Source organism: Streptomyces sp. NPDC048191, assembly GCF_040652655.1.
Classification (GTDB): Bacteria; Actinomycetota; Actinomycetes; order Streptomycetales; family Streptomycetaceae; genus Streptomyces.
The window spans coordinates 4,886-59,231 of the sequence record NZ_JBEZMO010000032.1 but is presented as its reverse complement, the minus strand read 5'-3'; the positions used below and the strand labels follow the sequence as shown (position 1 = coordinate 59,231).

The following is a 54,346-nucleotide window of genomic DNA, read 5'->3' as shown; positions in this document are numbered from 1 at the left end:
AGGCGGCGCAGGCCCGCGATGCCGCGCTGGCCCTGCTCTCCGAGCTGATGGCGGTCCGCCTGGAGGTCGACGCAGCCCGGACGTCAACGAAACAATGACACCCGTCCGTACGCGCTGCGCGAGCGGTAGCAGGCCCGGCCGCCACGGCGCCAAAGGCATCCGGCGCGGGCCGTGCGGCCGTACGATGAAGCAAGCTGTACCGGTGGCGTTCCCCCGTGCCACCGGGACAGCTTTTCCCATGTCGGGGCGGGGAGTTCGCCCCGGTCACGCGGGGGCATGGTCAACGTGGTCTGTCGCTAGGGCAGTTGGGATCTTTACGCTCTGCTCATGTCGAAGCAGAAGCGAGGCAGGAAGCACCGGACGCCGCAGAAGCGGGCCCCACGTGACCTCTCGGTGCCGCGTCCGCGTGCGGCGGCTGCGGTGCTGCCGGGTGGCGGGTTGCCACTGCGGGGGAGCATGGACCATACGGCGCGGATGCTGGAGCACGCGAAGCCGGATCAGCTGGTGGAACTGGTGCTGCCGTACCTGTGGGTGGCCCTCGCGGACGGCCGCGTGCCGGCGAACGTGTGCGTGGACGCGTGCATGACGCTGCGCAACGCCTACGGTCAGCTGGGGGTGCGGGCTGAACTGCTGCCGGTCGACCTGGCGGTTCAGCACAAGGACGGAGGCGGCACCCGCTACGGATCGCTCACGCCGAGCTGGACCGGAACCTCGTGGAACGGGCACTGCGTGCTGGTGCTGCCCGACTCCGAACGGTTCGTGGATGCCACCGTGGAACAGTTCGACGAGGTCCGTGAGATCGGAATGGGCCCGATGGTCGGCAAGGTGGCGTTGTCGACCGACGGCGGCGGCTCGCTGATGGAGCCGGGGGCGCAGGTGGTCCTCCAGCGCGGGGACCTGATGCTGACGTACACGGTCGCCGGGCCGCAGGCACTGGGCTCCATCGTGGAGCACCCCGAGGCGATAGCCCACGCCGACGATCATCGGCGCACCGGGGTGAACGTCGCTTCCTTCACCCTGGTCGCCCTGCGCGGCGAGGGTGTGCGCGGCCGGGCGATGCAGGCCCCCTACCCAAGGCTGCGGGCCCTGCTGCGGGCGGTCGGAGATGCCCCGTACGAGGCGGACGAGGCCGGAGACGTGCGGTTCTGCGTGCCCGATCAGAACGGCCGGGAGCGATGGCTGCGGCTGGACGAGATCCCCCTGCCGCCGACCACCCCGGCCGCTTGGCCGCGCCCGTAGAGGTTGCCTTCACGGCGGACCAAAGAATCTGACGCAGAGGACCCCGGGCGGTGGCTGACCGCCCGGGGTCCTCTGCGTCGCGCCCAAGCAAAAACGTCCGTTTTTGCTCGGTCTCCGCTACCGTACTGTCCCTCACCCAGAGTCAGGATTCTGTGACGGAGGAGTTGGCGATGACGGCAGGGACCGATGCACTCGACACGGCGAAGCGGCTGCGGGGGATCACGGAGGAGCTCACCGGGCGCTTCCTTGAGCGGGACGACGTCGTACGGACGCTGATCGTGGCGATGCTGGCTGGCCAGCACTCATTGGTGCTCGGTCCTCCGGGGACGGCCAAGAGTGAGCTCGCGCGGGAGCTGACGGGCCGGATCGAGGGGGCGAACCTGTGGGAGATCCTGCTGAGCAAGTTCACGGCGCCGACGCGTATGTTCGGCCCGATCGACGTCGCGGCGCTGAGTCGGGGCGAGTACCGCCAGGTCTACGACGGCCGTGCCACGACGGCGCACATCGCGTTCATCGACGAGATTTTCAAGTGCTCCGCGGCCGCGCTCAACGAGACCTTGGGTTTGCTGAACGAGCGGCTCTACCACCCGGAGAACGGCGGCGCCCCGATCCGGTGCCCCCTGATCAGCGCCGTCACCGCGTCCAACGAGCTGCCCTCTGCGGAGGAGTCAGCCGCCATCTATGACCGTCTGCTGGTGCGTATGGAGGTGGGCTATCTGGCCGATCCGAGCAACTTCGCCGCCTTGATCCGCTCCGCCGTCGACGAGGAAGCCGTCCCGTCGCGGACCACGATCACGCTGACGGAACTCCAGCACGCGGTGACCGCGGCCGTCCCCGCCGTGGACGTCCCCGACCTGATCGTGGACGCGATGTGTACCCTGCGGGCCGCCCTGCGTCGCAAGGAGCTGACCTCCTCGGACCGCCGATGGCGCCAGTCCGTCCGGCTGCTCCAGGCATCGGCGTTCCTCGACGGCCGCGAGGCGGTCGGCGAAACCGATCTCACCGTGCTGACCCATGTGCTGTGGGACTCCCCCGCCCAGCGACCGCTCGTCGAGCGCGAGGTCCTCCAGATGGTCAACCCCGATGCCCGGGAGGCGCTCGACCTTGCCGACGCCATCGAGGAGCTGGAGGCACAACTGGACGCGAAGGCCGGCCAGTCCAAGGAGGCCCTGAGTGACTGGGCGATCAAGGAGGCCAACGGCAAACTCGCGCGCGCCGGCAAGAAGCTGGCGAAGCTCCGCAAGGAAGCGCAGGCCAGCGGACGCTCCATCGTCACGATCGAGCGGGTCATCGCCCGGCAGCGTGCCGTGCACGCGCGCGTGCTGACCGAGGCGCTCGGCGTCGACGCGTCCATGGTCCAGGCACAGCTCTAGGACGGCGGGAGGTACGAGCGCCATGGGCAAGACCCTGAGCAAGCTCAAAGACCTGGCGAGCCGGGCCGGAAGGTGGCTGGGCCTGGCCCAGTCTCCCCCCGCGCCGAAGGCGACCGGTGCGGTCGTCGCCGACCGCTTCGATCAGATGGCTTGGCGCGAGACGTACGGCCAGGCGCCCGCGCTGCGGGAGCTCGCCGAGGACCTGAACGAGCGGCACGACTACACCGACGACCTGCTGCGCGACGTGTTCCTCGCCGCCTACAAGGTCACCCCCCAGGTCCGCGGCCGCAAGGAGATGGACCCCTCCCGGCTGGTCAACCACCAGGTCATCACGGCGATGACGGGTAGCCCCGAGTTCGAGGAGCTGCACCGCGAGACGGCCGGTGACCCGTACGCCGCCGCCATGGCGGTCCTTGCCCAGGCCGACGCCCTGCGCCGGATGCTGGAGGACTCCCGCACCGCCCGCGAGCAGACGCAGCAGGCCAAAGACACCGAGGACGCCGCGCAGAAAGCGGCGGCCGCCGTGGCCGAGGCGCTCCAGCGGGCCACCGAAGCCGCGGACGAGGACGGCGCCGTTTCTGACGAGGAAGCCGACGCGGTCGGGCGGGCCATCGGCCGGGCCGAGAAGGCCGGTGAGGAAGCCGAGCAGGCTCTCCAGAAGGCGGCGCAGGCCGTCGCCGCGGCCACCCCCGGCATCCGAGTAGCGGTGCGCCGCGCCCTGGCCGAGGCCGCCGAGGCCGCGCGGGAGGAAGCCGCGCTGATGCGGGCGTGGGGCATGGAGCCAGGCCCTCTGGAGCGGATGTCGTACGAGCAGCGCGCCCAGCTCGCCCAGCGGCTGCGCTCCGGACGGCTCGGGCGGTTCGCGGAGCTGATCGGCCGCTTTCGGCAGATGGCTTTCGGTGAACGCGCGCGGAAGGTCGAGAACGCGCCGGGCGAACTCGTCGGGATCACCCTGGGCGACGATCTCTCTCGGGTCATCCCCTCCGAGCTGGCCCATCTCGGCATCCCCGCCATGCGCGCGGTGTTCGCGGCCCGGTATGCCGAGGCCCGGCTGATGCTGTACGACAGCCGCGGCGAGCAGTACACCGGGCAGGGCGCGGTCATCGCCTGCGTGGACTGCTCGTTCTCCATGGCCACCCCCGCCGGCGCCGACGGCATCACCGGCGAGGCGTGGGCCAAGGCGTGTGCGCTGGCCCTCCTGGACCAGGCCCGCACCGCGCGCCGGGACTTCGTCGGCATCCTGTTCTCCTCGGAGGACGAAGTCAGCGTGCACCGCTTCCCTGCCGACCAGCCCGCCGCCATCGCCGATGTGATCGAGTTCGCCGAACACTTCTTCGGCGGCGGCACGGACTACCAGGTGCCCCTGTCCACCGCCGTCGAGCTGCTGGAAGCGGAGTTCAACGACTCGGGACGGCCGCGCGGCGACATCGTGATGATCACCGATGGCGAGTGCGACGTCACCGAGGAGTGGATGCGCAGCTGGAACGAGGCCAAGCACCTGCTCGACTTCCGGTGCTTCGGCATCGCCATCGGAGCGGGCCCCGCCACCGGGCCCGGCTCCGTCCTCGACGCACTGTGCGACAACCTCCGCAGTCTCGATGACTTGGCTGACCCTCATGCGGTCGCCGATCTCTTCCGGGTGATCTGACCTTCCCTTCCTCTCCCCCGACCTCCGCCCGCCGCTTTAAAACGCCCGTTTTCGCTCTGGAGACGTTCATGTCCGTACCCCAGCCCTCGCCCGCGCAGGACGCCGACCCCAGGACCGGCGACGTCGTGTTCGACGCCTACGCCGAGTCGATGGACGCGGAAGGCGCTCCGCTCCTCGGCCACCTGGTGCTGTACTCGATCTTCGACGGCCTGGTTACGCGGGACGACCTCGAAGGATGGTTCCGCGAGCTGGAGCTGGACGAGGCGCTGCTACCGCCCCCGCTCCGCAACGTCGATGCCTTCGAGCGGGTGACCGGCCCGGACGGCGTCCGGGTGACCTACCCGTTGGACGATCCCAACGCCACCGGCCCCGCCAGCCGCCACGGCCGCCGCCGCGGCCGCAACCAGCTGGTCAACTCGGCGACCCTGATGGTCCGCCCGGTCCGGCGCGACGGTGAGCAGATCGTCCGGCACGTCGTACGGGAAGTCCGGGACGAGGAAACGACGAGCCTGGAGTACGACCCCCGCCTCGCCGTGTGCACCTTCCACCGGGACAACACCCAGGGCAGCCCCGAGGGGGCCGGCACGCTGGAGATCCGGCCGGACAACGCGGCCATCGCCCGTCTCCCCGAGGCCGAGCAGACCAACGTCCGGCGGATGCTCGCGGACATCGAGGACACCTATCGCCGCCGCTGCACCTACCTGACCAGCGACAAGCTGCGCTCCGTCATCCGGCGGTACGTCGAGCACCTGGGCGCGATCCGCGTGCGACCGACCGGAGGGGTGTACTTCGTCCACCGCCAGCACGCGCAGACCCTGGGAGCGCTGCGCAACCTCGTCCGGCACTTCGGCAAGGGCAGCCACCTGGTGCGCGTCCCGCTGCCCGACCAGGACGAGATGCGGGAAATGATCATCACGGCCTTCACGACGAAGGCGAAGGACGAACTCGACGCCCTGGCCCAGGACATCGCCGCGGCCCAGCGCGAGGGTAAGGCGGATGATGCGGCCAAGCTGTTCGAGCGGTTCCAGGCTCTGAGGGACACGACCGATGAGCACTCCGCCCTGCTGTCGGCCTCGCTGGACGACACCCGCGCCGCCCTGGACCTCGTCAAGATCCAGCTCGGTGGCCTGCTCGCCACAGCATCCGACGACGAGTAGCCCGTCCCGCAGGCCCACGGCCTGCCCGCCGGTCGCTAAAACGCCCGTTTTAGCAATGTGGTCCTGATCGACGAATCCGGTCTGGGGCGCGATCGGGGCCTGTACGGTCGCTCGCCATGGGCTTGGAGAAGGTGTCGTACGCATGGGTGGCACGGGCCGTGTTGACGGTGATGGCGTGCGGTGTGGCGGCCGTGCGCTGGCAGCATCCGCTCGCCGCCGGAGGCATCGTGGGGGCCGCGGTCCTCACCGCCGCGATCTGGTCGGTGCTGGCGGCTCTGTCCTTGAGTAACGCGATCTGGGCCGGGCTGGTGAGCCGGGATCTGACCTGGTACGCCTACCTGCCGCCCGACGGGGTGCGACGGGGCGGCCCGCTCGACCCGGACACCGAGTTCATGGTGGGGCAGATGTGCCAGGTCGAAGCCCGCGTCCAGGACTTCATCCGAGAGTCGGACCTGGAGCACGTCTCGCTGGCCGTGACCGGCGGCCGGCTCGGCCTGTGGCACGAGGCGGTGTCGACCCGTTCCGGGCGCAGCGGGCATGTGGCCTTGGGGTACTTCTGGCTGTGGCCCGACCGCAGCGCCGCCCTGCCCTACATTCTGGAACACGAGCTGGCGCACCTTCGCCGCAACGACGCACGGACCCGCTTGGGCACCACGACGCTCCGCGCCGCCCTGATCGTGCTGTGCGTCGGGCTCCTGCCGCTCGCCCAGGCCGTCCTCGTCCTGGCCGTCCTCGCCGCGGTCGGCATCGGCTACCAGTGGTGGGTTGAGCTGGCCTGCGACCGCGAGGCCGCACGGCACTGCGGCCGCCATGTCGCGGTCGCTGCCTGGAAGAAGGACCTGGCCGACAGCCGAGAAGTCCCCCTGGGTCGACGGCTGTTGGGCGCCTTCCTGGCGCTGCGCAGCCACCCGCCGATGGTGCTGCGCCTGTGGTGGGCCCGCCTCACCCCGTCCAGGAGCTCGTGACGATCGGCCCTGATCCGCACACTGCCGGGAAGCGGATCTTCGTCCTGCCTGTCTCCGCGGTGGTGCGCACTGAGCTGCCGTACGGTGCGTCGGGGCTGTAGAGCGCCGATCACGCCTCGCGGGCGTCCTCTCGGCTGCTCCGGTTCAGCGACCGGAGCAGGTCGGATCACGGACGCCGGGCGAGGACGTCGGCGACGCGGGAGGATGCCGCGACCCAGGCGGAGGCGGCGGGGTCGATGTAGCTGATGACCGTGCGGAGGTCGTCGTGCCGGGCCGCGAGCGGCATGGTCCAGATGCCTCGACGATGGGCGATGCGGTTGCGGAGCTTGTGGAGACGCTGGACCGGGTCCTCGACGAGGGTCAGGGCGCGGCTGGGGGCGTGGGGGAAGGCGCCGGCGAGGTCGGGCCAGAGGGTGGCGCGGTACTGGCGGGCGAGCAGGAAGCGCCAGAACCCGAACCCGAGTTCCGCGATGATCTTTCCGCGTGGGGTGACGGCTCCGCCGCGCTGGGCGCGCTGGCGGGCGGTGCGGATGTCGGCGCGGGCCTTGTCGCTGAGCGGGACGGTGGGGTCGTCGTACCACTCGGTGGTGCGCTGCCGGCGCTGCTGGCGGTGGACGAGCCGGGCGTCCATCGCGTTGCGCAGCATGATCTCCAGATGCCCCAGCGGCTCGAAGAACGCAGCCGCGGCCTCGCCGTTCCACCGGTACAGCGAGAGCGCGGCCGCCGTGTCGCCGCCGCAGGCTGCCAGGTATGGGGCGAACCGGGCTGTGCTGATCAGCGTGACCACGGCCGCGTGGGCGGGCGGCAGCGGGCGGGGACGTCCCGGTGTGCTGGGCATGGTGGGGTCAGCGTAGGTACACTGGGCGACGAAGACCCTGGATTCGTCCCTGGTAGCCCCAACGGGGCAGGCCACACACCCAGGGTTCAGACTTCGCGAAGGCCGCCCGACATCCGGGCGGCCTTCGCGCGTACTCAGCGCAGGCGATCTAGGAGCTTGTCGGCTGGGGTCGTGCCCGGGTATCGCCGCAGCGACTGGTGACAGAGAGTTCTTACCGGCGGCCCTACCTCTGTGCTTGCCGCCTTACGAGCGTTCTAGCGCGTCCAGCAGTAGCTCGTTGTAGCCCGCGGCCGCGAGGTCGTCGTCGGAGAGGCCGGCCTGGCGCAGGAGCTTGAGCGTGGTGGCGTGGTCGGACCGCGCCCACGCCATCCGGGTCGCCTCCCGCAGCGTGCGCCGGGCCTTCAGGACCTGCGGGTCGGTCTCGTCACTCCCGGCTGCTTCGCGGGCCTGGTGGAAGGCCGTCACGGCCTGGGCCACCTTGGCGAACGCCGTCGCCGTCTTCTTCTTCTCCGCCTCTTCAGGCAGGAGCGGGTTCAGGACGACGGCCGGGCCCCACTGCGGAGTCCTGGCCCCGGCCCGCCGGTCGCTGTCGTACGCGCGGCGGCGTTCCTCGACTCCGCGCCGCAGCTGCTCCAGTCCCTGGGGAAGCTCCCAGCCCGATCCGCCGCGGTTGGTCACCTCGGCCTTCAGCTCCTGGACGTGCGCCCGGTAGCTGTCGATCAGGCCGCGGACCTTGAGCGGCATCCCCTTCTTGTAGGCGCCCTCGCGGTGGAAGGCGCGGTTGCCGTGCAGGACGACGAGCAGGGCGCTGGCGCCGCCCTCCAGGTCCTCGGTCAGGCGGCCACGGACCGGGAGCCAGTTCGCGAGCGCGGCCTGCGTGCTGGGCGACAGGGGCCAGACCTCGGTGGTGTGGAGGTGGGAGCCGATGGCCTGCGGGTTTCGGATGATCTTGATCCAGGACAGATCGGGTGCGAGGTCGACGATGCCGATGGTGCACAGTTCGCCGGACCGGGCGGCGGTGTCCAGGACCAGGCCGATGATGACCAGGAGGCGTGCCCGGCCGGGGGCCGACGGCTTGCGGTCGACCTCGGTCTGGAGGCGGTTGTGCAGCTCGCTGCGGGCCCAGGCCGGCATCGTCGGCTTCGGGGTCGGCTTCGGGTAGGAGATGGCTCCGCTGGGGACGCCCGCCGCGGCGGCGAAGCGGCGCAGGATGCTCGCCCGGCGCCGCTGCGAGGCGGTCACGCCCTTGGGCGGGGTCTTGAGCTCCCGAGCCCGCAGCTCGCCGTTGTCGGTCATCTCGCACAGCGCGTGGGCGCCGGGCCCGAGCAGGTCCCGCATCGACTTCCCGTACCGGTTCCGGAAGTCCTCCCGCTTCAGCGCCCGCTTCAACGTGCCTTCCACCCAACGGACGTGACCGGCCACGCTCTCCGTCATGTCCGGGTCCTCCAGCACCTTCTGGACCAGGGCGGGCAGCTCCCCGACCGCAGGACAACGGTCTTCGTCAACGTCGTTCGCGGACAAGGCATCCCCTTCGGTCTCCGAGTAGGACTCATTATCCCCCATGCCGGCTATCCCGCGACAGAGGAACCTGGCCGTAGCGGCACGGGAACAGGACCGGGGAGAGAGGGGAGTTGGTACCCCGCGAGGTTTTCCCCATTTCACCGGGAGCGGCATGGCGAGATAGGCGGGCAGGCCGGCCCCGGCGTCCCGGAGGCGCGGGCCTGTCCTGCCGGGGTGCCCGGCAGGGAGCCGCCCGGGAAGGAAACCCACGCCCATGAACGTCGACCCGCTCGTGCCCGGAGGAGGCGACCGCCCCCCTCTGCCCGTGCTGCTCCTCGTGGTGGCGGCCGCCGTCCTGGCGGCGCAGAGCGAGGCGTGGGCGAGCGCCCTGGGAACGGCGGCCGCCGTCTACACCGTCCTCGCAGGTGGCAACCAGAACCGCAGGAGCTGACCATGGCCCGCACGAAGCCCTCCGACCTCGAACTCGCGATGGTCGCCGCAGTCAAGGAGCGCGGATTCACCGTCAGCCCCACCCAGTTGGAACGATGGCGTACCCAACTGTGGCTGCCCCGGACCGCGGACTGGACCGACCCTGAGACGGGCGAGCTCCGTCCCGAGATCGTGCACCGGGCCGCCACCCTGGCGGGGATCTCCAGGACCGGGCGCAGCATCAGCTGGTTCGGCTGGGGCTTCTGGGCGATGAACGCCACCCCCGAGAGCACGGCGCGGCTGCGGGCGGAGGTGGCCAGCGCCTTCGAACGGCCGTTTCGAGGGGCCGGGATCGACTTCAGCCAGATCCCCCAGGGCGATTCCGACGAGGCGTTCGACGCCCGCCGGGAGATGGCGGCCAGGATGCTCATGGGCCAGCGCGGCTCTCGCCGTGACTTCGACGGGGCTCTGCGCGAGGGCGCGTTCGGCGCCCAGTTCGAGCTGCCGGCGTCCCGGTCTGTGTCCAACATCGTCCATCGGGCCCTGATGGACCCGGGCGCCCGGATGCTGATCGGCGGTATGGAGGACGTCGGGTTCGACGAGATGGTGGAGGCGTGGGCAGCCGCCACGCCCGGCAATCCCGAGATGATCGAGAACATCCGTGCCGCGCAGCGCGACGCCGCCCTGGCCGGTGACGACCTGTTCGCCCAGTTCCCCCTGGCGGGCGGCCTGCCCGGCCTGATCCGCGCCGTCCAGGAGGCCGACGGCCAGCGGCTGTGTTCGGCGGTGCTCGCCTGCATCAAGGCGAGCACGGCTCTGACCGTCTTGCTGCCGCACGTCGTGTCGAAGAGGCCGGAGATCCTGCGGACCCTGATGGCGGACGAGATGTGGGACCTGTGGGTTCGCGTCGGCTTCGCCCCCGTCCTCGGGATCGGCGGTGAGGCCGCGATGGCCATGAGCGTCGTCCAGCACCTCCTCTTCCCTGGATGGGCGGAGGGACTGGTGCGCTACCAGACCCTCATGGACACACTCCTGGCCCAGCCGCCCGCCGAATGACCGCCGGCCGCTCAGCCTGTCGGCCCGGACTCGAAGGTCGGGGTGTCGGCGGGAGGCAGGTCCGGGCGCATCCGGTGCCAGCGCGCCGGGTGGCGCCAGCGTCCGGCACCGTCACGGGCGACGTCGACGCCGACCTCCACCACCAGCTCCGGTGTCACGAGGGTGACGTGCAGACTCTCGCGCGAGCCCCACCCCGCGCTGAACGTCCAACCTGTCCAAGGGTGGTCATCTTCGGCCGGAGTGAGGAGCCGGGCGACCGCCCGGCCTGCGGTCTGCGGGAGCGTCGTGCTGCGCCCGACGTACCGCAGGCGCCCGTCGATGTCGTACCGGCCCAGCAGCAACATGCGGGGCGCCGCCGGAGAGCCGGTGAATGCACCAACGATGGCGTCCTCGGTCTTCCTGATCTTGTACTTTCGCCAACCGCGCACAGACGGCTCGTAGGCCCCCTCCAGCCTCTTGTAGACCACCCCTTCGACGCCGACCGCCGTCCAGCTGGTCAGCCACTCGCGCACGGTGGCCGGGTCGGTGGTGGACGGGCACAGTGCCCACGGCGCGGTCAGCTTCTCCTCGGAGAAGAGGGCTTCCAGTGCCGCCCTGCGGCGCCAGTAGGGCCAGCTGGTGGTGTCGGCGCCCACCAAGCGCAGCAGGTCGAAGGCCACGAAGTGGGCGGGCCACTGCTCGGCGAGCCGGGCCGCGCCGGCACCGCGCCGCTGGAGGCGGCCCTGGAGCCGCTCGAACGCGAGACGGCCCGCGGCGTCCCACACGATCAGCTCGCCGTCCATGGCCGTCGCGTCGGGCAGCTGGGCTACGCCGGACCGCACCTCGGGGAAGGAGGCCGTGAGGTCCGTGCCCTGGCGGGAGCGCAGCACCAGCCTCCCGGCGTCCAGGGAGAGCAGTGCTCTCCAGCCGTCCCACTTAACCTCGGCGGCCCACCCATCGGGCAGCGCCGGGTCGGACACGGGGGCCGCGAGCATCGGTTCCGGCAGCGTCCACATGGGCCCATGCCTTCCACGCTGGCGTCCGTTCGTACGGTGCCGCTGGTTCGCCCTCAGTCGAGCAGACCGAGTTCCGTGTCCGGGCGGCAGTGGACGCACGGCGGGACGTTCTGCCGCAGCGCGTCCAGTGCCTGTTCCCGGCTGACCGGCCGGCACCGGCCGCTCTTGGCCGCCGCCCAGCACTCGCCGGTGTGGACGGCGTCGATGTTCGAGCGGTTCAGGCCGTACTGGATCAGCCAGGCCGGAGCAGGCGGGCGCCGCTCCTCGCCCTGGCGGCGTTCGGCCTCGCGGCGTTCCTCGTCGGCGATCCACCGATCGAGCTGGCTCAGCGCCGCTGTCGCCTGCTGGACCACGACGCGGCGGGCGAAGTGGAGCAGGTCGAGACGGGACGGCTGATCGTTCACACGTTCGATTCTATGGCGCACGCCGCCCGGGGTTCCTTCCGGAGGGGCTGTGCGTGATCTGATCGGGTGTGAGCTGCTCCACCTGTGAGCCGCCCGACGGACCAACCCACCAGATTCCAAGGAACCGCGTATGAGCGACCTGTCAGCCCGCACCGACCACAGCAGCGCCCCGAACCCCCTGCACAGCGTGTACCTGCGGCTGGTCGCCGAGGAATCGATTCCCGAGGAAGCGCGAGGACAGTTCAGCTACCTGCAACCGCTGGCCACGGACCTCCTGGCGGGCATCGCCCTCGACACGCCGGACAACGTCCGCGTCCTCGATGACCGGGACGTGGCCCTCATCGAGTGGGACACCCTCGCGGCCGCCGCGCGTGCCAACTTGCTCAGCGAGCCGGTCAACTACGACACGTTCGATCTCCCCGGTGGCGCGGTCCTCCACATCCTGGGCCACCCGGAGTCGGTGTTCGCGGCCAGCAAGGTGCTCGTCTTCGACGAGGCGGTGCGGGCGGCCGGCGGCCCCGAGATACCGGACGAGGGTGTGCTGCTGGTCGTCCCGAACCGGCACAACCTCGTGTTCTACCCGCTCGCCGACAGGCACGTGGCCGAGGCCGTCAACGCCTTGGCGCAGTTCGGGCAGGGCGCCTACGAGGATGGCCCCGGCCGCCTGTCTCCCCGGGTGTTCTGGTGGCGTGCCGGCACTTTGACATCGATCACGCTCTTCGACCAGGAAAGCCGGACGATGAGGATTTCCCCGTCCGACGAACTCATGACGATCATGCGTCGCCTGGCCAGCACCGCCAGCTGAGGCGGGCCCGTACAGGTAGGCCCCGCGCGGCGACGCGCGGTGCCATCTTCCCTCGCAAGAGGTGGGCTTCTCGGGTGAGTTAAAGGCCCGGCGGACGTTCGGCGACGTCGCTACGCTGCTCACAGGGTGCGGCGCTCCCCCCGTGGCGCCGCACCCTGACACGACCGAGGGCCGCCCCCGCACCCGTTCCCAGGTGAGGCGAAGGCGGCCCTGACGTTTGGGGTGACTCTGGTTCACCCGGCTATGGGGTACGGGTCACTCTCGCCCGAGGCGGGCAGACTGAGCCGTTCAGCCGCCGCGGTGGTTGCGGCGATGGGCAGCGCCAGGTCGGGCCCGCTGCGTTCCAGAAGCGGCTCCAGCACCTTCGCCAGCGCCACACACCGCTCGTCGTTCGCGTACGACACCATGGCGGTGAACCTACCGGCGCCGGGCGGTCCTGTTTCTCAAAGACCAAGTTGCGAGCGCCAAGGGCTGCCCCGTACGCCGAGAGGCACACACAGCCGCCCTGCGGCGCCGATTGATCTCGGCCGCTTCCTGGGCATCCTCACCGGCAGGGAACCGGAGCGGCATACGCTCGGGGGCGAACTCGACGTACGCAAGGGGGCGTTTCCGTGACGATGCAGCTGCCTGACATCTTCGAGACGCGGCAGGTGAAGGCGTTCCGAGACGCTCTCCTGGCCGGTGACCTGGAACAGGCCAAGAAGATCGAGGACCACCTCCTGGCTGAGGCGGCCGCCGACCCCGAGGACCGGGAAGTCCTTGCGGACCAGCTGCGCGCGTCGATGCTTTTCCGCGCGTACGTCGACGCCTCCGGCGCCGGTGATGAGGCAATGGCCCAGGTATTCCAAGGGCTCCTGACGACGATGTGCTCGCCGGATACAGTCCAGGCGACCGTCATGAGCGGTCTGCTCTACGCCGGTCTTGAGCAAGGGTCGCTGCCTGCAAAGGACCACGACCGCCTAGCGGAGTGGATGAGCAAGGCCAACGTGGGCGAGGAGATGAAGGCGCGCCTGGAAGGCATCACACGCGTGCCGTAGACGGCCGGGTGCCGGCCCCGTCCGCGGGCGGCGCGAGATTCACCGGTGCACCACGCTCCGGCAGATGTGGCGGTGGTCGACCTCGATGGGCGGGCAGTCGGCACCAAGCCTGTTGCGCAGGATCTCGGCGGCCCATTCGGCCAGGGCGACGCTGCGGTGAAGTCCACCGTGGCCGCCGATGAAGACCTGCACGTCGCGTCCGCGGGGCTGGACGTACGAGAGGTGGGCAGCGGTCTCCCCTGCGATGCGTTCGGCGAGTTCGTCGGCACCGTCGGTGGCACGAACGTGGTCGCGTACGCGGGAGTCGAGTCCGGTCAGGGTGACGAGGGCCGGATCGTCGGCCGGGTCATGAAGGACGTCGCGGACGTCGTACAGAAGGCCGTGGCCTCGCGGCTGATCATCTTGGTGGGCGTAGCCGAAGGACTCGAACCGGATGGTGATCGGTGGGGTCATGGCTCCAGATTGCTGGCCCTTGAGGGCCCGCGGAAGGGGTTTCCCGTTTCCGGCATCGCCGGCTTTCTGGCGGCATCGGCCCTGGTAGGCCGAGCTCGGTGAGGTTCTTCGTCAGTGGGTCCGCCTTCAGGCGGGGACGTGCTGGAAGGTGCCTGGAGCTGTACCCGATCGAGGGACGGCCGATTCGTCGGCGACGGCGACAGCCCGCCCTGCGTAGTCAAGCGCGGTCGCCCAGAGCCAGCGCGCGCCGCGCTCGTCCCGGGCGCCCAGGGCACAGGCCGCGTTGCCAGCCGCGTAGCCCCACAGGTCACGCTGGTAGCCGGCGTGTTCGGCCTCGGCGGCCCGTAGCGCGGCCACGATCGCGGCGGCTGGCGGTGGCTCGCTGGTGTCCTTGTCCAGCCAGGGACGCACCGCTTCGGCGACGGCCACCGCAGTCTCGCAGGAGTAGGAGCGCTCACTCATGGCGTCACCATGCCCGAGAACGCGCTCCGGTCGCCGCCGGTCGGGCCAGGTGGGCGCCTGCCGGGTGGACGCGTCATGCGGCCAGGGCGAGCCAGCGCCCGAGCTGTGCGTTGAACTTGTCGACGCCGGCGGCCGCGTGCCGGGCTCGGCGTGCCTGGTCACCGCGCCGCCGGATGTAGGTGAGCGTCGTGGCTGGGTCGAGGTGACCGGCATATTCCTGGATCTCTTCCAGGGGCACCCCGTCGTCGTGCATATGGGTCAGGCGGGAGGCGCGCAGGACGTGCGGGGTGAGGTCGCGGCCGGGCAGAACTCCGGCCCGTTTCCCCAGGCGGGTCAGGATGCGGTCGACGTCGTGGCGGTCCAGTCGCCGCCCTTCGGAGTCCAGGAGGAGCGGCCCCTCGGTCCGTCCGTTGATGAGCCGGACCAGGAGCTCGGCGAGCTGGGGCGGGAGGGCCCACTGCCTGCCTTTGTCGCCCTTGCGGGTCAGGTCGATCACGGGGTTGCGGCCGTCGCGGAAGTCGGTGACGTCGGCTTCGCACCACTCGCTGACGCGCCCGGCGAATGTGTAGACGAGGCTGGTCACGACGACGTCGCGGAGGCACTCCGCCCAGTCGAAGAGGGCGGCGAATTCGTCGACCTCCAGCGCGGGGGTGGCGGTGGTCTCGTCGTGGCGGTCGATCTTGGGCCGGTTGTGGCGGGTGACCGGGTTGGGGATGTAGGTCTGTGACTCCTCGGCGGCGAAGAGGGTCAGGGAGGAGAGGGCGGACAGGCGGCGCGCGATGCTGCGGTTGGCCCGCTCACGCTTCTCCTCGCTCAGCCTCCAGGTGGTGACGTCGCCGCGGGTGATGCAGCCGATGAAGAAGCGTTCATGTCCGAGTTCCTGCGCGAACTGGTGCCAGAACCGCAGGTCGTCGGCGTAGTTCCGCTTCGAGTTGATACTGGGGATCGTGGAGGACGCCAGCCAGTTCATGACGGTGGTGAACGCCTCGGCGGTGCAGATGTCGCGCAGGATGTCCATGCGGTAGCGGCGCGGGCCCAGCGTGCGCTTCACCGGATCGCGCGGGGCCACCTGGCCCAGGTCCTCGCGGATCTTTGCGAAGGCGTCTTCCGCCCGGGTGGTGGGCCGCGCAATCTCGCCGGCGGGGCGCTCCGCCAAATCAGGGCGGGGCATCATGGCTTGAAGTCCATCTGAAAGTCGGGGTGCTCGGAGAAGGCTGCGAAGGCCGTGCAGCGCAGCGACCAGCCGAGGGCGTCGATCTGCCCGGGAAAGTAGTCCGTGCGCTCGACCTGCGCGGCGCGCTCGAAATGGGCGGCGAACTCGTCGAGGACCCTCTTCACGCCGGCCAGCAGCTGCCGCTCCCGCTCGTCGGCGGTCGGCGCGCGTTCAGCGATCCGCGCCCGCAGGAACGCGACCAGGGCACGGTCGCGGTCCAGCTTGGCCTCGTTCTGCACGATCATCTGGAACTTCACGCCCTGGTCGTCCACTCATCCCCTCCTTGCTCTGGATCACCAAAGCTACCTGCGGACCCCAACAACAGACGGCAACGGCAACAAACTTTCCATGCGTGGATACCTTGCTTTCCAAGATTTGGGAGTCTACCTTTCCGATCATGGATAAGGCAGAGTTGAAGCGCCGGTTGACGAACGTCCGCGTGAGCCATCGACAGGTACAGGTCCTCAAGCGGGAGTTGCAGGCGGTCGAGCGTCAGCGCGACCGGGATGTGGCCGAACTCGACGAGTTCGCCCAGGCGCACAAGGAGGCCAAGCCCGACGCCAGCCGCAGGTCCCTCGCCCGGGAGCTCGGGGTCACCCACCCCGTGATCACGGCCATGATCGAGCGGGCGAAGAAGGACGCGTACCCCGCGGACTCCACCCCGCTCGTCCCGGTCCTCTCCGCCCTCCAGGCGACGGAGTACGTCAGGAGCGGGGCCTTCGGTCAGGTCACCGGCGCGATGGTGGCGATGAGCGAGACGGACATCCTGCTGGAGTCCGGTCGGCACCCCAAGGCGTTCGCAGACGGTACGAGCATCTCGGCGCCGAACACGTTGCTGCGCAACGCGGAGGGCGAACTCCTTGGGGTAGAGGAGTGCTTGGCCGGCTACGGCGGCACGGGGCCGAGCAACAGCCTCCGCCTTCTGCGAGACCTTGGCTGGGCCGAGGAGGTCGCCCGTGAGGTGTTCCACCACCCGTTCGTCGAGTTCGACATCGAGCGGGGCGTCGTCCGGTCGAGCCCGGACACCCTGCACCACTGCGGCGGGAACCTGGAGTTCACCGGCGGGCACCTCGTCGCACGACTGCGCCGCGGCCGACCCTGGGACCCGTACAACCGGGCCCCGGCCAACGACCCGCTCAGGCTCCGCACCTGGGTGGACGAGATCCTGAACCAGCCGGAGCGGTTTCCGTGGGCGGCAGGCCCGCGGGTCGCCCGCGTCTACCTCAACCGCGATACCGCCGTCGGCTTGCAGGACCGCGTCCGCTTCCGTCCGGGGGTGCGCAACTCGCCGTTCAGCGTGGTGATCGAGCAGGGTGAGCTTCAGCTCTGGTGCAGCGCCATCTATCCGTCGGACTGGGCCGAACTCCTCTCGCAGGAGCAGCTCGACGTCCTGGCAGCGGCGGACGTGTACCCGGCCGAGGCGGAGCCGCGCGGCTGGCTGGACCGGTTCTTGCCCCGCCGTCGCGAGCGCCCCGACTACATCGACATCTCGGCCGACGGCACGGGCGCGCTCCAGCACGAGCCGGACGGCTCGCAGCTCGACGGCGAGACGTTCGAGGGAGCCTGACCCCTCAACTCAGGGGCGGGGCAGCGGCAGGCCAGGCAGGTCCGGGTGCCGCAGGTGCTGCCCGCCGTCGTAGACGTGCAGGGTGAACGTCTCCGGTCCCGGCCCGCCCGCTTCGTCGTACGACGACAGCACCCGCTCGATCCGTTCCCACAACTTCACCGGGCCGCCCTCGCGCACCTTCCACCGATCCTCGACGGGGGTGAGGGTGGCGGCTGAGCCGGTGACGACGTCGACCAGGTGCACGACGTCGCCGACGGTCGTCATCTGCGCGTCCGGCACGGCGCACTGGGCGAGGAACCGCAGATGGAACGCCTCCTCGGTCGCGGCCGTGATCCGCTCCGGGGAGTGCCGGGCCGCCCGCCCGGTCTCCGGGAGCCCTGCGGCCCAGTGGGCGGGGTTGCCGAACGCTGGCGCCGCGTGGGTGCGGGCGGACATGAAGGACACGGTGCCACCCAGCAGTTGGCCTTCGGCGGTACCCTCGCCCGTGACGGTGAGCAGGACGCGGGCGTAGCCGTAGAGCCAGCCGGATAGGGTGAGCAAGATCTTCCCGCCCGGCCGGGCCTCCGCCAGCAGCGCCGGGGGGACGGCGCGGAAGGAGCAGGCGGCCACGATCCGGTCGAAGGACGCCTCCGGCCAGTACCCGTACAGCCCGTCCGCCACCGCCAGGGTCGGCGTGTAGCCGCAGGCGTACAGGGCGCTCGCCGTCTGCTCCAGCCGATGGGGGTCGACCTCGATGCTCGTGACATCGGCGGAGCCGAGACGTTCGCAGGCCAGTGCGGTGGAGTAGCCGGTGCCGGTGCCGATCTCCAGCACCGTGTGCCCTTCCTGCACGTCCGCGTCGGCCCACATCCGCACTACCAGCGACGGCAGTGTGGACGACGAGGTTGGCGCCCCGCCGTGCCGCGCCTGCGGGGCCTTCCAGTCCGGTTCGTCGCCGTCGAACTGCGTGATCAGCGTGGTGTCGGAGTACGCGGCGGCCAGCCACCGGCCATAGTCGAGCTCGGCGGTGACCGGCTCCCACACCGTCAGCCCCTGCCCGTCGCGCTCGTCGGCGGGCAGGTAGAAGCCCGGCACGAAGGCGTGCCGGGGCACCGTCTCGACGGCCGCCCGCCAGCCGGGATCGGCAAGGATGCCATCCTCGGCGAGGGCCTTCGCCATCGCCTCGCGTAGCCGCGTGGCGTCGGTTTCCAGGTCGGCGGGCATCATCGCACTCCGCCTCCTTCCGTGCTCGTGCTCAGGATGTCGGCGAACGCTTCGGTGATGTCGCCGGCGTCGGGCAGCCAGCCCCACTGGCCGTTGGGGTTGCACTCGATGAACACCCAGTCCTCCGCCGTGTCGCCGTCGCCGACCAGGGCGAAGTCGAAGCAGCCGAAGACCAGGCCGAACGTGGCAAGGTAGCTGTGCAGTGCCGCCTCGACGGGGGCAGGGACGGCGATGGGGGCGTGGCTGAGCTGGTCCCAGTCGCCGCGGCGCCAGTCCAGCGCGCCGTCCGGCGCGGCAATCTGCTGGGCGAACACCCGGCGGCCCACCACGGTGACGCGGACGTCGCCGGTCTTGGGGATCTCGGCCTGGAACAGGTGGGCGGTCACCGCGAGGGAGTCGTCGAAGGTGTCCGCGTCGACGCGCTGGGCCCAGATCGCGCCGGTGTGCCCGTCCTCATCGCGCGGCAGGCCGCGGAACGTCTTGTAGATCACGGGGCCATGGTCGGCGGCGAACTTCCGCGCGGCCTCGACGTCGTTGGTGACCAGTGTCGGCGGAATCGTGAGGCCAAGCTGGGCCGCCTGTCGGAGCTGGGCGGGCTTGAAGTCCGCGGCCGTCACCGCGCCGGGGTGGTTGACGTAGAAGGCGCCGTGCAGGTGGTTCAGCACCCCGCCGAGCCCGTGCCGGGCCTCGGCGGCGGCGAAGTCCCGCTGCTGGGCAAGCAGGTGGCCGTACCGCGCGGAGTACGGGGTGGGGCGGCGGTAGTACACCGCCGCCACCTCCCCCAGCTCCACCTCTCGGCTGGCCGTCCGCAGCCGCCCACCCCACGCTGGCACCCCGGCCCCGATGCGGGCGCCGAAGACCAGCTCCGGCCCGATGTCGGCCGGGTCGACGCGGGCGACGGGTACCTCACGCTCGTTCAGCGCGGCGATGACCCGGTCCGCGGTGACGTCCTCCAGTGACGTGATGACCAGGACGAGGGGAGCCGACATCAACTCAGTCCGACTCGTAGTCGGTGGTGTTGTCGTCCTGCGTCTGCGGCTGCGGGTTCTGCCCGTCGCCGCCGCCGGACATCGACGCCGTGCCGGTCGTCTTGGACGTGCCGTGCTTGCCCATCTCCACCACCTGGCCGCTGGCGTCGGTGTAGCGGGCGGTCTGGGTGGCCGCGTCGAGAGTCACCGCGGCGTACGACGGCGGGCCGACCGGGAGCCGGTCGGTGACCAGCCGCATCGCCCACGGAGCCTGGGGTGCAAGCGTCGCCATGCGAGTTCCCTTCCCCTTGCCTCATGCGGATAGCCGGGTGGCTACCGCCTGAGCAGAATCGACCTTCAGCACCGGCCCTGACCAGTACCGTAGGTGCCGCGAACCGTGGCGAAACTGCCACGCTCCGTGACGGGTAAGTCGGGGAGGGCGAGAGAAGCGATGACCGGCAGATCGAGCAACCCGCACCTCGCACTGTGGATCGCGGCCACCGGCCTGTCCCACGGGGAGATCGCCCGCCGCATCGCTGCCGAAGCGATTCGCCAAGGTCACCGGCAGATTGCCCCGGACGCCACCCGCGTACGGCGCTGGATCGACGGCGAACGCCCCCGCCCGCCGGTCCCGGCCCTGCTCGCCGCGGTGCTCTCCGACCTGCTCGGCCAGCCACTCACACCCGGTGATCTCGGCCTGACGGCCGCCGGGCCCACCCTGGATAGCATCCAGCTCCCGCTGCTGACCGAGGCAGCCGCCCAGACCCTGGCCGGATGGACCCAGATGGACCTCTTCCTCGACCGCCGCGACACCCTCAAGCTCGCCCTCGGCGCCCCGCTGATCCTCGCCGCCGAGCGGATGCTGGGCGGCACCGCCCGCCGACTGAACCCCGGCACTAAGGGCTTCGACGCCGACACCGCCGCCGCCCTGGAAGAGGTCACCGCCTTCTTCGCGAAGTCCGACGCCTCCAAGGGCGGCGGGCTGTACCGCAAGGCGATCGTCGCCCAGCTCGCCGAAGTCGCCGACCGCATCAAGGACGGCGTCCCGCCCTCGCTCAAGGCCCGGGTGTTCGCGGCGACCGCCGACCTCGCGGCGCTGGCCGGGTGGGTCAGCCACGACTGCGGCCGGTACGCCACCGCCCAGCGGTACTGGTCCTACGGCATCTACGCCGCCAGCGAGGCCGGGCAGCCGGACCGCGGGGTGGAGATCATCACCCGCATGTCCCACCAGATGATCTACCTGGGGCACCCGGCGGATGCCCTCGGCCTGCTCGACGTCGCCGGGAAGAAGGCGGCCCTGCCCGCCACGCGGGCGCTGGTCGCCTCCCAGACCGGGCGGGTCCACGCGGCCCTCGGCGACGAGCAAAGTGCCGAGCGGCACCTCGGCGCCGCAGACGAACTGGTCGCGGGCGACCTGGGCGACGTGCCGGAATGGGTGGCGTACTTCGACGCCGCCGAGCACGCCGGCGCCCGCGCGGTCTCCGCCCGCGACCTCACCGGCATCGGCCGCCCCCGTCGCGCGAGTGATCACTTCACCGATGCGCTCGCCCTGCGCAGGCCCGGCTTCGACCGGGTGAAGGTCATGGACCGCATCGGCCTGGCCGCCGCGCTGTTCACCGAGGGCGAGCCGGAGCAGGCCACCGCCGCAGCCCACCAGGCACTCGACGAGGCCAGCCGGGTCGACTCCACCCTGGTCGCCTCTCGACTGAACACCCTGCTGGACGCCGCCCGCCCGTACCGGACCGCCGCGGTGGACGAAGTCCGCTCTCGTGCGGCGGATCTCACCGCGGGCCAACCGACCACCGTCGCCGCCTGAGACCATCGGACCCATGGGCAAGCACTCCCGACCCGGGCCGCCGAACCAGCCGTCGCGCGCGATGCCGAGCCTGAACGCCGACAACCGGCTCGCCGCGTACAACAAGCGGCGCCGCCCGCCGCTGGACGTTTGGCGCCGGCACCGGCCGCTCCACGGCGGTGGTGGTCACCTCCGGCCGGACGAGCCGAGGACCTTGGAGGAGTGGAGCGGATTTTCGTACGAACCTGCGGGCACCGCCGCGAACCTCGCGGAGGCCCAGCGATGGGTGACCGAACAGACGCCCGGCACGGAACGCGGCGATTAGCGGTAGCGGCGGCCTACAGACGAGACCGACGCTTGATGCCTCCCGCAGAGCATGACCCCCTTCTCGGGGTCGTAGACGTGACGGCGCACCAGCGGGTAGGTGATCGTGGCCAGCAGCCCGGACCGGATCAGGGGGGCCGGCGACATCGGCGGTGATGTCGCCGGTATCACCGTCCCTGGCGCAGTCCACCGAGTGAGGCGCAACCTTATTTCAAGATCGCCAAGCCCGCGCATAATTCCGGTTATGCGCGGGGCTGATGACGCGCACACGTCGCATCCGGGGGTTACTCCGAACGTGTTTCACTAGTAGTGAAAGCGCGCGGACGGGCCACAATTTTGCGAAGATTGCCCGGCTCTTGATCTTGGGTCGCGGCGGCGGGGACTTCTCCCGAGCGGGCGGCCAGTCACCGGACGGGTAGCAGAAAACGCCTGGTCAAACCCCATGAAGAGGATCGCTCGTGTCGCTTCACGACAGCCCGATTGTCCCATCTCTGCGTCCCCCTCGGGCGGCGAACCGCCCGAGCGCCCGGCCGGGCCCGCTGGGGGCCATCTCGGTACGGTGGCGGCGGTAGGAGCGAGGGGGTCATGGGTCGCAGGGCAACGAAGAAGGCGGCGCCGAAGGCGACGCGGGAGCGCCGCCCGGCGCGACGGCTGCAAGGGGTCGACCCTCGGGTGCTCGCGGGGCAGCTGTACGAGCTGCACGCCCGCGCGGAGCGCCGAGGTGACCAGGGGTATCTGGAGCGGTGGCCGGGCGACGGCGAGACCCACGGCGTGCTGCACTTCGCCCAGGCGTACGCAGACCGCCTGGAGGGGGAGGCGTACCAGCGGGCGGCGCTCCTGCGGATCACGCTGGCCGAGTGGCTGCGGCAGCAGGCTGACCCGCTTCAGCTCCGGGCGCTCGACGACGCCCGCAGTGCCGGGGTGCAGTGGGACCAGGTGGCCCTGGCCCTCCAGTACATCAACGCGGACGGCGAGCCGAACCCGTCCAGCGCCTTCAACCGGCACGCGAGCCTGAAGGTGGCCGTGCTCGGCCGGCCCGAGGACCGGCGGCAGCCGCACGTGGCCCGGATCATCGAGGCCCGCGCCGTCCAGGAGGAGCTGGAGCGGCGCGAACGCGAGCGGGCGGAGGACGCCCGGTATCCGGCGATGGATGCCGCCGCGCGGGCCCTGCTGGAGCACTTCGAGTCCGGCGAGATCCTGAGCGACCCGGATGACGATTTCTGGTGGACCGAGCTCGCCGATGTCGTCGACGACCGGCGGGACGCCTCCGAGCGGGCCAATCTCGTGGTGTATGTGCGTGGCGTCGTGCGGGAGACCTACGCGCACGCGAGGCGCACCGGCGAGATGCCCGCGACCACCGAACGGGCCAGGCAGGCCCTGGAGGTGGCGGCCGCGCTGGTGGACCCGGCCACCGCCGACTGAAGCCGCACGGAGGAAGTGCACCATCGTCCCGTCCGTGAGCGGCCTTCCTAAGTGACAGCAGTCTCCCCGCAGGAAGGGTCACGGGCATGGACGTCGCGGAGCAGCTTCAACTCATCGCGCGAGCACTGCGGGCGCGCGGGGCTCCAGGGGCTGGGCTCTCCGCCCAGGCATGGGAGCGGGTCCTCCACCGGGTGGAGGAGGAGCTGACCACCGACAGGCCGGCGGCAGGTGCGGAGCGCGACCGGTAGGACGCGGCAGGCATAGAGCGAGGCCCGGACCATGTGCTGGTCCGGGCCTCGGTTCGTGCACCGTCTCAACGCCGAAGCCGACGGCGCGGGGGACAGGCGCACGTCGACGGGTCGGGCTAGCCGTTGATGAGGATGAGGTGCACCTCGAAGGGCTCGGTCATGCGTACGTCACCAACCAGATGAAGAAGAGGAGCATGGCGGCCAGGATGGCCAGACCCGCCAGCAGCGAGCGCGCGTTCCCCTCGGCCCGGCGCCGTTCATGCTCGTGCAGTCCGCGGGCCACCCCCCGCGCGATGTCGTCCTCGTTCATACGCCCACCCCTTCCCTCATGTCCCCCGCCGCACCGTCCAGAGGCGCCTCGCTCTGCGCCACCGTGCGCCCGTTGTGCACGCCGCGCCGTTTCGCCGGCCACGCGAGTGCGGCTCCGTGCGTGTGCTGCCGATAGGCCACATCCCGGCTCAAGCCAGCCGCGGCGCCGATCTGCTCGTACGTCGCGGGCTCGTTCCCGGGCCGGTTCTCGCCTCGCCGGGCCGCGCCTGCGGCCTGGTGGGCGGCGCGGCCCGCAGCGTCTGCGGTCTGCATCAGCAGCTGGATGCGGCGCAGGGGGTCTATTGCGAGGTTGGCCGCGCGGGCCAGGAGCTCGACGCGCTCGGCTCCCTCGGCCTGGTCGGCCTGCCGGGCGAGCTGCTCGACCTCATCGGCGAACATGTCGACGTCGTACGCCAACGGAACTCCCTTTGTTGGTTGCAGCCAACAGCGAAGGTGAGCGTATCGGGCTCCGTTGGCTCCAGCCAACGACTTCGCCGAATGCCTCGCGCGCCAGACACAGATGCGGTATGACTCTGGTATGACCGAGAAGACCCCGCCGAAGGCGAAGACCGCGATCACGCTCCCACAGGAAGTGCTCGACCAGCTCAAGGCACGGGAGACCGCGGGCGAGATCCCGAGCGTCTCCGGGCACATCCAGACCCTGCTCCAGCGTGAGCAGGAGGCCGCCGAGGTGGACGCCGTGCTCGCACGCCTCTTCCCCGGCAAGCGTCCCGGCACCGAGCACCTTGAGTGGGCCGCCAAGGCACTCGGCGTCGGCACCAGCACCGGAGAGAGCAGCGCCGCGTGATCGGCGGCCGCATCCTCGACACCACGGCGCTGACGGCCGCCGCCCGCGGAAGCTTCTACATGCAGGCTCTCCTGTCGGTCGCCCATCAGCGAGTCATTCCACTCCTCGTGCCGACGACCGCCCTGTCCGATGCGTACGCCGACCTCAAGGCCGACGCCTCTCACGCACTGTCGACCATCGTCCAGTTCCCTCTCCTCACCGTCGCCCCGCTGGACGAGGCGGACGCGCGCGGAGCGGGCATCCTGCGCGCGAACGTCGACAGCGGAGCCAGCACCACGGCCGGCCACGTTGCCTACCTCGCGGCCGCCCGGCAGTGGCCGGTGATCACGGGCGAGCCCGAGCGGCTGCGCGCCCTGTACCCGGACATCGAGACGGAGGCACTGCCGTGAGACTGCCCGACTCTCCCGGCGCCATCGCTGAGCGTGTCCGCGAAGACGTAAGGCAGTGCGCCGCTCTCCTGAGCCGCGCCCGGCAGTACGGCGAGCAGAGTCCGGAGTATCAAGCGGCCTTGGCTGCCTGGAGCCACCGACAGGCGATCATCGGGGTACTCGCGGAGAGGCTGGCCACCCAGCCGAAGGATGTCGAGCTGCACCGCGTGGCTGCGTACGACGTCATCTCTGCGACACGCCTGGTCCGAACTCGTCTACTGGACCGCTCAGCCGACAACGATGAGGCCGGCCGCCGGTTCCTGGAGGCAACCGAGTTCCTCGCCCCGGTTGCGACGGCCTCCGCTTCCGCCCAGGGTTTCCCCGACTGGAACCCAGAGCCGCCAACTGCGGCCAGCTAGACCTCGAAGGAGGCTCCCACTGCGGGGCCTCCTTCGCGCTTCGTGGGAGGTTGGTCAAGCTCCGGTCTGCTGGGCTCGCCTCCGCCTCCAATAATCACTTGACTGGCAGAATGCGAGCGACTCGTTCGCCGCACGTCCGAAGGGCACCATCGTGACCATCATGCCCATGTCGGCCGAGGCTCTCGGCATCGACTACACCCTCTTCAGCCATGTGACGTGCTTCGCGAGCGGTAAGGGCGGCGTCGGCAAGACCACGCTGACCGGCAACAATGCCACCAAGACCGCAGCCAATGGGGTTCCGACTCTGGCGATCGACGCGAACGGCCAGGGCAACCTCCGCCGCGAGTTCGGCATGGAGGAGGGCGACAAGGGCGATGCGTTCTACAAAGCGCTTCGCGAGGGGACTCCCCTCGTGCCCGTCAAAAACGTGCGCCCCAACCTGGACGTGGTACTGGGTGGCAAGGAACTTCGGCAGATCAACACGCTGGTCCTGGAGATCGCGCAGACGGAGGGCATGTATGCAGCCTTCTGTCGACTCGCCACATGCCTGCAACCCCTCCTCTCGCAGTACGGCGTCGTCTGGATCGACGCGCCGCCGGAGAACCCCAACGTACTGATGCTGTGCCTGTGCGCTTCTCGCTGGCTCGTCACCCCAGTGAAGATGGACGTGTGCAGCCTGAAGGACGCACTCAACGACGTCTCCGACGCCTTCAAGGCCGCCAAGCAGGTCAACCAGCTCCTGGAGCTGCTCGGCGTCGTGCACTTCGGGTCACCCAACGGGTCTTCCAGCATCCACAAGGAAGTCGTCAAGGAAGCGCGGCACCTCCTGGGAGCCAGTACGCACGTCTTCGGAGAGACCATTCACGCGTCCTCCAAGACAGCGAAGCTCGCCCGCGATCTGGGGCTTTCGGTGTGGGAGTTGGAAGCACTGAAGCGGGCTGAGGACAAGAAGTTCGAGGACACCATCAGCAACCTCGCTTCGGCCCACGACAAGCTGACGACCGCGCTCCTGAAGCGCATGAGGGAGCGATTGGAGACCGCTGCATGACCCCCGCGAACACTGACGCCACTTCAACCGAGGAGAAGGGGGAGCTGGAGGAGGCATTTAACGGCACCGCTTCAAACGGTGAGGACGTCTTTGGCTTCTTGAATCTGCCCCGTCCGCACGGTGACCCCTCCGCCTCCGCAGTCAACGCCACCGATTCAACGCGGTCTGAGGGGTCCGAGCGTGAAGACGGTGGGGACCAGGAACAGGAAGATGCCCGCACCGAGACAGCCGCAGAGTCCACCGACGACGCCAGCCAGGAAGTAGCACCCGCGGTCCCGACGGCGGTGAGCGAGGGACTTCCTGCGGCCATCCAATCGGTCCTACTGGCGGAGCTCCCCGAAACCGGGAAGCCGGCTGAGATCATCACGGCTTGCGAGAAGCGCCTCCACGCTGCGCTAACCCTCCGGGAAGCGATGGAGCAGCGCTCACTGGAGGCGTACTTCCACTATGCAGGGCCAGCAGTCCGTCTAGCGCATCGCACCGACTCATGGCGGCACATCGTTGACCCCGCCACAGGCAAGCCTTGCCGCTCGTGGTCCGCCTGGCTGCGGGCGGTCAAGGTTTCCCGTCAGCACGCCTTTCGGATGCTCAAGGTCGAGCCCCTCATGGAGGCGCTGAAGGGTCTGGAGACCGGCCCTCTTGGCGTTCGCCAGATCGACGTGCTCTCTCCCGTCCTCACCCAGCACGGCAAGAGCAAGGTGCGCGAACTCTGGGAGGCGGCAGACGCTACAGGAGACACCAGCGCGACCAACCTCGCCCGGGTGCGTGACCAACTCGGCTTGGCTGTTGAGTTGAAACCCGAGAGCGACGAGGAGCCCGGTCGTACGCATGCGCCGGTGCTTCGCTTTCAGGCAGCACCGGGCACTTTTGACGAGGCCAAGGTTCGCGAGGCCACTCGCGCTCAGCCCGAGATCGCGCGGCTCGTCGCCAAGGCCATCCTGGCTGAGCTAGGGGAAGACCCAGCCGTCTGAGACCCAGACCTGTATCGCGCGATACAACTCGCGCGGCCGGCGGACCTGTATCGCGCGATACAGGTCCGCCGTTGTCTTTGCGGTTGGTCTCTCTCGGCCTTGCCGGTACGCCAAAAACGGTGCAGCCGTGACGAGGGGGCTGAGCGAGGATGACGTAGGGAGGGGGCTGACGGTGCGATCTTCTACTGTTGGGGCGCCCGAGTCCCAGAACCGATGATCGGAGAGTCCATGCGTCACCAGGCGGCGACGGCCGTCAGCCGCAGGCCCAGCAGGCTCGTAGGCGCGGCCTCATCCTGGGGGAAGGAATCGCACTGATGAGCGTCGACAAGCTGGCACTCCCAGCCGGGATCGGATTCGCCGCGCTGTGCGTCCTGGGCATCGTGGCGCTAGTCCTGCGCTCACGCCGCAGTCGTGAGCAGGACAAGATGTCGTCCGAGGACCGCGAGCGGCTAGCTGAGGAGCGGCGCAAGACCTGGCGCCGGCGCCTGGCCGTCATCAGCCTCTCGGTTGCCTTCGTCATCATCTTCTGCATCGCCGGGATTGCGGCCTGGCTTTCCTTCGGCGCACAGAAGTCGTACGCCTTCGACCGCAACGGGGGCTCCTGGTCCGCAGCGACCGGCTTCGCTCTCCTCCTGGACGCGGGCGCGCTCGGCCTGTCGCTGCTACGGCTGTTTGAGGCACTGACAGCCCGGTCCAGCCAGCTGACCCGCTTCTACCTGGTCGCGTTCATCGTGGCCTCCGCGACGATGAACCTGCTGCACGCCCCGTCAGCCTCGGTCGGCGGCCGGCTCGTCGCGGTCATCCCGCCGCTGGTGTACGCGGTGTTCCTGGAGACCCTGCTCAAGAAGGTCGAGCAGCTGGTCCTCGGCAAGTACCCGAAGCGGAAGGTCAAGAAGAACGTCGAGCGGGGCTACAGCCTGCTCCTGTGGGTGCCGTTCGTCGGCTACCCGTGGCAGATGTGGAAGAAGTGGCGCGAGGACCTGCACAGCACCTTGCAGTACGTCCGCGCCCCGGGCTCCAGGAAGCCCCTCCCCGAGGCGGAGCACGCTACGACTGTGCCGCAGCCGCTGGAGCCATCTCAGGCGTCCGCGGGCGTCGCTCCGGCCCGGCAACCGGCCGCGGCCGCCGCGCCGGCACCTGCTCCGCAGGTGGCGACGGCGCCGGTGCCGCGTCCCGTCACGGCGCCCGCACCCGCCCCGGCCGCCGCAACCGGTCCGATAGGTACCGCGGCCGCCGCACAGCCGACAGCGACGGGCCCGACTCCGCAGGCCCCCGCCCAGCCGGAACCGGTGCCGTCGTCCCAGGTATCCGCGAACAAGCCGAAGAAGGACCAGCTCCGCGACGCCCTGGTGGCGCAGATCCAGGCCGGGGACCTTCGCGTGCTGGACGACAACTCTCAGGTCAGCAACGGGGCCGCTTACCGGGCGAACATGCAGTTGGGGAAGGCGGCCGGGAAGGGACTCAAGAACGGCAAGCAGGAAGGCATCCTGGCCGAGGGGGCGGTCCGTACGGCGGTGAAACAACTCCTCCCCGAGCTGCGGCAGATCGCGGAGGAGATGGAACAGGCCCGGCGTGCTGCGGCCGCGGCACCGCAGAGGACTCCTGAACCCGTACCCGACCACGGACCTGCGGACGGCCGTACGAGCAGCGCGGACGAATCCCGGCAGCGCCAGGGCCAGGGGGCGCCCGGCATCGGGCATCAGCGCGGAGGGGGAGCCGACACGAGCAACGAGGAGAAGGAGGCGGCGCTCGCGTAAGGCAGGCAGCTCGGCAAGACAGCGAAACGGGGAAGGGGCCCGACGGCGACCGTCGGGCCCCTTCCGCTGTCGCAGGTCATTGAGCGAGGGCGAGGGTGAGTTCTCGGACGCCGGACGTCAGGGGGTGTCGCGAGGACAGTTCGCTGACGACCGCGCGGATGGCCGGTCGGTCGCGCACCTCGCCGGGGCTGACTCGCATCGCAGCGAGGAGTTCGCGGGCTGTCTGCTCGGGCTTGCCCCACTGCCACCAGGCTCGTGCAAGGTCTGTGTGCATGCGGCTTTTACGCTCGGCCGTGGGGAACAGGTCGGCGCGTAGGTCGCGGCCGGCTTCCAACGCCGCACCGGCGTCCCCCAGGGCCCAGTGCACGCCGACTGCGTACAGGTCGACAGCAGCGGGTGAGATGCGGAACAGGCGTGCGTCGGGCGGGAAGGGCGGCAGGCGGCGGGCCGCGCGCCGCGCCTCCTCGATCATCGCAAGCGCCTGTCCACGATCGCCGGCACGCGCCGCCGTGTAGGACGTGGTGCACAGCATCTGTGCGTACGCCGCGGCCTGGGCGTCGGTGTGCAGTCCGGTGGCCTCCACGTCGGCGGCCGCGTTCAGGATGAGGCGCTGCGCGGCAGGGGCCTGCTCCTGGTGGCGGAGGACGATGGCGAGTTCACGCGCGGCTGCTGCGGTGGCAAGCGGTGAGCCCGACAGGGAGGCGTACGTCGTGGCACGGTCAGCGGTGATCCGCGCGCGGTCGTACCGGCCGATCTTCACCAGGACTTGCGTGGCCAGGGTGTAGCAGGCGGAAAGACGGGCGTGATCGAGGTCCGAACGGGAGCGGGCGGCGTGATGCGCATCCCCAAGGAGGCCGGGTAGAGCACGCAGCAGGGCCGTGTGCTGCCCGGCGTCGAACATACGGCGTGCACGCGCGAGCCAGGCATCAGGCTGTGCAGCGTTCCGGGAAGGGCCAGGAGTGCCAGCGAGTGCGTCATCAATACCCAGGAGCAGAGAGGCGGGCACGGCCGTCCCCGCGGCGGCGAGCAGAGTTCGGCGGCGCATCGGGTCCTCCTCGGCGTCACGCGAAGCGTCCGGCGCCACTCTAGTGGGGGCGGCCATCACCGAGGTGGTGAAACCACAGGCTGCCGCAAGGATGGATGAGGGAACGCCGACCGCGGCAGCTGCGGCCCGTAGGAGCGTCACGTCCGTAACCCGCTTGCTCGCCTCCAATCGTGAGACGGTCGAGGCCGAGCATCCGATCCGGTCGCCCAAGTCTCCTTGCCGCCACCGCCGGTGACGTCGGCCGAGACGAATTAGCCCGCCCGGCTCACGGCGCGCGACCAGCTCACGCGCCTCGGGAGAGGTCCAGATACCTAACTCGGTGGCGAGCATCAACGCCCTCCCGCGCGGTCAGAGAACCGGGGGTCCTCAACCGTACGGAGACCTGCCCGCTTGCGTCGAGTACGCGTGCAGAATCTGCATACGAGAGGGCAGAACGGCGCGAGCCTCGAACAACTGAGTTGTGCTGGCTCTACACTGTGCTACGTGCTGTCCCCCGTTGAACGGGGTGATGGGTAGAAAGACGATGGCGGCCCCCCTCACCGTGTCTGAGGGGGGCCGCCATGTTTTCGAGTAACGCCGGTGACGCTACTGGTCGACTACACCGAAGTCGACGTCGCCGGAGCGCACCAGGCTGATGAACGAGGACCAGGCGGTGGCCGGCACGACGAGCGCGGGGCCAGTCTTCTTCTTCGAGTCGCGGATACCGACCTCGGTGGTCCGATCAGCGATCTCGATGCAGTTGCCGCCTGTGTCGTTGCTGTACGAGGACTTGAACCAGGCGGACTCAGGGGCCACATCAGGGGCCGTGATCTTGGTATTGATGGCTACTTCCACTCCCGTGCTAGTTGTTCCAGGAACCCGGCCGTTCGAGCCGGGGGCAGGGCGCTGTCGCGCATAGCGTCGAAGCGGCGAACATTGCGTTGAACCTCCTGCCGCTCGTCGGTGACGCTGATCGTGTTGGGCATGTCGACCTGCACGACAGGGTCAAGGGTTTCGGAGAAGTCGAGCACCGTGAAGTTGCTTTCCGAGCGGTACGTCACGACGTCGTGCGGCAGGATCTGGATGGTCACGTTGTCCAGTTCGCTCAGCTCCACAATCTCCTGGTACTGGGCACGCATTACCTCGGGGCCGCCGACCATCCGCCGGACAGCCGCCTCGTCCATGATCACGCGCAGCTCCAGTGGGTCTTCCGAACGAGTGATCAGCTCTTTCCGCTCCAGGCGCAGCCTGACGTTCTGCTCGATGTACTCGGTCGTCGTCTCCTCCACCGGCTTGGCGATCTGGTACAGCGCCCGCGCGTAGCCCGCCGTCTGGAGCGGGCCGTACACGAAAGCGGGCTGCCAGGCGCGCATTGCCGCGGCGTCCTCTTCCAGCCCGCGGAAGGTCGGCATCTTTGACGGCATGTACGCCTTGTAGGGCGTCCACGGCTCCTTGCTCAGAGATTCACGGTGAAGCTGGAGCAGGGTCTCAAGGTCTTCCTTCGGAAGATCCGGGTCGAGGTGATCAATCAGCTTCTCCAAGTCGCCCACGCGCGGCAGGTCGTTCTCGCCGATCTCCACCCGGGCGAGCTTCGTGTGGGAGAAGCCCAGAGCCTTGGCTACCTCCTGAAGCGTCTCGCCCTTCTTCTCTCGGAGCTTCCGCAGCTCCTTGCCCAGCTCCCTGCGTCGGAAGGTCGCCCCGCGCTTTGCTGCCACTGCGTAACCCTTTCCCCAGCCCTGTCGGTGCTCAGCGTGCCCTGTGTCCGGTGTCGTTGCGGGTCGTGTCCCTGAGTGTGCCACCCCCTGTATCCCGTTGAACAACCCCCTGCCTGTGTTTGGGCATTTGCCAATTTGAGTGCTCGCGCCATTGCCCTTGCACAGTAAATCGCACATGCAGCACGGTAGTTGAGCGCGCTGATCGGAGTCACCACTTCCGGGCAATGGCCAGGCGCGACCGTGCTCGTGGGCCGTGCCGCACAGGTGGCTGTCCCTTCCAGCGAGGCCGTGTGGGCGCGGCTCCCCCCAACAGATCCGGAGGACTGGCATGACATCGACTGCGGTGCACACGCGGACGACCGTCAGTCACCGTGCCTTGGCCGCCGGCACCGAGGTCTCCATCAAACGTGACCCGGCCTCTACCCCCGACCGACTCACCGAGGCGGATGCCGCATGGCCGGCCCGGCTCCGCCGCATCGTTCGCGCCGCGCTCAAGTATTGGCGCCGAGCCGATCTCGCCGAGACGGTGGAACTGCTGACCACGGAGCTGCTCACCAACGCTCTCCGACACGGCACAGGTCCCGATGTGGGCTACCGCCTCTCTCTGCGCGACGACCAGCTTCTGATCGAGGTCCGGGACGGCTCCCCCGCAGTGCCCGAACTCCGCCATGCCACTCCGTACGACGAGAACGGCCGCGGCCTGTTCATCGTCGACGCCATGGCCGATGCCTGGGGCGTCAGCCCCGACGGCACCACGACCTGGTGCTCTCTCTCCCTCCGAAAAGGACCCGACGACCCCATGCAACCCACCGCTGCAACCGCACCGGTCTTACGCGAATACCGCAGAATCGGCCTCCCCGCCGAGCCGATCGCCATCCGCCGGGTACGAACAGCTGCCCCCACAGCTCTGCTCTTCCTCGGCTGGCACGGGGACCAGCACGCCGCGGTGGAAGTGCTCACTTGCCTCGTGGACAACGCTCTCGCCTACGGCGTCGAAGGGGACACTTCCGGAGAGCCGATTACCGTCCGGCTGGCAGTGACCGAGAGATCCGAACTCATCATCGACGTCGAGGACCCCAACCCGAAGTTCCCCCACTTCGCCGATGCGCAGGACGCCGAGGCAGGGACGGGTCTGTGGATGGCGCAGAGCAGGCGCCGAGCTGAGGTCAGCTGGTTCCTCCGGCCGGACGGACAAGGCAAGACGGTGCGTGCCGTGATGACGCCGGGCGAGGTCGAGCCGTGACCGCCGCTCAGCCGTCTGCGGCCACCATGATGCGCGAGCTGATCGATCGCGGAGGCAGTGCCCAGCAGCCCGCGCAGGACATGAAGGATCTCGCGGATGTCATCCGGGCCTTGCTCGATGTCGAACAGGGCAGAGACACCCGCGTACGACTCGGGGGCAGGCTCTTTGACGTCGTTGTGAGCGGCGGCGGTGCTGAGGGCTTCGCTGTGGCCGACATGCTCGACCAGGTCCAGGGCGGATGCGGACCAGTGATCCACGACCCTGATGCCGGGTGGCTGTACTGGCTGGTCCCACCAGGCTCCTCGGCCGCGTGGCCACACCACAGCTTCGGCGTATGCATCGGTACCCCTCACACGATCACGCTGCCTCACCTGAACCACCGCATGCCGCCCGGCGCGTACTGGCTGAGGCCCTCGGCAAGTGACCGACTCGTTCCCACCAGGGCGCTGCGCGAGCATCTCGACCGGTTTCGGCCTCAGCCCGCCCCGCATGCGGCGCTGGCCTCACGGCTCGGCGCTACTGCCCCGTAGACACCCGTGTTCCAGGCGGTTCGTTCCCCCACGGCGCCAGGAACACGGGCTCACCGCCCCCTGCTGCCGGCGCCTTCCCCCTGGGCCCGGCAGCAGGGCGCGCACCACCGCAGTTACTCCAATCCGCCTGATGCTCGGGGGAGACGTGACGACCAGCCCCATAGCCCCATACGTGATCCCCTACACCGGTGAGGTCATGCCACCCACAACCATCGTGGTCGGGCCATACGGGGTCTCGTACGAGGACGCTGAGCAGGATGCCGCGCAACGGGATATCGATGGGGTCCTGTGGGAGCCGCGAATCGGATCGTGTAGCGGACTTCCTGCGTACGCCGCGGACTTGCACCCGGAGCGCCAGCGGGACGCCATGGAGAACCACTGGTGTTCCGTTTGCCGGGGGCCAGCCGACCGCACATCGGAAGGGATGCTGTGGCTGCTGCCGTTGCCTGACGACGACATGCCTGGCAACGGTTGGGAGGGGCTACGCACCGCCGTGCCGCCCGTGTGCACCGTTGACGCCGATCGGGCCCCCAAGCTCTGCCCTCGGCTGCGCGACGGTCATGTCCTGCTGCGGGTGAAGGAAGCAGAGCTGATCGGCGTCCGAGGCACGCTTCACCCCCGCCCCGGCGAACCCGGCCTCCCGACCGAAGACGCCCTGGTGCTGTTCGACAGCCCCGACCTGCCGTTCGTTGTGGCTCGCCAGGTTGTGCGCGAACTACGCCGCTGCACAGTGGTGCACTTCGCCGCAGCCGCTCTCTGACCTGCTCGGCGCTCCGGAGACCAGGGTGATCCTGGGCGCCGAGCAGCACCAAACCACACATGCAGAACCTGCATGTCACGTGCACGCCCTGACAGCTGATCACCGCGCGGGCCTGACTGCTGGTGCCCTTGTGGCCAGCACCAGGCGCTTCCGTCACCCCCTTTGGCCGCTTCCCTGAAGGAGGCACCCCCATGGTTCCGCACGTCGTCCTCACATGGGCCACCACCGCCCGCGGCGGAGCAGAGAACTCCGTCATCGAGCTGGCTGGCAACCTGGCCCGGCTGGTACCCAGCGTCGATGTGGTGTGGTGGCGCCAAGGCGGCCCGTCCGCCCGCACCTGCGCCCCCGCCCGCGTCTACGAGGTCACCAGCTGGCGCGAGTACATGGCGACACTGTCCAGCGTCTGCGCGCCAACCGACGGCCGCCCGGTGGTGGTGATCTCCAACCACCGGACCGCCGCCGCTGACGTTGTCATTGCACCCGACGCCCGGGTCATCCCGGTGGTCCGGCATGTTGTCAACGCCGACCAGGCGCTTCGGGTGATCGACCCCTATGACGGCGTCATGGTGGAGCACACGGTCGGCGACCTCTGGTGGGAGTTACTGGGGCCCCTGCCCGTCTGGGTGGGCATCTCGGATGCTTCCTCGGCTTCCCTGCGCGTGCACGCCCCGCAGGCACGGTTCGTCACCACGATCCACAACGGTGTCTCCATCCCGGCCACCGTCCCGCCCCACAACCGGCCCGTAACGGGCAGGCTCCTGGTGGCCACCGTCGCCCGCACCGTGCCGTGGAAGCGCGTGGACCAGCTCGTGCGGGCCGTCGCTGACCCCCGCCTGTCCACCTCGGTACGCCTCGACGTCTTCGGAGAACCCGGGTCCCACCAAGGCGAGCTGGCGCACCTGGTGCAAGAGCTCGCCGCACCCGTGCGGTTCATGGGATACACCGACCAGCTGCCCCAGCGGCTCGCCGAGTACGACCTGCTGGCGACCGCGAGCACCCAAGAGGGCTTCGGCCGTGCGGTCATCGACGCCGCCGGCGCTGCGGTGCCCTCCCTGGTCCCCGCGGCCGGAGCCAGCCCCGAACTCGTCATCGACGGGCTGACCGGCATCGTCTACAACCCCGATGACCCCGGCGACCTGGTGGAAGCGCTCACCGAAGCGCTGCTCGACCGGCCCATGCTCGCCGCGATGGGCAAAGCCGCCCGTGCCCTGGCGGAAGGCTGGTACACGCCGGGGCGCTGCGCCGCCCAGTACCTGAGCCTGGTCATCGGTCAGCGTCCCCTTGCCCGCCCGCTGGTGGCGGCGCAGTGAGCGGCACCGGCCCCCTCCTGGGAGATGTGCTGCGCTTATCCGACGACCCCTTCCTGAAGGACTTGGGCGTGGGCGTCCTGGACGAACAGCCCATCGCGTCTGTCGGCGACATCTCCGGCGCCGTGTACGACCTGGTGCGAGCCGCACTCGGCGACCGGCCGCGCATCCACCCCGACGCCTATGTGTCCCCGCTGGCAAACGTCGCCGAGGACGTGGTGATCGGCCCAGGGACGAGCGTGCACGAATTCTCGACGGTCCGCGGCCGCACGGTGCTCTCCTCCAACGTCCACGTCGGGTACGGATGCGAGATCTCCCGGAGCGTGGTCGGAGAGCACAGCATCCTGTCCCACCGGGCCACCGTGGGCTGCTGCGTCATCGGCCGGCACTGCTACTTCTCCGCAGACCTGCTCACCCCGTCCTGCCTGATCAGCAACACCGACATGCTGCGCCCGGACAAGCCGATCAGCTTCGCCCTGCCCGGCGGCGGACGGATGAGCACCGGCGAGGCGAAGTGGTCAGCCGTGATCGGCGACCACATCCGGGCCGGCTCACGAGTCTCGATCGGCCCCGGCGCCATCGTGGGCGCCCGCTCGCTGCTGGAGGCGAACGCCACCGTCGCCACCGCGTGGATTCCCCCCGACGCCCGCGTACAAGGCCCCGAACACGCGAACACCCCCTTGGGAGGCAACCGATGATGAAGTACGAGACCGAACGCAGGCACCTGGTCAGCGCCATCGAGGATCTGCGCGACTGGGAGCTGCTCAACCCGGCCGGCGGCGCCGTGTCCATGCGCCTGGACGACGGGAACATCCTGATGTCGGCCACGCGGCTCGCTTTCGACCGCTGGAAGCTGAGCCTGCGGGACTTCATCGTCCTCGACCCCGACGGGAAGATCGTGGAGCAGACCGGCGGGCTCGGGGCATCCGGCACCCCGGTCCACCTGGACCTGTACCGGATGCTGCCCCGCGCCGGTGCCCTCGTCCACACCCACGCCCCCTACACCCTGGCCTTCGCCTCGCTCGGCGTGCCAGTGCCCAGTGTCACCAACCGCGCCGACACCTTCGGCCAAATCCCCTGTCTGCACGCCGACGACAGCATGGTGAAGGCGAAATTCCTCGCCGACCCCGTGGCACTCGACCTGCCCCAGGGCATGGTCCAGCGGCCGGAGGTCGCGGCCGTCAACCTGTTGGAGTACCGGCCGCAGCTGGAGCACCTCATCGCGCCGCGCGCCGACGAGCTGGAACGCCACGGACTCGCCTTCACCCTCTACCGGCACGGCGCCTTCACCGTCGGCCGGCACCTGGAGGAGACCGTCGACCTGATGCTGCGCCTGGAGGAGACCGCGCGCATCGCACTGCACCAGGCACAGCTGACCGGTGGCGTGGTCTACCCGAACCCTGTGTACCGCCACGAGCGGCAGACCTACGGCGACGCAACCAACACCACACCAGTATCGTCGTATCTCACTGGACGGGATTCGATCTAGAGCAGATAGCGACAATCCCGGCCTAAACACTCAGAACACGGGACGGGATACATCGCTACATGAATAACGTCACTCTTCGGGAGCGACCCATGGAAGCCGACCGCCACGTCTACCGCATCACCGGCGGCGTACCACTGCGCGGCAAGGTGAAGGCGTCAGGCGCGAAGAACGCCGTCACCAAACAGCTCGTCGCCACCCTCCTGACCGACGAGCCGTGCGTGCTGCACGGGGTGCCCCGCATCCTGGAGGTCGACCTCGTCCTGGGCATGCTCGAAGAGCTGGGAACAGAGGTGACCTGGCTCAACGAGGACACCGTGCGCGTGCACACGTCGGAGGTGACCAGCTCGTCGCTGTCCTCCATGTACTCCGGCGTCAACCGCATCCCGATCCTGATGATGGGCCCCTTGCTGCACCGGCGCGGCGAGACCGTTGTCCCGCTGCCCGGTGGCTGCACCATCGGCAAGCGGCCCATCGACTTCCACCTCAACGGCCTGAGCCAGATGGGTGCCGACATCGTGGACGGCACCCGGTCGGTCAAGGTCAGCGCCACCCGGCTCGTGGGGGCGCACGTCCACCTCCCCTTCCCGTCGGTCGGGGCCACGGAGAACCTGTTGCTGGCGGCCGTCCTCGCCAAGGGCACCACCGTCATCTCCAACGCGGCCGTCGAACCCGAGATCGTGGACTTGGTCCTCATGCTCCAGAAGATGGGCGCGCTGATCACGATCGACACTGACCGCACGATCGTGGTCAATGGCGTTTCCGGGCTGAGGGGCATCGAGCACCGCACGGTCCCCGACCGCATCGAGATCGCCTCGTTCGCGGCGGCGGCCGTCGCCACCGACGGCCGTGTTGAGGTGGTCGGTGCCCGCCAGGACCACCTGATCACCTTCCTGAACGTCCTGCGCCACATCGGTGGCGAGTTCACCGAGACCGAGACCGGTCTGGAGTTCTTCCGAGCACGGCCGTTGACCGCCACCGACATCGAAACCGGCGTCCACCCGGGGTTCATGACGGACTGGCAACAGCCCATCACCGTCCTGCTCACGCAGGCCGAGGGCACCTCGGTCGTCCACGAGACCATCTACGAGGACCGATTCGGCTACGCCGAGCAGCTCAGCCGCTCCATGGGTGCCGAGATCGAGCTGACCACTCGGTGCCTGGGTGCCACCGCGTGCCGCTGGCACCGCCGGGACTTCGTGCACACCGCCAAGATCAGCGGTCCTGCCCCGCTCAAGGCCGCCGATCTGGTCATCCCCGACCTGCGGGCCGGCTTCGGCTACGTGCTCGCCGCTCTGGTCGCCGAGGGCACCAGCACCATCAGCGGCACGCGCTACCTCGAACGCGGCTACGAAGAACCCGTTGCCAAGCTCACCGCCATCGGCGCCCGCATCACCACGCAGCCCGTCTGACCCCGGTGCCGCCCGCCGCTTCCGGGCGGGCGGCACCGGCTCTGTCCATAGGAGCAGCCCGTGCGCACACTCACGTTGATCCCGCCCGCACAGCGGATCTGGGAGCCGGTGATCGACCAGCATGAGACCTGGCTCGGGGTCAACCCGATACAGGGGTGCAACAAGGCGTGCGGGTACTGCTACCTGGTCGACCGCGGCCAGACCCGCGTCAAACCGGTGGAGCTGGCAACCCCGAGCCGGACGGTCGACCTACTCAAGACGAGCCCGTACTACAACCCGCAGGCAGTCCTCGCCCTCTACACCTGCACCGATGCTCTCTCCACGCCCCGCACCCGGGCCCACCTCATCGGCCTTCTCGGCGAACTCGCCGCCCGCGAAGTCCGCAACCCGGTATGCCTGATCACGAAGTGCGCGGTCACCGAAGACGTCATCGACGCCATCCTCGATGCGCGGGCGGCTGGCACCCCTGTGATCGTCTACCTCAGCTACTCCGGCCTCGGCCCGGACATCGAACGCGGCATCGACCACCAGGCCCTTCGCGAGAACTTCCCTCGCCTGCACGAGCACGGCATCCCCGTCATCCACTACTGGCGCCCGTTGATGCCGGCGAACGCTGCCCCCAAGACGATCACTCACGTCCTGGACTGGGCCGCCCGCTACTCCGCCTGCTCCGTCGCCGTCGGCCTGAAGGTGAAGCAAGGCGCTCGCGATCAGATGGCCCAGCTGTGGCCAGAACTCGGAGCTGAGGAGCTGCCGCTCGAATCGGCAGATGCCGTATGGCCACGCGAGACCTGGGAGCTGCTGGCCTCGCTCCCGAGCCGCTACCCCGATCACCCCATCTTCCAGACCAACGCCTGCGCTCTGGCTCACGTCCTCCAGCGCCCCGACAGCCACCGCGTCCACGGCACGGCGGCCTGTGCTGCCAACCACTGCCCGAACAGCCAGAGGGACCGATGCGCCGCCGCCGTCCCCGCGCCCGTCACGGCCGACGACGTCCGCGGCCGCCTGGTGTGGCTCGGTGTACCCACGATCCGCGCCATCGACTGGGATGCCGAGCAGCGCACCGCCACTGTCCAGGGAGCCCTCGCCACCCGTGACCGCAACAACGTCTCCCAGCAACTGGGCATCACAATCCGCGCCGCACGAGACGGCAGTGACCGGTACTGGTCCGGACGGTTCGAGGGCGGACAGCCCCTCATCATCGACCCCTGACAGCCACTGTCGCCTGGCGGACGAAGATGTCGCGCGTGTCGAGGCCGCCCTGGCGAGCGCTCTTCGCGATCTGCGGATCAAGCACGGCTGGTCGGTGTACGACCTGGAGGCCCGCACAGGGGTCAGCCGCTCGACGCTGTCGCGGATCGAGCGACAGGTGACCAGCCCGACCGTGGCCGTGCTGGCCAAAGTGTGCCGGGCGTACGGCTGTTCCGTATCGCACCTGTTAGCCGAAGCTGAGGGCGATCCGGCTTGCACGGCTGTTCCTAACGCACAGAGCGCCCCCCTTTGACGGGGGGCGCTCTGTGGTCGGAAAGCAGAGGATCAGCAGGCGATGCCGGCGGCGGCGGCTTCCTGTCGGACGTAGTCCGCGGCTCCGTTGAGACTCACCCACTGGGGTGCGGACGCCGGGAAGGCGCCCCGGTGACTCGCGTGGACGGCATCGTGGTCACGGAGCATCACGGCCGACCGCTGGGCTTCCGCGGCCCCCTTCTCGTCGGCTGGGTACAAGGCCAGGTGGCGCTGGTCGACGGCCGCCCGGCGCAGAAGGTACTCGCGTTCCTGGTCAGGCGTAGTGGTGCCGGCCAGGTCACTCTGGCGCAGCGCGTCAGCCAGCCGACGGACCTCCGTGGTCTCGCGCATCAGATCCCACAGTTCATCGGTCATCGCGGCTGCCCCTTCCTCACGGCACGGAGGGTGATCCAGGTGGTAACGAGGGCGGCGGCAACGCCGATTGCGCGGTGGGCCGCCTGGTCGAGCTCAAAGGCCGCAGTCCCGGGACCGGAGTCCTCGGACCGCGCGTTCCCCTCCTCGTCGACCTTGCGCACGACGGTGCAGTGCTCGACGTAGCCGCCCTTCCCGGCCTTGGCGGCCAGCCACAGCAAGGGCTGGCGTTTATCGATGACCAGGTGGGTGAGGGCGTTGATCCCGGCACCCGTGAGGAGGGCACCGGCCGGGACTCGGTAACCCAGGGTCCGGGTGACTGCGACGGTTCCGGCGAGCTGGCCGACGGAGTATCCGGCAACGTGTCGAGCTGCGCTGATCCAGCCCAGCCGGGTGGCGGTCATGGTGCGCTGCCCGGTGCGGTCGTCGTTTTCGGCTTCCTTGCTCACGGGCGTTCCGTCGCGGTAGACCAAGTGGTCGCCGTGCGCGCCCTTGTTCACTGCGTCCCTGCTCGCCTGGGCCCACTGGTCGAACAGTGGATGCAGGCCGTCCCAGGTGGCGAGCAGGGCGCCGGCCAGAGCCAGGCCCTGCACAGAGGTTGAGCGGTCGGTCATGATGGTGGGGCTCCTCGTTTCGTGATGCGGATCTTGGAGTCCCCGGGGCGGCCGCCATGCTGCCGAGCCGTCGGCAGCCCCGGGGTTTCACGCGTCGAGCGGGTTCAGTTCGTGCTCCTTGCCCTGGCGAGAGGCGGTCACGGTGTTGGTCCCGGCCGGGCCCGACCAGCCGCACCGGCAGCGGGCCAGGACCTTGCCCGGCTCCTCGTTGTCGAAGACTCCGGTCTCGTGCTCGCGCTGCGGCTCCGGGGTCCGGGGTGGCTCCCCTCCGTTGGCGTAGAGGGTCGCGCGCTCGGTGTTCTGGGTGACCCAACGACGCCAGTCGGCGGTGTCGCCATCGATGATGCGCTGATGGCGCTCGGCGACGGTGCTGTGGTGCTGGCGCAGCTCGTCACCGAGTTCCCGAAAGGTCAGCCGCGCCTTGCCGCTGGGCCCTGTTTCCCGGGCGTAGAGCAGCAGTTCCTCCTTCAGGGCGGTCAGCCGCATCTCCAGCTGTCGCACGCCTCGCACGTACGCCTGGAGCAGCTCCCTGCCGATCTCCTCTCCGCTCTGGATGGCTTCGAGCGCGGCGATTGCGGTCTCCGCCTCGTCGGCGATCGTCCAGGAGGAATGGCCGCCCTTGAAGGTCAGGACGTGCGAGGTAGTGCCGTCGGGCCAGTAGACGGTGGGGCCGGCGACGCTGACCGGCTCCATCAGGACGGTGTCGGGAGTCATCGTCTCGGGGTCCAGCGAGACCTTCTTGATCTCCAGCTGGTCCCCCGGATAGCTGGCGCTGTACGTGGTCACGGGGCATCCCTCCGCCATCTTGTCGGGGTTTCCCGACAGACTTTGTCGGGAAACCCCGACAAGCGTCAAGCCCGTCATCTCTCGGCGATGCGCGCCCAGTTGGGATTTCGCCAAGACAGCGAGAGGACCCCCGGCCGTTCGGCTGGGGGTCCTCTCACGCGGTGTCTGCTACTGCTGCGGCTGCTGCTTGGCGTTCATACGGGCTTGGACGTAGCGGGCGACATCGCTGCTCTCGCCGAGGACTGCGGCCGTCACCTTGGCGAGATCCTGGCCGATTTGGACCACCTCCGCGGGGTCGGTGATCTGCTGCCAGGTGTGCACCGCCCGGCGCACGGACCCTTGGGTCTGTTCGTGGGAAGGACCATGCAGGCCGATCTGGAGGCCCGTGGTGTGCAGGTACCAGCGGGCGGCGGTCGCCGGGTCGCCTGCGAGATACGCGAGCCAGCCGCGGAGTTCGCGGATGTTGATCGTGTAGGTGTGCTGCTGCCCGAACTGCTCGGTGAGCTCCTGGTCCAACTTCTCCGCTTCGACTCCGGCAGCAGCGAGGCCCTCGCGGTTCTCGGGGCTGTTGAAGGCGGCGGTGACCGAGGCGATGCGCTCCTGGAAACCCTGCGGCAGGGCCGCCTCGGCGGTCGCTTCAGTCGTCTGCGCGGGAACGGAGTTCTGCGTGGTGGCCGCGGCCGCCGCCGGGTTGGGCTGCACAGGCTCTGCTTCCTTGGTCACGGGTGCGTGCGGAGGCTGTTCTGCGCTCGGGGCCGTCTGCCGCGCGACGGACGCCGTCACAGGCTGGGCATCGGGCCGGGCCGGGGCGGCGGTGGACCAGTAGTCGGGGGTCACAGTCCCCCAGGGGTGGAAGTGCGGTTCGTGCACAGGCTTGTTCCTTGCTGGTGAATGGCGCCGACTGGCTGCGGCGGATCAGATGTGTATGCCCTTCTTGCGCAGGTAGGGCAGCGGGCTGACATCACTGCCGTAGTCGGGCCCGGTACGGATCTCGAAGTGCAGGTGAGGGCCGAAAGCATTGCCGGTCTCGCCCGACAGGCCGATGACCTGACCGCCGCTGACTGTGTCGCCGGTGGACACTTCGACCTTGCTGAGGTGGGCGTACTGGCTGTACATGCCGTCGGCGTGCCGGATGACGATCTGGTTCCCGTACGCTCCGCCCCACCCGGCCGCCACGACTTTGCCGGGGCCCACGGCGTGGACGGGAGTTCCGAGGGCGGCGAGGAAGTCCTGGCCGGTGTGGTAGCCGCTCGCCCACTCCCCGCCCTCGGCGTGGTACGGGGTGCCGAGCGGCGCGTTCACCGGAAGGCTCCAGTCTCCAGACGTCTCCGGGGTGCCCGAGGTATCAGGAGCGGTGAGCTTGTCGACGTTGGACATGATGATCTTGACGTAGTCGTACGTCTGTCCGCCGGCAAAGGACGCGGGCGGCACTCCCTGGTACTTGTCGACCGCACCCCACCCGGCGTTGTAACCGGCCAGGGCCAGCTCGATCGGCGATCCGTTGTACCCAGGATGCTGCTTCGCCGTCTTGAGCAGCCCGCACATCATGTGCCCCTGCGCCGGGATGGCGTCCTCGGGGTCCCACACGTCCTTCTTGCCGTCGCCGTTGCCGTCGACGCCCTCAACCGCCCAGGTGCTCGGTATGAACTGGGCTATGCCGTCCGCGATGGGCTTATGCGTCACCGGGTCTTTGGACTGCGCGTCGGGGTTGAAGTTGCTCTCCTGCTGGAGCTGGGCGGCAAGAACACCGGCGGGAAGCCCCTGATCGCAGTCAGCGGCAGCCTTCTCAATGAGCGCGGCATACTGCGCGGGGACATACCCCTTACCGACCCGCAGCGCACCGGAGCTGAAGTTGGCGGCCGCGGCGCCGTTGTTGTCGTCGTCACTCATGGCGATGAGCATGATGATGCCGATGCCCAGGGCCAGCGGGCTGAGGACGAAAACGGCAGCCAGAATCGCGATCCCCCGTTTGGCATTCAAGCCGCTCCCCCTTGCCAATGTGTCTCGGCCACGAACGCGTCGCCTCATGGGGGCTCACCTGGCACGGCTGGGGTGCAGGTTGAGCACTGCGACCCCCTGGCGACTCAACGTCACATTGCCACATGGCATTTCCGGGCCCAAAGGAAGTAACGCGGATCACGGACGCGTCACCCACGCGAGGCGCAACAGACCGGCACAAACAGTCGTTAAAGGTAGGTAAGCACTCAACTCGTGTGGGACATAAAGGAATTGACACGGCGGCCACATCACGGGCACCACTGGAGTGACACATGCCCGGCTTAGACTTTCGGACACGCGTTCACATCGCGTGACCACTGGGACCATTACAGTTGCAATGCGGGGGAGCGTTGGCTAAGAAAGCACAACCGGCCGTGACGTTGCCCGGCCAAGTCCGTTTTGTCGTACCGGTGTTGGGTGCCACAGGTGGCAGCGGGAGGTCAACGACCGCCGGCCTGATGGCCTGCTCATTCGCCTCAATGGGAAGCAGCGTGGTGCTCGATACGGCCCCCCGCCTCGCCTCCCCGTGGCCAGCATGGCCGACGGAGCCCGGGGCCGGCCTGGCCTCTTTGCCTCCGGACGCGCCCTTCACCCGTACCCAGGCACAGGCTGCCGCCTCACAGATGCTCGGGCCCGTCGGCCCCTGGGGCGTACTCACCGATCACCGGGACTGGCACCACGGAGAGCTGCCCCTGCCATCGGCCCCGGCGGCTTGGTACCAGCTCGCGGCGGGGGGCGGGTGGCAGGCAGTAGTGGCGGATACGGCGCACCCGATGGCGCATGACATCGTCACCGCACGCGCGAGCGGCCATGCAGGGCAGACCGCGGCCTGGTGCTCGCTGCCGTTCGCGGTGCCGGTGCTGTCCACTCTGGCAACCGGCCCGGGAGTAGCCGCTCTCCAGACGGCTGTGAAGGCCGCGGCGGCCGAGGGCCTTCCCCTCGGGCGCACGGTTGTGGCCCTGACCGTGCCGGGAGAGGGCCGATTGCCTCCGCCGGTGAAGGCGGCCGCGACGATGCTTCAGTCCCAGGTGTCAGCCGTGGTGACCGTGCCCTTCGACGCCCATATCCGCACCCATGGGATGGGGCAGGCCGATCGCCTCGGTCGCCGTACGGTCGAGGCCGGCGCCACCTTGGCGACCGCGGTCCTCGCCGCGGCACATGCCGCCTGGGGTGATCCCCTGCCGCCCGCTCCCATCCCTGCGGCGCTGCCCGTCAGCCCCGCTGCCGAGACTCCAGTTCCACCAGCCCAACCCGCTCCTGAAGGGGTACTCACATGAGCCAGCTGCTCCAGGCCACGCACGACTTCCTCACGCTCGCAGGCGACTCGCCGGCTATTCCCGACTTCAAGCCGACACTTCCCTCAACGCTCCAGACGCCCACCGGGAAGATCCTGGGCTACACCGCAGGCGGCGGTCTGTCCCTGTGCGTGCTGGGCGGCCTGTCCGGTTGGGCCATGACGGCCATCGGACACAACAGCGAGCGCGCGACGCTCGCCGCGCGCGGCAAGAGCGCCATCGTCTGGTCGGTCGTGGCAGCTGTCGGCATCGCCGTGACCTCCGGCCTGGTCTGGTCCTTCTACAGCATGGCGTCGGGGAAGTGATGGCTGACTTCGAGAGCAAGGCCCGCCGGGCACGGCTGCGGCTCGTGGGCATCGGTGTCGCTGTCGTGGCCGCCCTGGCAGTCGGTGGCACGTTGGTCGTCACCAACCTGGGAGATGGCGGAACGCCCGCCAAGAGCCACGCAGACACCTCTCCGAGCGCAACCCCCAGCTCGTCACCTACCTCGGGGCTCCTGGCCTACACCCCGGCCACCGCTCGCCGTGTCCCGCTACTCAAGCCGACGACGCACACCAACGGCATCGGAACTGGGTTCGAGCACTCGTCTCTTGGGGCTACTTCGGCCGCAGTGTCCTACTGGCAGGACCTCGACCTTCTGGACGACGTGACCGCGCAGAAGCAATGGGCCGCCATCGCGGATACGTCTGCGACTGCCGACCAGGGCGTCAGCGAGGTACGGAAGCTGAGGGAGGCAGTGGGGTTGCCTCCCTCGGGAGGCAGCCCTGACAACGTCACCTTTTCTACCCACGTGAAGGCCGTCCTGGCCCGCTCGCTCGATTCGACCGGCGACGTCGTGGACGTATGGATGTCCTACGACCGCTACGCCTCGGTTCGCGACAAGGGCGCCGACGACAACCCACTGCGTGACGAGACCGACCATCTGATCCTGAAGTGGGAATCCGGCGACTGGAAGGTCACCACGGAAGCGAAATACACCTCGAAGGTAAAGGGACCAGTCGCTTATGACCCGGACAGCAAGTACGCCTTCGCGCAGGGCTGGCGGGAGGTCTCCGATGGCTAGAGGTCTTGCACGCCTTGGAACCCTGCTGGCGGCCCTGCTGATCCTGATGGTGTCGGGGACGTCGATAGCCCTCGCCGGCGCGAAGCCGCCGGAGCCATACCCGCCTGAGCTGAGTCACGGTGAACGGGTCGGCATCAGTAAGACGACCGGCGAATACTGCGACCAGGACGACCCGAACCCAAAGAAGCGCGCGGACTGCCGGGCACCCGAGGACTGCCAGGACTTCCCGGACGACGGCACCCACGTCTGCATCGGTGAAGGCTCTTCCGACCCGAAGGAAGAGCACACCTACGAGGTAAACGAACTGAACCGGTGGCTGGCCCAGGCCGATGTGAACCAGCCGCACTTCAAGGAGATCAAGGCGTTCCTCACCAAGTGCGTCGAGAAGGACGGAAAGTCCTTCTCGGAGTGCAAGGAGGAGGCGATCGGTAAGTGGCCTCCGCCCGCGAAGACCCCGGTCGACTGGGTGATGGGGAAGATCAGTGAGGCTGCGGCCAACGCACTGAAGGAGGCTGCCGAAGCCCTCGGCCAATCTGTGGTCTGGTTGTTGAAGCAGTTCGCGGACGCATTCAACAGCATCTCCACCATCAAGCTGGCCTCGACCGGGATCGGCCCGGTGCTCAGTGTCACCTGGGGACTCTCGCTCATCGTCGCGGCCTTCATGATGCTGATGCAGTTCGGAAAGGTCGCTGTTTCCCAGCGTGGCGGACCAGCGGCCACCGCCATCGTCGGCCTGGTTAAGTGGGCCGCGGTCCTCAGCGTCTACATCTTCGCCACTCAGGCGGCACTCGACTGGTCAGACACACTCTCCACGGCCTTGATCAACAACACTTTCGCGCAGGGCGGTAGCACCTCCGACGATGCCACCCACGCGATGCAGGTGCAGCTCGGCACGCTCTTCTCGGGCTTGGTGGGGACGGGCGCCGGTGGCACGGCGGCCGGCGCGCTCATCACGGGCAGCGGAATCGGCCCGACCGCCGTCGGATTCGTGATCGTGATCTCGATCTTGTGCCTTCTGGCGATCGGTGCGCTGTGGGTGGAGATGCTGGTCCGCCAGGCCGGCATCATGATCCTCGTCACGATGCTGCCCCTGGCCCTCGCCGGTCAGATGTCCGACGCCACCAAGGACTGGTGGCCGAAGGCCCGTAACGCGCTGATCGCCCTGATCCTGATGAAGCCAGTGATCGTCATCTGCTTCTCGATCGGCTTCTCGGCCATGGCCCACGGCGATGGCGTCCGCAATGTCATCGTCGGTCTGATCATCTTCATTGTCGCGGGTACCGCCTGGCCCGTCCTGGCGAAGTTCATCGTGATCACCAGCAACGGCGACGGCAACAGCGCGGCTTCCGGGATGATGAGCAGCGTCGGCAGCTCCGTGTCCAGTCTCTTCGGAGGTAACCAGCCCGCCTTGAGCGGCGCGGGTACGGCTGGCGGCGGCGCCAACTACACCAAGGCCCTGGAGGGCGAGAACTCGACTGCGGCCGACGGGGGTTCCTCAGGTGGAGGCTTCTGGTCCAAGGCCATGAAGGGCCGCGGCAGCGGCTCCTTCGCCTCCAAGGTGGGCGGCGCTGCCGGCGTCGGCCTTCAGCTGGCTGCGATGGGCAAGGACATCTCCGAAGGCGCCTTCCAGAACGCAGCCGCCAACGCCGGTCTTGGTCACGGTGCCCAGGGCGGCCGCCACGTCGTGGTCCCGCCCCGCCGGGGAGGCGAAGAAGCACCCGCGCCCACGGCGGCCAAGCCAGCGGACCCTTCCCCCCGGCAGGAGAGCGAGCCTCCGACGTCACCCTCTGGGCGTCCGCCCCAGCCTCCCACCCAGTCATCCGAAGGGAGCTGATGAGCTGTGTCTCAGACCGAACCCGCCCTCTACAGCGGATGGCAGGCCGAACGATCCGGCTTCATGGGCAACCTGAGCGGGCTTGGCTTCGTGCTGGTCGCGGCGGCCGCGATCATCGCCGCCAGCCCCTTCTACACCCACTCCTGGAGCTCGGCGTTCATCGCCCTGCCCCTGGCGTTTCTCCTGCTCGTGCTCGCATACGGCCGCGTACTCGGCCTGTCGGCAGATGAGTGGATCGTCCTCGCAGTAAGGCATCAGATCGCAGTGGCAACCTCAAAGAACCTGTTCTTCAGCGGGGTGTTCGCGCCCCGCGACAAGGACGGCAGCCAGCCCATGGACCTCCCCGGCCGGCTCGCCCGGCTGCACCTGCTGGAGGCCCCGGACGGGCTGGGCGGCAAGATCGGGATCATGCACAACCCGGCCCCGGCCGAGCAGACTTACACCGCCATCTGCCGCGTCACCTTCCCCGGGCTGGCTCTGATCGACACTGAGCGGCAGAACGCGCGCGTCAAGGGCTGGGCCGCGTTCCTTCGCGGCCACTGCAAGGAGGACGGGGCTATCACCCGGATCTCCGTCCATCAGCGCTCGCTCCCGGACGACGGGGCGGCCCTGCGTTCCTGGACGGAGCGGCACATCTCCCCCGATGCGCCGGTTGAGGCCGTCCAGGCCCTCGATGAGCTCATGGAGGGTGCCGGACCGACAGCCACGACGCGGGAGACGTACCTGTCCATCACGCTGTCCGCTTCCCGCGCCCGGCTCGCCATCAAGGGAGCCGGCGGCGGGCAGGTCGGCGCGGCCGCCGTCCTGGTTCGGGAGATCAACGCCATGACGGGCGCGCTGTCGAGTGCGGGCCTTCAGGTGATGGAGTGGCTCACCCCCCGCGGCGTCGCCCAGGTGATCCGTACCGCTTTCGACCCCGAGGCCCAGCTGGCGCTGTCTGCTCGCAACACCGCGGCGGACGATCCGAACTGGAAGGGCTCCGCGAAGGGACTCGACCCCGAACTGGCAGGGCCGGCGGCAACGGAGGCCGGATGGGGCCTGTACCGGCATGACGGCGCCTGGACGGTCAGCTACCAGGTCCGCGGGTTCCCGCAGTCGGAGGTGTACGCGACGTTCCTTCAGCCTCTGCTGCGCCCGCGTGCCAACGCCAGGCGGGCCCTGACCCTGGTGTACGAGCCGATCGGCCCGGCCAAGGCCCGCCAGGAACTGGCGAGGGAGAAGACCAAGACAGAGGCGAAGAGGAAGCTGCGGGCCAAGACCGGCAGGGCGGAAAGCGAGGACGAGCGCCGCGAGGCGATGACCGCGCGGGCTCAGGACGTCGCCCGCGCGAGCGGTCACGGCGTCGTGCGCCTCACGGCCCTGCTCGCCGTCACAGTGACCGACCTGGAGGAGCTGGAGACGGCCTGTGCCGAGGTCCAGGCGGACGCGTCGTCCGCGGGCCTGGAGATCCGCCGGGTCTGGGGCGCCCAGGACGATGCTTTCGCCATCGCCGCACTGCCGCTCGGACAGGGTCTGCCCAACCGGAGGGTGGGTATCTGATGGCACTGTTGGGCCGCAAGGACAGCGGCGACACGAAGCTGAAGGCGTCCCGGCTGACGGACTTCCTCGACGAGACGGATGGCGGGCAGGTTCCCCGGCAGCTGTCACCCAGCGAGAGGCGCCGGTCCCGCCTGCTGGAAAGCCCCGAAGCCGCGATGCGGATCGCGCCCCGCAAAGGCTGGCCGCAGCCGTTCGCCGGGCGCGTGGCCTCCCTGGCGAAAGCAGAGGTCTTCCGGGCCGACACTGACAGGGCCTCCGGCATCTATCCCTTCCTGCACGCCTCGTCACTACCGCCGGTCGGCGTCTACGTGGGCTGGAACACGCTGACGATGCAAGCTTTCTCAGCGCACCCCGCCGCATGGGTCCGCGAGGGGTTGTGCACCAACCCGAACGTCATGATCACCGGCATCCCCGGCAGCGGTAAGAGCGCGCACATCAAGGCACTCTGCTTCCGCATGATGGCCCTGGGCCACCGGACGCTGATCGCGGGCGACGTCAAAGGCGAGTACCAGTCGCTGTGCGAACACCTCGGAGTCGACCCGGTCCGGCTCGGCCCCGGCCTGCCCGGCCGGCTCAATCCCTTGGACGCCGGTCCGCTGGGCTACGGCCTGGAGAAGGTCAGGGACAACGCCGTATTCCAGGCCCGCCTCAAGGAGATTCACCGCAGGCGGCTGACGCTGCTGAAGGCGTTGCTCGAACTGCAACTCCGGCGGAACCTGCGCCCGCAGGAAGAGGAGTGCCTGGACGTCGCGGTCCGCGAGGTCACCGGTCAGCTGTACGGACAGACCGAGCTGAGCGTGCCCACGCTTCCCCTGGTCTACGAGAAGCTGCGCGACCCGAGCGACGCCATGGCGCGCGAGCTGCGCGTCCGGGACAACGACATCCAGCTGGCCCGCGAGCGCATGGAGTCGCTGCGCAGCGCACTGGGCGGGATGATCACGGGCCACCTGGGCGGCCTCTTCGACCAGCAGACCAGCATCGGGCTGGACTGGAACGCCCCCATCCAGTCGGTCGACATCTCAGCGCTGGAGCAGTACGGCGACGAGACCGTGGCGATGGTGCTGACCTGTGTCTCCTCCTGGGCCCAGAGCGCAATCGACCGGCCCGGCGAACGGCCCTGGATCGTGGTCCGCGATGAGCTGTGGCGGCAGATGCGATCCGGTGGCGCCGCCATGGTCAAGAAGATCGACGCTGACCTCCGCCTCTCCCGCGCCACCGGCACGATCCAGCTCCTGGCCACGCACCGCCTGTCGGACTTCGAAAGCGTCGGCGCCGCCGGTTCCGAGGCCGTGTCCATGGCCAAGGACCTGATCGCCTCGTGCGAGACGCGTATCCAGCTGGCGCAGGACACCCGGCCCCTCGCCATCACCCGCGAGGCGATCGGGCTCACCGACGCCGAGTGCGAGCTGATCGGAAGCTGGGGGGCCGGACAGCGCGGCCGCGCCTTGTGGAAGGTGGGCCGGGGCGGCGGATCGCACGCGGTCCAGCTGCTGCTGTCCCACACGGAGAAGGCGCTGTTCGAGACGGACGAGAGGATGGTGATCTGAGTGGCCGGCGACAAGAGCATGGACGATGGCACCCTCTTGGCCGCGATCGGCTTCGGTGCCGTCCTCAGCGCCAGTGCTGTCGTTCTGGCGGCCGCACCGCTGGCTGCGCTCGTCACCGGCCGGGGGTGGGCCAGTCCGACGAAGAGTCTGCCCGAAGCGATCGTGCTGACCGTCGTCCGCGGGCCCGACGCGGCGTACGACCCTGCCCCGCCCACGTGGGCGTTCTGGATCGTGGCCGTCCTCCTCCTCGGCCTGCTGATCGTCGCGGCGGCCCTCCTGCTGCGGACCTTCGGCGGCAGGAAGTCCCACTTGGGCGGCGCCCGGTGGGGCGGTAGGAAGACCGAGCTGGAGATGGCCGTCCCGGAGAAGCCGCAGGAGCGGCCCGACCGCATCACGGCCGGCCGCGGCCAGCACACCAAGAAGATCGTCGCCGTGATCGAGCGGAGCGGGTCGGCCATCGCCTTCGGCCCGCCGGGTTCCGCAAAGACGACCGGCCTCCTACTGGGCAACGCCGCCGAGTGGCAAGGGCCGTGCGTCCTCACCACCACCAAGGCCGCAGACCTGGAGGCCATCTACAACAGCCGCCGGTCCCTCGGCCCGGTCTGGGTCATCGCGCCCGCGGGCCTGCCCGGCGGGCGGACGACCGCCCACTGGTCGCCGGTGGACTACGCGTGCGACGCCGATTCCGCCGAGCGCATGGCGGAGTGGATGGCGGACGCGGCCCAAAAGCACTACGACCCGCGAGCCGAACCCTGGATCGCGCAGGCCCGCGCCATCCTCGCGGGCCTGCTCCTGGCCGCACACATCTCCAAGGGCGGCATCCGCGCCTTCCGAGAGTGGCTCGCGCTCGGCAAGGACGCCGTCGACCACGTCCGCTCGATCCTCGAACCGGACTACCCCGAGGTCGCCATGGACTACGCCCAACCGTGGCTGAAGCTCCACGATGACGGCGCCGGCAGCGTCCAGTTCACCCTGAACGTGGTCGCCGCCGTCTACCGCAACAAGGACGTCCGGGTCGTCGCGGAGCGCACGGACTTCAGCGCGGAGCAGCTCCTGGACGAGAACGGGACGGTCTGCCTCGTCGCCTCACCGTCGAACGCGGAGCGGTACGGGCCCCTGTTCACCTCGATCATCGCCTCGATCATCCACGCGGCAGAGGACCGGTTCGAGAAGAACGGCAAGCCGCTGGAGAAGGCCCTGGGCTGCTTCATCGACGAGGCCGGCAACGCCCTGCGGTACCCCAAGCTGCCGACGACCCTCACCACCGGCCGCGGCATCGGCATCGCAATGCTGACCATCTGGCACGACCTGGCCCAGCTGGCTTCCAGGGTGGGGCAGGACGGAGCCCGGACCGTGATCTCCGCATCCACGCTGCGGATGCTGCTGCCGGGTCTGGCGGACGACAACACCCTGCGCTACTTCAACTACATCTTCTCCAAGGAGCAGATCGAGCGTCCGACCCACTCCTCCGGCCCCTCGGGCAACTCGACGTCGACCGGCATCGTGGAGACCGATCTGCTGCCGGTGGACAAGCTCCGAGAGATCCCCACATTCACCTCGATCGTCCAATACTTCAACCTGCCGCCGATCCGGGCCAACATGCGGCTGACCTGGCGGGATGAGGACCTGCGGGCATGGCTGGCCCGTCCGCTGTCCCCAGTCTCCCTGGACAAGGCGGACGCTCCGGCGCTGGAGGCGCACCATGGCTGAGACCACCGCCGAGACACAGGCCCCCAACGCGCAGGAGGAGAAGCCGCCCCCGCCCCAGCGGTGGGTGTGGTCCGACATGGACCCCGGCGATCGGGAGAAGCGGCTGGGCGAGCTCACCCTCTGGGTGGACTGGCTGATCAAGACGTACGACCTCCGCAACCAGATCGCTCGGTGTTGGTACCAACACACCCGGATCGTCGAGCACCTGACGGCTCTGTACATCGGGTGGGTCCGCACCTACGCGGGTGATCCGACCAAGTTGGGCCTGCGAGCGGAAGCCGAGTGGATCAAGGACCTGTACGCGTTCCTGCCGCGTCTGAACAGCGCCAGCTGCCAGACCTCGCACATGGAGTCACCGAAGCCACAGCTGACCGACGGCGACGAGGCGTTCGGCGAGTGGCTCGACGAGCCGCCGGAGTTCCTCACCGCCCCCCGTGCCCACCCGGCGAAGGCTCAGGTGGCGCGACTGGCCAGGGAGGCCGAGGCCGCCGCCAAGGCGCGGGCCGCCCGCCAGGAGAGCGGAGAGAAGAAGGAGAGCTGACGGCTCACGTCGATGAAGTGGAGGCCCCGGGGATCGTTCCCCGGGGCCTCCGCCGTGTGCGGCTCCATCACCGCTTGGTCCCGTCCCGGCTCTGCTGCTCGTCAGGTCCAGGGTGCTGCGCGGACTGCTGCTGAGCCTGCTGCCGGGCGGCCTCCTGCTGGGCCTGGATACGCCGGGCCTCCTCCGCGATGCGCTGCTCGTACGGCTGCGCATCGCGGAGGTTCATCTCCTGCCGGACCGTGGCCGCGGCCGTGTCGAGCTGCTCGACCTCGCTCCGCGCGGTCACCGCCTCCTGGCCCGCGGCCTCGGCACGCCGTCGGCGGGCGGCCAGGGTGCGCTCCAGCACCGCCTCCTGCGACCCACCGCTGCGCTCCCACGAAGCCAGCACCTCATCGTGCTGAGCCTCCGGTCCAGCCCTCCGCTCAGCCTCGGCCTGCCGCTGCCGCAGGGCGGTGATCTGCCCAGCCGTCCGCTCCTGCTCCGCCCGAAGGTCGGCCAGACGGCTCTCCAGCTGGGCCCGGTCATCGCCCCGCACGGCGGGCCGTCCGAAGCGCGTCGTCTCGGCCAGACGCCCCTCGATCGCCCGAGCCTCCTCCCGCCGCCGGATGTCGGCAGCCTCCATGGCAGGCAGCTCCACGGCCACCGCCCGCAGCTCCCTGATGGCCTCGACCCGGGCCGCGCGCTCGGCAACGCTGCGCTCGACCGCACCGCCCGGCTCCAGGGCGGCCCGCAGCTCCTCCGCCCTCGCCTCCTGGGCGGCAGCGTGCTCCTGAGCGGCGTCGGCCGCTTCGACGTAGTAGGCGAGCGTCGCGGAGAGCTCGGCATCGGGCACGTCCGCGTACGGACGCCGGTCCGGCTCGCTGCGCTGCCTGCGCTCCTCCAGGTCCGCCTCCTGCTCCTGCCCGTCCGCAGCGTCCATGGCCGCCTCGGCCACGTCCACCGCGGTCTCCTCCACGGCCAGGTCCTCGTCCCGCTCCCGCTCGTCTTCACGGACCAGCTCAGGCTCCGGCTCCTCAACCACGACCTCGGCGACGTCGTCGAGCGCAGCGTCCATGGCCGCCTCGGCCACGACCTCCGCGGTCTCCTCCACGGCCAGGTCCTCGTCCCGCTCCCGCTCGTCTTCACGGACCAGCTCAGGCTCCGGCTCCTCAACCACGAGCTCGGCGACGTCGTCGAGCGCAGCGTCCACGGCCGCCTCGGCCACGACCTCCGCGGTCTCCTCCACGGCCAGGTCCTCGTCCCGCTCCCGCTCGTCTTCACGGACCAGCTCAGGCTCCGGCTCCTCA

General features: G+C 69.5%; 60 protein-coding genes and 1 pseudogene (1 of these 61 only partly in view). 38 read left to right on the top strand and 23 right to left on the bottom strand.

Features of this window, described 5'->3' with window-relative positions; all coding sequences use genetic code 11:
• From AB0D93_RS34560 to AB0D93_RS34535, 6 genes are all read left to right on the top strand, one after another.
• Positions 1–98 carry the 3' end of a hypothetical protein gene (locus AB0D93_RS34560; protein WP_362128300.1) on the top strand. It extends 670 nt beyond the left edge of the window, so 98 of the gene's 768 nt are visible here — the last part of the coding sequence; its start codon lies beyond the left edge, outside the window; it ends in the stop codon at positions 96–98.
• Positions 99–327: 229 nt separating this feature from the next.
• On the top strand, positions 328–1,239 hold the full coding sequence (locus tag AB0D93_RS34555; protein WP_362128297.1) for a hypothetical protein: 912 nt from the start codon (positions 328–330) through the stop codon (positions 1,237–1,239).
• Between the two features lie 170 nt (positions 1,240–1,409).
• Complete coding sequence (locus tag AB0D93_RS34550; protein ID WP_362128294.1) at positions 1,410–2,612, top strand: AAA family ATPase; 1,203 nt, start codon at positions 1,410–1,412, stop codon at positions 2,610–2,612.
• 22 nt (positions 2,613–2,634) lie between these two features.
• The gene (locus tag AB0D93_RS34545) at positions 2,635–4,260 is read left to right on the top strand and encodes a hypothetical protein (protein WP_362128291.1); all 1,626 of its coding nucleotides are present in this window, start codon (positions 2,635–2,637) and stop codon (positions 4,258–4,260) included.
• A gap of 68 nt (positions 4,261–4,328) precedes the next feature.
• Complete coding sequence (locus tag AB0D93_RS34540) at positions 4,329–5,417, top strand: DUF6744 family protein (protein ID WP_362128288.1); 1,089 nt, start codon at positions 4,329–4,331, stop codon at positions 5,415–5,417.
• A 116-nt stretch (positions 5,418–5,533) separates the two neighbouring features.
• The gene (locus tag AB0D93_RS34535; protein ID WP_362128285.1) at positions 5,534–6,382 is read left to right on the top strand and encodes a hypothetical protein; all 849 of its coding nucleotides are present in this window, start codon (positions 5,534–5,536) and stop codon (positions 6,380–6,382) included.
• Between the two features lie 166 nt (positions 6,383–6,548).
• Here the strand turns inward: AB0D93_RS34535 and AB0D93_RS34530 are convergent, their stop codons facing one another.
• Positions 6,549–7,220, bottom strand: a complete 672-nt coding sequence (locus tag AB0D93_RS34530; protein ID WP_362128280.1) for a hypothetical protein — start codon at positions 7,218–7,220, stop codon at positions 6,549–6,551.
• Positions 7,221–7,463: 243 nt separating this feature from the next.
• The gene (locus AB0D93_RS34525; RefSeq protein WP_362128277.1) at positions 7,464–8,741 is read right to left on the bottom strand and encodes a hypothetical protein; all 1,278 of its coding nucleotides are present in this window, start codon (positions 8,739–8,741) and stop codon (positions 7,464–7,466) included.
• Between the two features lie 253 nt (positions 8,742–8,994).
• On the opposite strand from AB0D93_RS34525, the gene AB0D93_RS34520 reads away from it, so the two are divergent.
• Positions 8,995–9,171, top strand: a complete 177-nt coding sequence (locus AB0D93_RS34520; protein ID WP_362128274.1) for a hypothetical protein — start codon at positions 8,995–8,997, stop codon at positions 9,169–9,171.
• A gap of 2 nt (positions 9,172–9,173) precedes the next feature.
• Complete coding sequence (locus tag AB0D93_RS34515; protein ID WP_362128271.1) at positions 9,174–10,205, top strand: hypothetical protein; 1,032 nt, start codon at positions 9,174–9,176, stop codon at positions 10,203–10,205.
• Between the two features lie 11 nt (positions 10,206–10,216).
• Here the strand turns inward: AB0D93_RS34515 and AB0D93_RS34510 are convergent, their stop codons facing one another.
• Positions 10,217–11,200: an ATP-dependent DNA ligase gene (locus AB0D93_RS34510; protein WP_362128268.1), complete on the bottom strand. Its 984-nt coding sequence runs from the start codon at positions 11,198–11,200 to the stop codon at positions 10,217–10,219.
• Positions 11,201–11,253: 53 nt separating this feature from the next.
• Positions 11,254–11,604, bottom strand: coding sequence for a DUF6233 domain-containing protein (locus tag AB0D93_RS34505; protein WP_362128264.1), 351 nt, complete (start codon positions 11,602–11,604; stop codon positions 11,254–11,256).
• Positions 11,605–11,734: 130 nt separating this feature from the next.
• Here AB0D93_RS34505 and AB0D93_RS34500 point away from each other — a divergent pair, with 130 nt between their 5' ends.
• On the top strand, positions 11,735–12,409 hold the full coding sequence (locus AB0D93_RS34500) for a hypothetical protein (protein ID WP_362128261.1): 675 nt from the start codon (positions 11,735–11,737) through the stop codon (positions 12,407–12,409).
• Positions 12,410–12,642: 233 nt separating this feature from the next.
• On the opposite strand, the gene AB0D93_RS34495 is transcribed toward AB0D93_RS34500, so the two are convergent.
• Positions 12,643–12,816, bottom strand: a complete 174-nt coding sequence (locus AB0D93_RS34495; protein ID WP_362128258.1) for a hypothetical protein — start codon at positions 12,814–12,816, stop codon at positions 12,643–12,645.
• A 210-nt stretch (positions 12,817–13,026) separates the two neighbouring features.
• Between AB0D93_RS34495 and AB0D93_RS34490 the strand changes: the two genes are divergently transcribed.
• Positions 13,027–13,446 (top strand): hypothetical protein, encoded by a 420-nt coding sequence (locus AB0D93_RS34490; RefSeq protein WP_362128422.1) that lies wholly within the window; start codon positions 13,027–13,029, stop codon positions 13,444–13,446.
• 39 nt (positions 13,447–13,485) lie between these two features.
• Here AB0D93_RS34490 and AB0D93_RS34485 read toward each other — a convergent pair whose 3' ends face one another.
• From AB0D93_RS34485 to AB0D93_RS34470, 4 genes are all read right to left on the bottom strand, one after another.
• A complete protein-coding gene (locus AB0D93_RS34485; protein WP_362128255.1) occupies positions 13,486–13,899 on the bottom strand; it encodes an RNase adapter RapZ in 414 nt (137 codons plus the stop codon).
• Between the two features lie 126 nt (positions 13,900–14,025).
• The gene (locus AB0D93_RS34480) at positions 14,026–14,361 is read right to left on the bottom strand and encodes a hypothetical protein (RefSeq protein WP_362128252.1); all 336 of its coding nucleotides are present in this window, start codon (positions 14,359–14,361) and stop codon (positions 14,026–14,028) included.
• A gap of 73 nt (positions 14,362–14,434) precedes the next feature.
• Complete coding sequence (locus AB0D93_RS34475) at positions 14,435–15,535, bottom strand: tyrosine-type recombinase/integrase (protein WP_362128249.1); 1,101 nt, start codon at positions 15,533–15,535, stop codon at positions 14,435–14,437.
• Positions 15,532–15,846: a hypothetical protein gene (locus AB0D93_RS34470; RefSeq protein WP_362128246.1), complete on the bottom strand. Its 315-nt coding sequence runs from the start codon at positions 15,844–15,846 to the stop codon at positions 15,532–15,534. Before AB0D93_RS34470 ends, AB0D93_RS34475 begins: the two co-directional genes overlap by 4 nt.
• Before the next feature lie 125 nt (positions 15,847–15,971).
• Here AB0D93_RS34470 and AB0D93_RS34465 point away from each other — a divergent pair, with 125 nt between their 5' ends.
• On the top strand, positions 15,972–17,141 hold the full coding sequence (locus tag AB0D93_RS34465; protein ID WP_362128243.1) for a hypothetical protein: 1,170 nt from the start codon (positions 15,972–15,974) through the stop codon (positions 17,139–17,141).
• 9 nt (positions 17,142–17,150) lie between these two features.
• On the opposite strand, the gene tgmC is transcribed toward AB0D93_RS34465, so the two are convergent.
• From tgmC to AB0D93_RS34450, 3 genes are read right to left on the bottom strand one after another with little or no spacing between them, the layout of a single operon-like run.
• The gene (gene tgmC, locus AB0D93_RS34460) at positions 17,151–18,347 is read right to left on the bottom strand and encodes an ATP-grasp peptide maturase system methyltransferase (RefSeq protein ID WP_362128240.1); all 1,197 of its coding nucleotides are present in this window, start codon (positions 18,345–18,347) and stop codon (positions 17,151–17,153) included.
• Positions 18,344–19,333 carry an ATP-grasp ribosomal peptide maturase gene (gene tgmB, locus AB0D93_RS34455; RefSeq protein ID WP_362128237.1) on the bottom strand — a complete coding sequence of 330 codons (990 nt, stop codon included), beginning with the start codon at positions 19,331–19,333 and terminating at the stop codon, positions 18,344–18,346. Before tgmB ends, tgmC begins: the two co-directional genes overlap by 4 nt.
• 4 nt (positions 19,334–19,337) lie before the next feature.
• Entirely contained in the window at positions 19,338–19,604 is a 267-nt protein-coding gene (locus tag AB0D93_RS34450) for a putative ATP-grasp-modified RiPP (RefSeq protein WP_362128234.1), read from the bottom strand.
• 159 nt (positions 19,605–19,763) lie between these two features.
• Between AB0D93_RS34450 and AB0D93_RS34445 the strand changes: the two genes are divergently transcribed.
• From AB0D93_RS34445 to AB0D93_RS34430, 4 genes are all read left to right on the top strand, one after another.
• Complete coding sequence (locus tag AB0D93_RS34445) at positions 19,764–21,128, top strand: Tat pathway signal protein (protein ID WP_362128231.1); 1,365 nt, start codon at positions 19,764–19,766, stop codon at positions 21,126–21,128.
• Between the two features lie 13 nt (positions 21,129–21,141).
• Positions 21,142–21,432 carry a DUF6087 family protein gene (locus AB0D93_RS34440; RefSeq protein WP_362128228.1) on the top strand — a complete coding sequence of 97 codons (291 nt, stop codon included), beginning with the start codon at positions 21,142–21,144 and terminating at the stop codon, positions 21,430–21,432.
• 584 nt (positions 21,433–22,016) lie between these two features.
• A complete protein-coding gene (locus tag AB0D93_RS34435; RefSeq protein WP_362128225.1) occupies positions 22,017–22,853 on the top strand; it encodes a hypothetical protein in 837 nt (278 codons plus the stop codon).
• Between the two features lie 86 nt (positions 22,854–22,939).
• Positions 22,940–23,101: a hypothetical protein gene (locus AB0D93_RS34430; RefSeq protein WP_362128222.1), complete on the top strand. Its 162-nt coding sequence runs from the start codon at positions 22,940–22,942 to the stop codon at positions 23,099–23,101.
• 157 nt (positions 23,102–23,258) lie between these two features.
• On the opposite strand, the gene AB0D93_RS34425 is transcribed toward AB0D93_RS34430, so the two are convergent.
• On the bottom strand, positions 23,259–23,411 hold the full coding sequence (locus AB0D93_RS34425; protein WP_362128218.1) for a hypothetical protein: 153 nt from the start codon (positions 23,409–23,411) through the stop codon (positions 23,259–23,261).
• Positions 23,408–23,827 carry a hypothetical protein gene (locus tag AB0D93_RS34420; protein WP_362128215.1) on the bottom strand — a complete coding sequence of 140 codons (420 nt, stop codon included), beginning with the start codon at positions 23,825–23,827 and terminating at the stop codon, positions 23,408–23,410. Before AB0D93_RS34420 ends, AB0D93_RS34425 begins: the two co-directional genes overlap by 4 nt.
• 121 nt (positions 23,828–23,948) lie before the next feature.
• Here AB0D93_RS34420 and AB0D93_RS34415 point away from each other — a divergent pair, with 121 nt between their 5' ends.
• The 6 genes from AB0D93_RS34415 to AB0D93_RS34390 all read left to right on the top strand — a co-directional run bounded on the left by AB0D93_RS34415 (position 23,949) and on the right by AB0D93_RS34390 (position 28,781).
• On the top strand, positions 23,949–24,218 hold the full coding sequence (locus AB0D93_RS34415) for a hypothetical protein (protein ID WP_362128213.1): 270 nt from the start codon (positions 23,949–23,951) through the stop codon (positions 24,216–24,218).
• Positions 24,215–24,607: a hypothetical protein gene (locus AB0D93_RS34410; RefSeq protein ID WP_362128210.1), complete on the top strand. Its 393-nt coding sequence runs from the start codon at positions 24,215–24,217 to the stop codon at positions 24,605–24,607. Before AB0D93_RS34415 ends, AB0D93_RS34410 begins: the two co-directional genes overlap by 4 nt.
• The gene (locus tag AB0D93_RS34405) at positions 24,604–25,005 is read left to right on the top strand and encodes a hypothetical protein (RefSeq protein WP_362128207.1); all 402 of its coding nucleotides are present in this window, start codon (positions 24,604–24,606) and stop codon (positions 25,003–25,005) included. Before AB0D93_RS34410 ends, AB0D93_RS34405 begins: the two co-directional genes overlap by 4 nt.
• A gap of 160 nt (positions 25,006–25,165) precedes the next feature.
• Positions 25,166–26,053 carry an AAA family ATPase gene (locus AB0D93_RS34400; RefSeq protein WP_362128419.1) on the top strand — a complete coding sequence of 296 codons (888 nt, stop codon included), beginning with the start codon at positions 25,166–25,168 and terminating at the stop codon, positions 26,051–26,053.
• Positions 26,050–27,024 carry a hypothetical protein gene (locus AB0D93_RS34395; protein ID WP_362128204.1) on the top strand — a complete coding sequence of 325 codons (975 nt, stop codon included), beginning with the start codon at positions 26,050–26,052 and terminating at the stop codon, positions 27,022–27,024. Before AB0D93_RS34400 ends, AB0D93_RS34395 begins: the two co-directional genes overlap by 4 nt.
• Before the next feature lie 314 nt (positions 27,025–27,338).
• Positions 27,339–28,781: a DUF2637 domain-containing protein gene (locus tag AB0D93_RS34390; protein ID WP_362128201.1), complete on the top strand. Its 1,443-nt coding sequence runs from the start codon at positions 27,339–27,341 to the stop codon at positions 28,779–28,781.
• 76 nt (positions 28,782–28,857) lie between these two features.
• On the opposite strand, the gene AB0D93_RS34385 is transcribed toward AB0D93_RS34390, so the two are convergent.
• From AB0D93_RS34385 to AB0D93_RS34375, 3 genes are all read right to left on the bottom strand, one after another.
• A complete protein-coding gene (locus tag AB0D93_RS34385; RefSeq protein ID WP_362128198.1) occupies positions 28,858–30,156 on the bottom strand; it encodes a helix-turn-helix transcriptional regulator in 1,299 nt (432 codons plus the stop codon).
• Between the two features lie 255 nt (positions 30,157–30,411).
• Entirely contained in the window at positions 30,412–30,621 is a 210-nt protein-coding gene (locus AB0D93_RS34380; protein WP_362128195.1) for a DUF397 domain-containing protein, read from the bottom strand.
• Between the two features lie 29 nt (positions 30,622–30,650).
• Positions 30,651–31,520 carry a helix-turn-helix transcriptional regulator gene (locus AB0D93_RS34375; protein ID WP_362128192.1) on the bottom strand — a complete coding sequence of 290 codons (870 nt, stop codon included), beginning with the start codon at positions 31,518–31,520 and terminating at the stop codon, positions 30,651–30,653.
• A 328-nt stretch (positions 31,521–31,848) separates the two neighbouring features.
• On the opposite strand from AB0D93_RS34375, the gene AB0D93_RS34370 reads away from it, so the two are divergent.
• From AB0D93_RS34370 to AB0D93_RS34330, 9 genes are all read left to right on the top strand, one after another.
• Positions 31,849–32,763 carry an ATP-binding protein gene (locus AB0D93_RS34370; protein WP_362128190.1) on the top strand — a complete coding sequence of 305 codons (915 nt, stop codon included), beginning with the start codon at positions 31,849–31,851 and terminating at the stop codon, positions 32,761–32,763.
• A complete protein-coding gene (locus AB0D93_RS34365; RefSeq protein ID WP_362128187.1) occupies positions 32,760–33,293 on the top strand; it encodes a hypothetical protein in 534 nt (177 codons plus the stop codon). Before AB0D93_RS34370 ends, AB0D93_RS34365 begins: the two co-directional genes overlap by 4 nt.
• Before the next feature lie 424 nt (positions 33,294–33,717).
• Positions 33,718–34,053: a hypothetical protein gene (locus tag AB0D93_RS34360; RefSeq protein WP_362128184.1), complete on the top strand. Its 336-nt coding sequence runs from the start codon at positions 33,718–33,720 to the stop codon at positions 34,051–34,053.
• A gap of 191 nt (positions 34,054–34,244) precedes the next feature.
• Positions 34,245–35,363, top strand: a complete 1,119-nt coding sequence (locus tag AB0D93_RS34355; RefSeq protein ID WP_362128182.1) for a glycosyltransferase family 4 protein — start codon at positions 34,245–34,247, stop codon at positions 35,361–35,363.
• A 26-nt stretch (positions 35,364–35,389) separates the two neighbouring features.
• Positions 35,390–36,058: a hypothetical protein gene (locus AB0D93_RS34350; protein WP_362128178.1), complete on the top strand. Its 669-nt coding sequence runs from the start codon at positions 35,390–35,392 to the stop codon at positions 36,056–36,058.
• Positions 36,055–36,849, top strand: a complete 795-nt coding sequence (locus AB0D93_RS34345) for a class II aldolase/adducin family protein (protein ID WP_362128175.1) — start codon at positions 36,055–36,057, stop codon at positions 36,847–36,849. Before AB0D93_RS34350 ends, AB0D93_RS34345 begins: the two co-directional genes overlap by 4 nt.
• Before the next feature lie 89 nt (positions 36,850–36,938).
• Positions 36,939–38,258 carry a UDP-N-acetylglucosamine 1-carboxyvinyltransferase gene (murA, locus tag AB0D93_RS34340; RefSeq protein ID WP_362128172.1) on the top strand — a complete coding sequence of 440 codons (1,320 nt, stop codon included), beginning with the start codon at positions 36,939–36,941 and terminating at the stop codon, positions 38,256–38,258.
• A 60-nt stretch (positions 38,259–38,318) separates the two neighbouring features.
• Positions 38,319–39,470: a radical SAM protein gene (locus AB0D93_RS34335; protein ID WP_362128169.1), complete on the top strand. Its 1,152-nt coding sequence runs from the start codon at positions 38,319–38,321 to the stop codon at positions 39,468–39,470.
• Complete coding sequence (locus tag AB0D93_RS34330) at positions 39,352–39,762, top strand: helix-turn-helix transcriptional regulator (protein WP_362128167.1); 411 nt, start codon at positions 39,352–39,354, stop codon at positions 39,760–39,762. Before AB0D93_RS34335 ends, AB0D93_RS34330 begins: the two co-directional genes overlap by 119 nt.
• A gap of 32 nt (positions 39,763–39,794) precedes the next feature.
• Here AB0D93_RS34330 and AB0D93_RS34325 read toward each other — a convergent pair whose 3' ends face one another.
• From AB0D93_RS34325 to AB0D93_RS34305, 5 genes are all read right to left on the bottom strand, one after another.
• Positions 39,795–40,136 (bottom strand): hypothetical protein, encoded by a 342-nt coding sequence (locus AB0D93_RS34325; protein WP_362128164.1) that lies wholly within the window; start codon positions 40,134–40,136, stop codon positions 39,795–39,797.
• Positions 40,133–40,747, bottom strand: coding sequence for a hypothetical protein (locus tag AB0D93_RS34320; protein WP_362128161.1), 615 nt, complete (start codon positions 40,745–40,747; stop codon positions 40,133–40,135). Before AB0D93_RS34320 ends, AB0D93_RS34325 begins: the two co-directional genes overlap by 4 nt.
• Positions 40,748–40,834: 87 nt before the next feature.
• A complete protein-coding gene (locus AB0D93_RS34315) occupies positions 40,835–41,533 on the bottom strand; it encodes a hypothetical protein (RefSeq protein ID WP_362128158.1) in 699 nt (232 codons plus the stop codon).
• Between the two features lie 168 nt (positions 41,534–41,701).
• Complete coding sequence (locus tag AB0D93_RS34310; RefSeq protein ID WP_362128155.1) at positions 41,702–42,403, bottom strand: hypothetical protein; 702 nt, start codon at positions 42,401–42,403, stop codon at positions 41,702–41,704.
• 45 nt (positions 42,404–42,448) lie between these two features.
• Complete coding sequence (locus AB0D93_RS34305) at positions 42,449–43,513, bottom strand: peptidoglycan DD-metalloendopeptidase family protein (RefSeq protein WP_362128152.1); 1,065 nt, start codon at positions 43,511–43,513, stop codon at positions 42,449–42,451.
• Between the two features lie 791 nt (positions 43,514–44,304).
• Between AB0D93_RS34305 and AB0D93_RS34300 the strand changes: the two genes are divergently transcribed.
• The 8 genes from AB0D93_RS34300 to AB0D93_RS34265 are packed head-to-tail and all read left to right on the top strand — an operon-like array spanning position 44,305 to position 53,060.
• Positions 44,305–44,808: a hypothetical protein gene (locus AB0D93_RS34300; protein ID WP_362128149.1), complete on the top strand. Its 504-nt coding sequence runs from the start codon at positions 44,305–44,307 to the stop codon at positions 44,806–44,808.
• Positions 44,805–45,131, top strand: coding sequence for a hypothetical protein (locus AB0D93_RS34295; protein ID WP_362128146.1), 327 nt, complete (start codon positions 44,805–44,807; stop codon positions 45,129–45,131). The genes AB0D93_RS34300 and AB0D93_RS34295 overlap by 4 nt, the downstream gene beginning before the upstream one ends.
• Positions 45,131–45,889: a hypothetical protein gene (locus tag AB0D93_RS34290; protein ID WP_362128143.1), complete on the top strand. Its 759-nt coding sequence runs from the start codon at positions 45,131–45,133 to the stop codon at positions 45,887–45,889. Before AB0D93_RS34295 ends, AB0D93_RS34290 begins: the two co-directional genes overlap by 1 nt.
• A complete protein-coding gene (locus tag AB0D93_RS34285; protein ID WP_362128140.1) occupies positions 45,882–47,723 on the top strand; it encodes a hypothetical protein in 1,842 nt (613 codons plus the stop codon). The genes AB0D93_RS34290 and AB0D93_RS34285 overlap by 8 nt, the downstream gene beginning before the upstream one ends.
• Before the next feature lie 6 nt (positions 47,724–47,729).
• Positions 47,730–49,262, top strand: coding sequence for an SCO6880 family protein (locus AB0D93_RS34280; protein WP_362128137.1), 1,533 nt, complete (start codon positions 47,730–47,732; stop codon positions 49,260–49,262).
• The gene (locus AB0D93_RS34275) at positions 49,262–50,809 is read left to right on the top strand and encodes a type VI secretion protein (protein WP_362128134.1); all 1,548 of its coding nucleotides are present in this window, start codon (positions 49,262–49,264) and stop codon (positions 50,807–50,809) included. The genes AB0D93_RS34280 and AB0D93_RS34275 overlap by 1 nt, the downstream gene beginning before the upstream one ends.
• The gene (locus AB0D93_RS34270; protein ID WP_362128131.1) at positions 50,810–52,519 is read left to right on the top strand and encodes a type IV secretory system conjugative DNA transfer family protein; all 1,710 of its coding nucleotides are present in this window, start codon (positions 50,810–50,812) and stop codon (positions 52,517–52,519) included. It abuts the gene before it with no gap.
• Positions 52,512–53,060 (top strand): hypothetical protein, encoded by a 549-nt coding sequence (locus tag AB0D93_RS34265; RefSeq protein ID WP_362128128.1) that lies wholly within the window; start codon positions 52,512–52,514, stop codon positions 53,058–53,060. Before AB0D93_RS34270 ends, AB0D93_RS34265 begins: the two co-directional genes overlap by 8 nt.
• 67 nt (positions 53,061–53,127) lie before the next feature.
• On the opposite strand, the pseudogene AB0D93_RS34260 reads toward AB0D93_RS34265, so the two are convergent.
• Positions 53,128–54,346, bottom strand: a pseudogene (locus tag AB0D93_RS34260) (hypothetical protein); the annotation flags it as partial.

What these genes read in the sequence shown, in the direction of transcription:
- AB0D93_RS34555 (WP_362128297.1), top strand. Translation starts at nt 328, where the DNA reads ATGTCGAAGCAGAAGCGAGGCAGGAAGCACCGGACGCCGCAGAAGCGG.
- AB0D93_RS34550 (WP_362128294.1), top strand. Translation starts at nt 1,410, where the DNA reads ATGACGGCAGGGACCGATGCACTCGACACGGCGAAGCGGCTGCGGGGG.
- AB0D93_RS34545 (WP_362128291.1), top strand. Translation starts at nt 2,635, where the DNA reads ATGGGCAAGACCCTGAGCAAGCTCAAAGACCTGGCGAGCCGGGCCGGA.
- AB0D93_RS34540 (WP_362128288.1), top strand. Translation starts at nt 4,329, where the DNA reads ATGTCCGTACCCCAGCCCTCGCCCGCGCAGGACGCCGACCCCAGGACC.
- AB0D93_RS34535 (WP_362128285.1), top strand. Translation starts at nt 5,534, where the DNA reads ATGGGCTTGGAGAAGGTGTCGTACGCATGGGTGGCACGGGCCGTGTTG.
- AB0D93_RS34530 (WP_362128280.1), bottom strand. Translation starts at nt 7,220, where the DNA reads ATGCCCAGCACACCGGGACGTCCCCGCCCGCTGCCGCCCGCCCACGCG.
- AB0D93_RS34520 (WP_362128274.1), top strand. Translation starts at nt 8,995, where the DNA reads ATGAACGTCGACCCGCTCGTGCCCGGAGGAGGCGACCGCCCCCCTCTG.
- AB0D93_RS34515 (WP_362128271.1), top strand. Translation starts at nt 9,174, where the DNA reads ATGGCCCGCACGAAGCCCTCCGACCTCGAACTCGCGATGGTCGCCGCA.
- AB0D93_RS34510 (WP_362128268.1), bottom strand. Translation starts at nt 11,200, where the DNA reads ATGTGGACGCTGCCGGAACCGATGCTCGCGGCCCCCGTGTCCGACCCG.
- AB0D93_RS34500 (WP_362128261.1), top strand. Translation starts at nt 11,735, where the DNA reads ATGAGCGACCTGTCAGCCCGCACCGACCACAGCAGCGCCCCGAACCCC.
- AB0D93_RS34495 (WP_362128258.1), bottom strand. Translation starts at nt 12,816, where the DNA reads ATGGTGTCGTACGCGAACGACGAGCGGTGTGTGGCGCTGGCGAAGGTG.
- AB0D93_RS34490 (WP_362128422.1), top strand. Translation starts at nt 13,027, where the DNA reads ATGCAGCTGCCTGACATCTTCGAGACGCGGCAGGTGAAGGCGTTCCGA.
- AB0D93_RS34485 (WP_362128255.1), bottom strand. Translation starts at nt 13,899, where the DNA reads ATGACCCCACCGATCACCATCCGGTTCGAGTCCTTCGGCTACGCCCAC.
- AB0D93_RS34480 (WP_362128252.1), bottom strand. Translation starts at nt 14,361, where the DNA reads ATGAGTGAGCGCTCCTACTCCTGCGAGACTGCGGTGGCCGTCGCCGAA.
- AB0D93_RS34475 (WP_362128249.1), bottom strand. Translation starts at nt 15,535, where the DNA reads ATGATGCCCCGCCCTGATTTGGCGGAGCGCCCCGCCGGCGAGATTGCG.
- AB0D93_RS34465 (WP_362128243.1), top strand. Translation starts at nt 15,972, where the DNA reads ATGGATAAGGCAGAGTTGAAGCGCCGGTTGACGAACGTCCGCGTGAGC.
- tgmC (WP_362128240.1), bottom strand. Translation starts at nt 18,347, where the DNA reads ATGATGCCCGCCGACCTGGAAACCGACGCCACGCGGCTACGCGAGGCG.
- tgmB (WP_362128237.1), bottom strand. Translation starts at nt 19,333, where the DNA reads ATGTCGGCTCCCCTCGTCCTGGTCATCACGTCACTGGAGGACGTCACC.
- AB0D93_RS34450 (WP_362128234.1), bottom strand. Translation starts at nt 19,604, where the DNA reads ATGGCGACGCTTGCACCCCAGGCTCCGTGGGCGATGCGGCTGGTCACC.
- AB0D93_RS34445 (WP_362128231.1), top strand. Translation starts at nt 19,764, where the DNA reads ATGACCGGCAGATCGAGCAACCCGCACCTCGCACTGTGGATCGCGGCC.
- AB0D93_RS34440 (WP_362128228.1), top strand. Translation starts at nt 21,142, where the DNA reads ATGGGCAAGCACTCCCGACCCGGGCCGCCGAACCAGCCGTCGCGCGCG.
- AB0D93_RS34435 (WP_362128225.1), top strand. Translation starts at nt 22,017, where the DNA reads ATGGGTCGCAGGGCAACGAAGAAGGCGGCGCCGAAGGCGACGCGGGAG.
- AB0D93_RS34430 (WP_362128222.1), top strand. Translation starts at nt 22,940, where the DNA reads ATGGACGTCGCGGAGCAGCTTCAACTCATCGCGCGAGCACTGCGGGCG.
- AB0D93_RS34425 (WP_362128218.1), bottom strand. Translation starts at nt 23,411, where the DNA reads ATGAACGAGGACGACATCGCGCGGGGGGTGGCCCGCGGACTGCACGAG.
- AB0D93_RS34415 (WP_362128213.1), top strand. Translation starts at nt 23,949, where the DNA reads ATGACCGAGAAGACCCCGCCGAAGGCGAAGACCGCGATCACGCTCCCA.
- AB0D93_RS34400 (WP_362128419.1), top strand. Translation starts at nt 25,166, where the DNA reads ATGCCCATGTCGGCCGAGGCTCTCGGCATCGACTACACCCTCTTCAGC.
- AB0D93_RS34395 (WP_362128204.1), top strand. Translation starts at nt 26,050, where the DNA reads ATGACCCCCGCGAACACTGACGCCACTTCAACCGAGGAGAAGGGGGAG.
- AB0D93_RS34390 (WP_362128201.1), top strand. Translation starts at nt 27,339, where the DNA reads ATGAGCGTCGACAAGCTGGCACTCCCAGCCGGGATCGGATTCGCCGCG.
- AB0D93_RS34385 (WP_362128198.1), bottom strand. Translation starts at nt 30,156, where the DNA reads ATGCTCGCCACCGAGTTAGGTATCTGGACCTCTCCCGAGGCGCGTGAG.
- AB0D93_RS34370 (WP_362128190.1), top strand. Translation starts at nt 31,849, where the DNA reads ATGACATCGACTGCGGTGCACACGCGGACGACCGTCAGTCACCGTGCC.
- AB0D93_RS34360 (WP_362128184.1), top strand. Translation starts at nt 33,718, where the DNA reads ATGCTGTGGCTGCTGCCGTTGCCTGACGACGACATGCCTGGCAACGGT.
- AB0D93_RS34355 (WP_362128182.1), top strand. Translation starts at nt 34,245, where the DNA reads ATGGTTCCGCACGTCGTCCTCACATGGGCCACCACCGCCCGCGGCGGA.
- AB0D93_RS34345 (WP_362128175.1), top strand. Translation starts at nt 36,055, where the DNA reads ATGATGAAGTACGAGACCGAACGCAGGCACCTGGTCAGCGCCATCGAG.
- murA (WP_362128172.1), top strand. Translation starts at nt 36,939, where the DNA reads ATGGAAGCCGACCGCCACGTCTACCGCATCACCGGCGGCGTACCACTG.
- AB0D93_RS34325 (WP_362128164.1), bottom strand. Translation starts at nt 40,136, where the DNA reads ATGACCGATGAACTGTGGGATCTGATGCGCGAGACCACGGAGGTCCGT.
- AB0D93_RS34320 (WP_362128161.1), bottom strand. Translation starts at nt 40,747, where the DNA reads ATGACCGACCGCTCAACCTCTGTGCAGGGCCTGGCTCTGGCCGGCGCC.
- AB0D93_RS34300 (WP_362128149.1), top strand. Translation starts at nt 44,305, where the DNA reads ATGGCGCATGACATCGTCACCGCACGCGCGAGCGGCCATGCAGGGCAG.
- AB0D93_RS34295 (WP_362128146.1), top strand. Translation starts at nt 44,805, where the DNA reads ATGAGCCAGCTGCTCCAGGCCACGCACGACTTCCTCACGCTCGCAGGC.
- AB0D93_RS34290 (WP_362128143.1), top strand. Translation starts at nt 45,131, where the DNA reads ATGGCTGACTTCGAGAGCAAGGCCCGCCGGGCACGGCTGCGGCTCGTG.
- AB0D93_RS34285 (WP_362128140.1), top strand. Translation starts at nt 45,882, where the DNA reads ATGGCTAGAGGTCTTGCACGCCTTGGAACCCTGCTGGCGGCCCTGCTG.
- AB0D93_RS34275 (WP_362128134.1), top strand. Translation starts at nt 49,262, where the DNA reads ATGGCACTGTTGGGCCGCAAGGACAGCGGCGACACGAAGCTGAAGGCG.
- AB0D93_RS34265 (WP_362128128.1), top strand. Translation starts at nt 52,512, where the DNA reads ATGGCTGAGACCACCGCCGAGACACAGGCCCCCAACGCGCAGGAGGAG.